The 57,671-nt window shown below is 38.2% G+C and carries 54 protein-coding genes, 2 tRNA genes, 2 rRNA genes, 1 other RNA gene and 1 pseudogene (2 of these 60 only partly in view); 48 read left to right on the top strand and 12 right to left on the bottom strand.

The window, feature by feature from the left end; genetic code table 11:
* The 9 genes from EPR_RS07650 to EPR_RS07610 form a co-directional block, all read left to right on the top strand.
* A protein-coding gene (locus EPR_RS07650; protein WP_200762637.1) for a Rieske 2Fe-2S domain-containing protein crosses the window boundary here: on the top strand, positions 1–561 show its 3' portion. The gene continues 165 nt to the left of window position 1, outside the view; 561 of the gene's 726 nt are visible here — the last part of the coding sequence; its start codon lies off the left edge, out of view; the stop codon is at positions 559–561.
* Between the two features lie 9 nt (positions 562–570).
* Positions 571–1,044 (top strand): thiosulfate oxidation carrier protein SoxY, encoded by a 474-nt coding sequence (locus tag EPR_RS07645; protein WP_200762636.1) that lies wholly within the window; start codon positions 571–573, stop codon positions 1,042–1,044.
* 7 nt (positions 1,045–1,051) lie between these two features.
* Positions 1,052–1,381, top strand: a complete 330-nt coding sequence (soxZ, locus tag EPR_RS07640) for a thiosulfate oxidation carrier complex protein SoxZ (RefSeq protein WP_200762635.1) — start codon at positions 1,052–1,054, stop codon at positions 1,379–1,381.
* Positions 1,382–1,483: 102 nt separating this feature from the next.
* Positions 1,484–2,851: an oxygen-independent coproporphyrinogen III oxidase gene (gene hemN / locus EPR_RS07635; RefSeq protein WP_200762634.1), complete on the top strand. Its 1,368-nt coding sequence runs from the start codon at positions 1,484–1,486 to the stop codon at positions 2,849–2,851.
* Positions 2,852–2,866: 15 nt separating this feature from the next.
* Entirely contained in the window at positions 2,867–4,150 is a 1,284-nt protein-coding gene (locus EPR_RS07630) for a (Fe-S)-binding protein (RefSeq protein WP_200762633.1), read from the top strand.
* A 248-nt stretch (positions 4,151–4,398) separates the two neighbouring features.
* The gene (locus EPR_RS07625; protein WP_200762632.1) at positions 4,399–5,142 is read left to right on the top strand and encodes a carbonic anhydrase; all 744 of its coding nucleotides are present in this window, start codon (positions 4,399–4,401) and stop codon (positions 5,140–5,142) included.
* A gap of 93 nt (positions 5,143–5,235) precedes the next feature.
* On the top strand, positions 5,236–6,057 hold the full coding sequence (lgt, locus tag EPR_RS07620; RefSeq protein WP_200764209.1) for a prolipoprotein diacylglyceryl transferase: 822 nt from the start codon (positions 5,236–5,238) through the stop codon (positions 6,055–6,057).
* Complete coding sequence (locus EPR_RS07615; RefSeq protein ID WP_200762631.1) at positions 6,044–6,652, top strand: UPF0323 family lipoprotein; 609 nt, start codon at positions 6,044–6,046, stop codon at positions 6,650–6,652. The genes lgt and EPR_RS07615 overlap by 14 nt, the downstream gene beginning before the upstream one ends.
* 108 nt (positions 6,653–6,760) lie before the next feature.
* On the top strand, positions 6,761–7,936 hold the full coding sequence (locus tag EPR_RS07610; RefSeq protein WP_200762630.1) for a glutathionylspermidine synthase family protein: 1,176 nt from the start codon (positions 6,761–6,763) through the stop codon (positions 7,934–7,936).
* On the opposite strand, the gene EPR_RS07605 is transcribed toward EPR_RS07610, so the two are convergent.
* From EPR_RS07605 to panB, 3 genes are read right to left on the bottom strand one after another with little or no spacing between them, the layout of a single operon-like run.
* On the bottom strand, positions 7,926–8,972 hold the full coding sequence (locus EPR_RS07605; RefSeq protein WP_234697116.1) for an AI-2E family transporter: 1,047 nt from the start codon (positions 8,970–8,972) through the stop codon (positions 7,926–7,928). The two genes, EPR_RS07610 and EPR_RS07605, sit on opposite strands and share 11 nt — an antisense overlap.
* 22 nt (positions 8,973–8,994) lie before the next feature.
* The gene (gene ruvB / locus EPR_RS07600; RefSeq protein ID WP_200762629.1) at positions 8,995–10,002 is read right to left on the bottom strand and encodes a Holliday junction branch migration DNA helicase RuvB; all 1,008 of its coding nucleotides are present in this window, start codon (positions 10,000–10,002) and stop codon (positions 8,995–8,997) included.
* Positions 10,003–10,011: 9 nt separating this feature from the next.
* Positions 10,012–10,803: a 3-methyl-2-oxobutanoate hydroxymethyltransferase gene (panB, locus tag EPR_RS07595; RefSeq protein ID WP_200762628.1), complete on the bottom strand. Its 792-nt coding sequence runs from the start codon at positions 10,801–10,803 to the stop codon at positions 10,012–10,014.
* Between the two features lie 160 nt (positions 10,804–10,963).
* On the opposite strand from panB, the gene trpA reads away from it, so the two are divergent.
* Together trpA and ssrA are read left to right on the top strand one after the other, a co-directional pair.
* Positions 10,964–11,704 (top strand): tryptophan synthase subunit alpha, encoded by a 741-nt coding sequence (trpA, locus tag EPR_RS07590; protein ID WP_200762627.1) that lies wholly within the window; start codon positions 10,964–10,966, stop codon positions 11,702–11,704.
* A gap of 10 nt (positions 11,705–11,714) precedes the next feature.
* Positions 11,715–12,089: a transfer-messenger RNA gene (gene ssrA, locus EPR_RS07585) on the top strand.
* A 3-nt stretch (positions 12,090–12,092) separates the two neighbouring features.
* Here ssrA and EPR_RS07580 read toward each other — a convergent pair.
* Both EPR_RS07580 and EPR_RS07575 read right to left on the bottom strand, forming a co-directional pair.
* The gene (locus EPR_RS07580; protein WP_200762626.1) at positions 12,093–13,034 is read right to left on the bottom strand and encodes a PA2778 family cysteine peptidase; all 942 of its coding nucleotides are present in this window, start codon (positions 13,032–13,034) and stop codon (positions 12,093–12,095) included.
* Between the two features lie 5 nt (positions 13,035–13,039).
* Positions 13,040–13,447, bottom strand: a complete 408-nt coding sequence (locus EPR_RS07575) for a PA2779 family protein (protein ID WP_200762625.1) — start codon at positions 13,445–13,447, stop codon at positions 13,040–13,042.
* Between the two features lie 80 nt (positions 13,448–13,527).
* Here EPR_RS07575 and upp point away from each other — a divergent pair, with 80 nt between their 5' ends.
* From upp to EPR_RS07555, 4 genes are all read left to right on the top strand, one after another.
* On the top strand, positions 13,528–14,154 hold the full coding sequence (gene upp, locus EPR_RS07570; RefSeq protein ID WP_200762624.1) for a uracil phosphoribosyltransferase: 627 nt from the start codon (positions 13,528–13,530) through the stop codon (positions 14,152–14,154).
* Between the two features lie 301 nt (positions 14,155–14,455).
* Positions 14,456–16,669, top strand: a complete 2,214-nt coding sequence (locus EPR_RS07565; protein ID WP_200762623.1) for a hybrid sensor histidine kinase/response regulator — start codon at positions 14,456–14,458, stop codon at positions 16,667–16,669.
* Positions 16,666–17,703, top strand: coding sequence for an ATP-binding response regulator (locus EPR_RS07560; protein ID WP_200762622.1), 1,038 nt, complete (start codon positions 16,666–16,668; stop codon positions 17,701–17,703). The genes EPR_RS07565 and EPR_RS07560 overlap by 4 nt, the downstream gene beginning before the upstream one ends.
* Complete coding sequence (locus tag EPR_RS07555; protein ID WP_200762621.1) at positions 17,700–18,347, top strand: response regulator transcription factor; 648 nt, start codon at positions 17,700–17,702, stop codon at positions 18,345–18,347. The genes EPR_RS07560 and EPR_RS07555 overlap by 4 nt, the downstream gene beginning before the upstream one ends.
* Here EPR_RS07555 and EPR_RS07550 read toward each other — a convergent pair.
* The 3 genes from EPR_RS07550 to EPR_RS07540 are packed head-to-tail and all read right to left on the bottom strand — an operon-like array spanning position 18,332 to position 21,995.
* Positions 18,332–18,745 carry a hypothetical protein gene (locus tag EPR_RS07550; RefSeq protein WP_200762620.1) on the bottom strand — a complete coding sequence of 138 codons (414 nt, stop codon included), beginning with the start codon at positions 18,743–18,745 and terminating at the stop codon, positions 18,332–18,334. The genes EPR_RS07555 and EPR_RS07550 overlap by 16 nt on opposite strands.
* Positions 18,735–20,918, bottom strand: a complete 2,184-nt coding sequence (locus EPR_RS07545; RefSeq protein WP_200762619.1) for a cache domain-containing protein — start codon at positions 20,916–20,918, stop codon at positions 18,735–18,737. The genes EPR_RS07550 and EPR_RS07545 overlap by 11 nt, the downstream gene beginning before the upstream one ends.
* Positions 20,919–20,930: 12 nt before the next feature.
* Positions 20,931–21,995 carry a sensor domain-containing diguanylate cyclase gene (locus EPR_RS07540; protein ID WP_200762618.1) on the bottom strand — a complete coding sequence of 355 codons (1,065 nt, stop codon included), beginning with the start codon at positions 21,993–21,995 and terminating at the stop codon, positions 20,931–20,933.
* 296 nt (positions 21,996–22,291) lie between these two features.
* On the opposite strand from EPR_RS07540, the gene EPR_RS07535 reads away from it, so the two are divergent.
* From EPR_RS07535 to EPR_RS07505, 7 genes are all read left to right on the top strand, one after another.
* Positions 22,292–26,095, top strand: coding sequence for a beta strand repeat-containing protein (locus tag EPR_RS07535; RefSeq protein WP_200762617.1), 3,804 nt, complete (start codon positions 22,292–22,294; stop codon positions 26,093–26,095).
* A 41-nt stretch (positions 26,096–26,136) separates the two neighbouring features.
* Entirely contained in the window at positions 26,137–26,481 is a 345-nt protein-coding gene (locus tag EPR_RS07530; RefSeq protein ID WP_200762616.1) for a hypothetical protein, read from the top strand.
* Positions 26,481–26,855, top strand: coding sequence for a hypothetical protein (locus EPR_RS07525; RefSeq protein ID WP_200762615.1), 375 nt, complete (start codon positions 26,481–26,483; stop codon positions 26,853–26,855). Before EPR_RS07530 ends, EPR_RS07525 begins: the two co-directional genes overlap by 1 nt.
* Before the next feature lie 77 nt (positions 26,856–26,932).
* Positions 26,933–29,593: a beta strand repeat-containing protein gene (locus tag EPR_RS07520; protein ID WP_200762614.1), complete on the top strand. Its 2,661-nt coding sequence runs from the start codon at positions 26,933–26,935 to the stop codon at positions 29,591–29,593.
* A gap of 101 nt (positions 29,594–29,694) precedes the next feature.
* Complete coding sequence (locus EPR_RS07515) at positions 29,695–29,979, top strand: hypothetical protein (protein WP_200762613.1); 285 nt, start codon at positions 29,695–29,697, stop codon at positions 29,977–29,979.
* A gap of 23 nt (positions 29,980–30,002) precedes the next feature.
* Positions 30,003–30,725: a C39 family peptidase gene (locus tag EPR_RS07510; protein WP_200762612.1), complete on the top strand. Its 723-nt coding sequence runs from the start codon at positions 30,003–30,005 to the stop codon at positions 30,723–30,725.
* Between the two features lie 78 nt (positions 30,726–30,803).
* Complete coding sequence (locus tag EPR_RS07505) at positions 30,804–31,859, top strand: transporter (RefSeq protein WP_200762611.1); 1,056 nt, start codon at positions 30,804–30,806, stop codon at positions 31,857–31,859.
* A 20-nt stretch (positions 31,860–31,879) separates the two neighbouring features.
* Here the strand turns inward: EPR_RS07505 and EPR_RS07500 are convergent, their stop codons facing one another.
* Both EPR_RS07500 and EPR_RS07495 read right to left on the bottom strand, forming a co-directional pair.
* Entirely contained in the window at positions 31,880–32,827 is a 948-nt protein-coding gene (locus EPR_RS07500; RefSeq protein WP_200762610.1) for an aminodeoxychorismate synthase component I, read from the bottom strand.
* On the bottom strand, positions 32,820–33,698 hold the full coding sequence (locus EPR_RS07495; RefSeq protein ID WP_200762609.1) for an aspartate carbamoyltransferase catalytic subunit: 879 nt from the start codon (positions 33,696–33,698) through the stop codon (positions 32,820–32,822). Before EPR_RS07495 ends, EPR_RS07500 begins: the two co-directional genes overlap by 8 nt.
* 100 nt (positions 33,699–33,798) lie before the next feature.
* Here EPR_RS07495 and EPR_RS07490 point away from each other — a divergent pair, with 100 nt between their 5' ends.
* Positions 33,799–34,290 carry a glycine zipper 2TM domain-containing protein gene (locus tag EPR_RS07490; protein WP_200762608.1) on the top strand — a complete coding sequence of 164 codons (492 nt, stop codon included), beginning with the start codon at positions 33,799–33,801 and terminating at the stop codon, positions 34,288–34,290.
* Here the strand turns inward: EPR_RS07490 and bioD are convergent, their stop codons facing one another.
* The gene (bioD, locus tag EPR_RS07485; protein WP_234697115.1) at positions 34,291–34,938 is read right to left on the bottom strand and encodes a dethiobiotin synthase; all 648 of its coding nucleotides are present in this window, start codon (positions 34,936–34,938) and stop codon (positions 34,291–34,293) included.
* Positions 34,939–35,051: 113 nt separating this feature from the next.
* On the opposite strand from bioD, the gene EPR_RS07480 reads away from it, so the two are divergent.
* From EPR_RS07480 to EPR_RS07415, 14 genes are all read left to right on the top strand, one after another.
* Positions 35,052–35,351, top strand: coding sequence for an ATP-dependent Clp protease adaptor ClpS (locus EPR_RS07480; protein WP_200762607.1), 300 nt, complete (start codon positions 35,052–35,054; stop codon positions 35,349–35,351).
* On the top strand, positions 35,351–37,546 hold the full coding sequence (clpA, locus tag EPR_RS07475) for an ATP-dependent Clp protease ATP-binding subunit ClpA (protein ID WP_200762606.1): 2,196 nt from the start codon (positions 35,351–35,353) through the stop codon (positions 37,544–37,546). Before EPR_RS07480 ends, clpA begins: the two co-directional genes overlap by 1 nt.
* Positions 37,547–37,568: 22 nt before the next feature.
* A complete protein-coding gene (aat, locus tag EPR_RS07470; RefSeq protein WP_420827476.1) occupies positions 37,569–38,258 on the top strand; it encodes a leucyl/phenylalanyl-tRNA--protein transferase in 690 nt (229 codons plus the stop codon).
* Between the two features lie 30 nt (positions 38,259–38,288).
* The gene (locus EPR_RS07465; protein ID WP_200762605.1) at positions 38,289–39,275 is read left to right on the top strand and encodes a transaldolase; all 987 of its coding nucleotides are present in this window, start codon (positions 38,289–38,291) and stop codon (positions 39,273–39,275) included.
* A gap of 2 nt (positions 39,276–39,277) precedes the next feature.
* The gene (locus EPR_RS07460; protein WP_200762604.1) at positions 39,278–40,444 is read left to right on the top strand and encodes a type IV pilus twitching motility protein PilT; all 1,167 of its coding nucleotides are present in this window, start codon (positions 39,278–39,280) and stop codon (positions 40,442–40,444) included.
* Between the two features lie 58 nt (positions 40,445–40,502).
* A complete protein-coding gene (locus EPR_RS07455) occupies positions 40,503–41,039 on the top strand; it encodes a 50S ribosomal protein L25/general stress protein Ctc (protein WP_200762603.1) in 537 nt (178 codons plus the stop codon).
* 2 nt (positions 41,040–41,041) lie between these two features.
* The gene (gene pth / locus EPR_RS07450; RefSeq protein WP_200762602.1) at positions 41,042–41,608 is read left to right on the top strand and encodes an aminoacyl-tRNA hydrolase; all 567 of its coding nucleotides are present in this window, start codon (positions 41,042–41,044) and stop codon (positions 41,606–41,608) included.
* 85 nt (positions 41,609–41,693) lie between these two features.
* Positions 41,694–42,743, top strand: a complete 1,050-nt coding sequence (locus EPR_RS07445; protein ID WP_200762601.1) for an LptF/LptG family permease — start codon at positions 41,694–41,696, stop codon at positions 42,741–42,743.
* A 104-nt stretch (positions 42,744–42,847) separates the two neighbouring features.
* Positions 42,848–44,056 (top strand): diaminopimelate decarboxylase, encoded by a 1,209-nt coding sequence (gene lysA / locus EPR_RS07440; protein ID WP_234697113.1) that lies wholly within the window; start codon positions 42,848–42,850, stop codon positions 44,054–44,056.
* Positions 44,056–44,844: an HAD-IIA family hydrolase gene (locus tag EPR_RS07435; RefSeq protein WP_234697112.1), complete on the top strand. Its 789-nt coding sequence runs from the start codon at positions 44,056–44,058 to the stop codon at positions 44,842–44,844. The genes lysA and EPR_RS07435 overlap by 1 nt, the downstream gene beginning before the upstream one ends.
* Entirely contained in the window at positions 44,841–45,899 is a 1,059-nt protein-coding gene (pheA, locus tag EPR_RS07430; RefSeq protein WP_200762599.1) for a prephenate dehydratase, read from the top strand. The genes EPR_RS07435 and pheA overlap by 4 nt, the downstream gene beginning before the upstream one ends.
* Entirely contained in the window at positions 45,899–46,993 is a 1,095-nt protein-coding gene (gene hisC, locus EPR_RS07425; RefSeq protein ID WP_200762598.1) for a histidinol-phosphate transaminase, read from the top strand. Before pheA ends, hisC begins: the two co-directional genes overlap by 1 nt.
* Positions 46,993–48,810 carry a 1-deoxy-D-xylulose-5-phosphate synthase gene (dxs, locus tag EPR_RS07420; RefSeq protein WP_200762597.1) on the top strand — a complete coding sequence of 606 codons (1,818 nt, stop codon included), beginning with the start codon at positions 46,993–46,995 and terminating at the stop codon, positions 48,808–48,810. The genes hisC and dxs overlap by 1 nt, the downstream gene beginning before the upstream one ends.
* Before the next feature lie 74 nt (positions 48,811–48,884).
* On the top strand, positions 48,885–49,295 hold the full coding sequence (locus EPR_RS07415; RefSeq protein ID WP_200762596.1) for a Fur family transcriptional regulator: 411 nt from the start codon (positions 48,885–48,887) through the stop codon (positions 49,293–49,295).
* 43 nt (positions 49,296–49,338) lie between these two features.
* On the opposite strand, the gene EPR_RS07410 is transcribed toward EPR_RS07415, so the two are convergent.
* The gene (locus EPR_RS07410) at positions 49,339–49,938 is read right to left on the bottom strand and encodes a peroxiredoxin (protein ID WP_200762595.1); all 600 of its coding nucleotides are present in this window, start codon (positions 49,936–49,938) and stop codon (positions 49,339–49,341) included.
* A 133-nt stretch (positions 49,939–50,071) separates the two neighbouring features.
* Between EPR_RS07410 and metK the strand changes: the two genes are divergently transcribed.
* From metK to EPR_RS07355, 11 genes and pseudogenes are all read left to right on the top strand, one after another.
* The gene (gene metK / locus EPR_RS07405) at positions 50,072–51,226 is read left to right on the top strand and encodes a methionine adenosyltransferase (RefSeq protein WP_200762594.1); all 1,155 of its coding nucleotides are present in this window, start codon (positions 50,072–50,074) and stop codon (positions 51,224–51,226) included.
* 80 nt (positions 51,227–51,306) lie between these two features.
* Complete coding sequence (locus EPR_RS07400; RefSeq protein ID WP_200762593.1) at positions 51,307–51,579, top strand: 4Fe-4S dicluster domain-containing protein; 273 nt, start codon at positions 51,307–51,309, stop codon at positions 51,577–51,579.
* 146 nt (positions 51,580–51,725) lie between these two features.
* A complete protein-coding gene (gene ndk / locus EPR_RS07395; protein ID WP_200762592.1) occupies positions 51,726–52,139 on the top strand; it encodes a nucleoside-diphosphate kinase in 414 nt (137 codons plus the stop codon).
* Position 52,140: 1 nt separating this feature from the next.
* Positions 52,141–52,515, top strand: a complete 375-nt coding sequence (locus EPR_RS07390) for a hypothetical protein (RefSeq protein ID WP_200762591.1) — start codon at positions 52,141–52,143, stop codon at positions 52,513–52,515.
* Between the two features lie 29 nt (positions 52,516–52,544).
* Positions 52,545–52,698: pseudogene (gene rpmF, locus EPR_RS07385) on the top strand (50S ribosomal protein L32).
* Between the two features lie 2 nt (positions 52,699–52,700).
* Positions 52,701–53,693, top strand: a complete 993-nt coding sequence (gene plsX / locus EPR_RS07380) for a phosphate acyltransferase PlsX (RefSeq protein WP_200762590.1) — start codon at positions 52,701–52,703, stop codon at positions 53,691–53,693.
* 11 nt (positions 53,694–53,704) lie between these two features.
* On the top strand, positions 53,705–54,700 hold the full coding sequence (locus EPR_RS07375) for a beta-ketoacyl-ACP synthase III (protein ID WP_200762589.1): 996 nt from the start codon (positions 53,705–53,707) through the stop codon (positions 54,698–54,700).
* 314 nt (positions 54,701–55,014) lie between these two features.
* Positions 55,015–56,548, top strand: a 16S ribosomal RNA gene (locus EPR_RS07370).
* 279 nt (positions 56,549–56,827) lie between these two features.
* A tRNA-Ile gene (locus tag EPR_RS07365) sits at positions 56,828–56,904 on the top strand.
* A gap of 59 nt (positions 56,905–56,963) precedes the next feature.
* A tRNA-Ala gene (locus tag EPR_RS07360) sits at positions 56,964–57,039 on the top strand.
* A gap of 255 nt (positions 57,040–57,294) precedes the next feature.
* A 23S ribosomal RNA gene (locus tag EPR_RS07355) occupies positions 57,295–57,671 on the top strand (it continues 2,560 nt past the right edge of the window).
* The 16S and 23S rRNA genes sit together here with 2 tRNA genes alongside, the layout of an rRNA operon.

The raw sequence follows: 57,671 nt of genomic DNA, 5'->3' as shown, positions 1-57,671 counted from the left end.
TTGAAAACGGAAACGGCCTATCTGTTTAATTACCCATATGTTTCAACTCCTTCGTTTTTGATAAAACTCTCCTCTCCCTGTGAAAAAGAGGTCAAACTAAAGAGCGCTGACGGCAAAGAGTATATCTGGAAAGGTGGTGTTGGCGAAAATAGAAATATAGTAGCTTTCAGTGCGATATGTCCTCATCAGATGACCTATCCGACACGTGAGCAGAGTTTTATCGCTTATGTGCCTTCTTCGGAAAAAACATCTGCCTATGAGAGAGGAGGGGTTATAGTATGTTCTTCCCATATGAGCGTTTTCGACCCTTCAAAAGGTGCAAAAGTTTTAAAAGGTGAAGCCTGTGAACCTCTTGCCTCCATAGTGCTAGAGATAAGAGATGACGGTTCTATATGGGCAGTAGGCGTTTTGGGTCCACAGAAATTTCACTCTTTTTTCAGGGCATTCAGACCGGAGTTGAGAAAGCAGTTTGGAAGTAGCGTAAAAGCTAAAAAACTGGTCAAAATTTATGCTCCTGTGGTGACTTTGAGCGAGTATTCAAAAGATATAATAAAGGTATAAAGGCATTTGATGAGAAGAAGAGACTTTTTGAAAGTACCGTTGGTTTTGGGTTTTATTTTTACTGCTGTTCCCAAATTATGGGACGGACTGCTTTTTGCTGCAAAAAAAGAAGAGCTTGAGCTTCCTTTCGAAAAAATTTATGCCGAAATTACAAAAGATAAAAAGGTGGTAAAAGATGCAAAAGAACTTTTTTTGAAAATTCCCGATGAGGTTGCAAATGGCAGAGAAGTTCCTGTGGAAATAGATGTTGATTATCCTGCTGATGAAAAAAAATATATTTCAAAAATTACCGTTTTGACGACAAAAAATCTTTCAAATCTTGTAGTTTCAGCTAATTTTACCCCTGATACCGGAACGGGGTATCTTTTTACAAAAGTCAAACTTAAAGAATCACAGGAGATTGTTGTTTTGTGTGAAACAAACGGCGGAAGAGTTTTTGAAAAAAGAAAATTTGTAAAAACAGCTATCGGCGGCTGTGCATAGGAGAGTTATGAGAGTAAGGGCTGCACTTAAAATATTGGATAAAAGGTATAAAATAGGCGATATCGTAAAAGTAAAAGCTATCATAATTCACCCGATGGACACAGGGTTTTACAAAGACAAATACTCAGGAAAAGTCAAACCGAGATTTTATATAAAAAAAGCTCGGCTTTTTTATGAGGAGAAAGAGGTGGCATCATTTGATTTCGGTGTTGCGGCCAGTGAAAATCCTGTTGTAATATTTCCTTTAAGAGTTACAAAGAAAGGAAAACTTAAAATCGTATGGGAAAACAACAGAGGCGAGAGTTTTATGAAAGAGACAGATATCCATCCTCTGTAGATTTGACAACTTTTCTCTTTTATGCTTATATTAATATATACTTTTATCGCTTCTTTATAGATTTTTAGAGAAAATGGCGATAACAATTCCAAAGGTGTCTAAATGATAGATTTTGAAAAATTCTCAAAATATTCAAAGCCGGGGCCAAGATATACGAGTTATCCCACGGCTGTAGAGTTTAGTGAAAAATTCACATATGACAGATATATAGAAAAACTTCAGAGTCAGGATGAGTCAAAGCCTCTATCGCTCTATTTTCATCTTCCCTTTTGCAGGAGTGCCTGCTATTTTTGCGGTTGCAATGTTGTCTATACTAGCAAAGAGGAGAAAAAAGATAGGTATATTGATTATCTCACAAAAGAGATGGAGATACTTTCACAATTTATAGATACAAAAAAAGAGGTGACACAGCTTCATTTCGGCGGCGGAACGCCTACATTTTTCAGCGATGCCCAGCTTGAGAGAGTGATCGAGGCAATTCATAAGATGTTTCCCAATTTCTCGAATGATGCAGAAGTAAGCTGTGAGATAGATCCTAGATTTTTGACAAAAAAGCAGATGGATATCCTTAAAAAAGGGGGCTTCAACAGGGTCAGTTTCGGTGTTCAGGATTTCGAGCCAAAAGTCCAGGAGGCCGTTCACAGGCTGCAGAGTTTCGAAGAGACAAAAAGGGCGGTGGACATTGCCAGAGAAGCAGGCATGAAAAGCGTAAATATAGACCTGATCTACGGACTTCCATATCAGACGTTCGAAAGCTTCAAAAGAACGCTGGATATGACTATAAAGCTTGATCCGGACAGAATTGCAGTATTTAACTATGCGCACGTGCCGTGGATGAAAAAGACTATGAGAAAGATAGATGAAACTACGCTCCCGCATCCGAGTGAAAAACTTAAAATTCTCAAATATACTATAGATTTTTTTACTTCAAACGGTTACAAAATGATAGGAATGGACCACTTTGCAAAGCCTGATGATGAACTTTTCAAAGCGATAGAAAAGGGAGAGCTACATAGAAACTTCCAGGGGTATACTACAAAAGGAGGTTCTCATCTTATAGGTATAGGGCTTACAAGTATAGGAGAAGGTGACGACTATTATGCCCAGAACTACAAAGAGATGAACTTTTATGAAAAAGCTATTGATGAAGGGAAACTTCCGTTTCACAGAGGCGTTGAACTTAGTCTTGATGACAAAATAAGAAAAGCTGTAATAATGGAGCTTATGAGCAACTTCAAGCTCAATATCCCAAGAATCGAAAAAGAGTTTTCCATAGATTTTAAAAAATATTTTGCAGATGCCATCGAAGAGTTGCAGGAGTTTGTAAAAGAGGGACTAGTATATATAGACGATCAAAAAATAGAAGTCAGTCCTACAGGAACTCTTCTTATCAGAAATATCTGTATGCCGTTTGATGCCTATCTTAAAAAAATTCCCGAGAAAAAACGGGTATTCAGTAAAACTGTTTGATTCGGCAGGACGGCAATGTTTAACTTCAGTAAAATAAGCAATGACTGTATCAAATGCGGAAAGTGCATACCCGTATGTACAATCCATAGTGTGAATCCTGACGAAACCACCAGTCCAAGAGGTTTTATAGAACTTCTAGGTGCGTATGAGAAGGGGAATCTTCCTCTTGACAAAACGGCAAAAGATATTTTTGAAAGCTGTTTTTTATGCACAAACTGTGTTGATGTCTGTCCCAACTCGCTTCCTACGGATATGATTATAGAAGAGGTTAGAGCCGATATTGCCAAAAAGTATGGAATTGCCTGGTATAAAAAGGCATTTTTCTGGTTACTCAGACATAGATGGGCGATGGATATTGCGAGCAAACTAGGATATGTTTTTAAAAGCTGTGCTGTTAAAGAAGAGAGAAAAAGAGGCGGTCTTATACCCAGGTTTGATCTGCCTATGGTAAAAAAAGAGAGACTGCTTCCTTCTATTGCAAGCAGAAGTTTTTTAAACAGCTATCCTGAAAGAATAGAAGCAGAAACTGCAGACAAAGAAAAACGACAAAGAGTTGCAATATTTATAGGATGTCTTGCAAACTATAACTATACCGGTATCGGTGATTCTTTAGTTAAAATTTTGAAAGCTTTGGAGATCGATATACTGATACCGAAAAAACAGAAATGCTGTGCTGCTCCGGCATACTTTACGGGAGATTTCGATACGGTAGAGGCTTTGGCAAAAGAGAATATAGAGTATTTTGAAAGTTTTATAGATGATGTGGATGCCATTATCATTCCGGAAGCTACCTGCAGCGCAATGGTAAAACACGACTGGGAAATCTTTTTTAAAAATAGAGGGATGATGGATTGGGCCAGGAGATCTTCAAAACTAAATGAAAAGATATTTATGGCAACCGAATGGCTTTATAAAAACAGTGATCTTGAAAAACTTCTCAAAGCCAGAGGCAAATCTTTGGATATATCGGTCACTTATCATGACCCGTGCCATGCTAGAAAAGTGCAGGGTATTTGGAAAGAGCCAAGAGAATTGTTATCTAAAAACTACAGACTCAAAGAGATGAGTGATCCAAACAGATGCTGCGGTTTTGGCGGTGTAACTATACAGAGCGAAAAATTTCATCTTGCTCAGGCGGCCGGACTGCCAAAAGCAGCGATGATAAAAGAGACAAAAGCTGATATAGTTTCTGCTGAATGCAGCGCCTGCCGTGTACAACTGAGTAACTCCTTATATCAAAATGGTGTTGAAACCATCTTCAAAAATCCCATAGAACTTATTGCCGAAGCGTTAGAGTAGAGCTAGAAGCCAAAAAACAGACTTCTTTTTAACTTCTTATTGCCGCACTGTCAAACAGTGTGGTAAATTCGTAACAATTTTAGATATAATATTTTTTGATATTTTTTATAAAAGTTGATTAACTGTGTAAAAAGTATGCAAAAGTGTTAAGAAAAGTAACATTAAATTGTATATATCATCTCATTAATTATTATTGAATATTTATTTCTATATAATGAAAATCTAATCTTAATGAAAAAGGAAGGAAAATGAGAAAAGTCGTTTCAGTATTGGCAGGAGGTATTATAGCTGCTGGAGCACTGTTTGCAGGCTCTCATGGTAGTGCACACTGGGGTTACAGCGGCCATGAAGGTCCTGAACATTGGGGAGATTTAAGTCCTGATTATAGAATTTGTAAAGATGGTAAAAATCAGTCTCCCGTTGATTTGACAGGATTTATAGAAGCTGAGCTTCCGCCTTTGAAACTTGAATATGAAGCAGTTGCTACAACTGTTGTAAATAACGGACATACAGTAAAAGTGAATTTCGGTGAAGGAAGTGAGCTTAAAGTAGATGGTAAAGAGTTTGAGCTTAAGCAGTATCACTTCCATACGCCCAGCGAAAACACGATTGAGGGCAAATATTATCCTATGGAAGCGCACTTTGTTCATGCAAGTGACAAAGGTGAGCTTGCAGTTATATCTGTAATGATCAAAGAGGGTAAAGCAAATCCAAGCCTGCAGGCAATAGTTGACAATATGCCTGCCCATACGGGAGATAAGAACAGTCTTAAAAAATATAAACTTAACGCTGCGGATCTTCTTCCGGCAAACAAGGATTACTACAGATTTAACGGTTCTTTGACTACACCTCCTTGTAGTGAGGGTGTAAGATGGCTTGTGATGAAAGAGCCGGTAGAGGCATCAAAAGAGCAGCTAAAAGCTTTTGAAAAAGTGATGGGTAAAAACAACAGACCTCTTCAGCCAATCAACGCAAGAGTTATTCTTAAGTAATTTTATACGGAAGCTTCTAAAAAAAGAAGCTTCCTTTTTCTTCTCCATAATCTGCTATACTATCGTTTAAAAATAATATGACAATTTTAAGGAATCGGTTTGTGGTCACACATATATGAACATTTTGACCCGGTAGCTTTTTATATTTTCGATTTTCCTGTTCATTGGTACGGGATAATGTATGTTTTGGCGCTTCTTGTAGCACTCTTTTTTGCATCTTGGCTGGTAAAGCATGATAGATTGCCTATATCCAAGAGTGAGCTGGAGAGCTATTTTATATGGGTAGAGATAGGTGTAATACTGGGTGCACGTTTAGGATATGTGATATTTTACGATACTCATACAGAGTATTATCTTACACATCCCTGGCAAATATTCAATCCGTTTTTGGACGGTACATTTGTAGGTATAAGAGGGATGAGCTATCACGGTGCGCTTATAGGATTTTTGATAGCTTCTTATCTATATGCAAAGCTGTATAAAAAAAATTTCTGGTTTTTGATGGATCTTGTAGCAGTTTCTGTTCCTTTAGGTTATGTATTCGGTAGAATTGGCAACTTTTTAAATCAAGAGCTTATAGGTAGAGCCACTGATGTTTCATGGGGCATATATGTAAATGGAGTATTGCGCCATCCCTCACAGCTTTATGAAGCTTTTTTGGAAGGATTTTTGATATTTGTTATACTTTTTTGGTATAGAAAAAGAAAAAAATTTGACGGCGAACTTATGGTGATGTACGGATTTTTATATGGTCTGTTCAGATTTATCGGAGAGTTTTTCAGAGAGCCCGATATCCAGTTGGGATATATATGCTGCGGATGGATGACAATGGGACAGCTACTCTCACTCGCAATGTTGGCTGTATCACTGATTTTGTATTTTATATTAAGGAGAAGAAGAGTTGAAACACATTAGGAAAATTTCCGAATATGCAGTAATAGGCGGCCTTGGTGCCATACTTGCAGCGGGACTTGCAGGATGTGAACAAAAAGACAATAACTCAAATGTTTTCGAAAATGCGGCCCAAAAACAGGGTGCGTTTGTTGTTATAGAAGAGACGGCTCCGGGAAGATATATCATAGTTGATGAATATCCCAGCAGTGAGACCAGAGTGATCTTAAAAGATATAAACGGTACTGAAAAGGTATTGTCTCAAGAAGAGCTTGATGTTCTTATAAGAGAGGAGGCTGCCAGGATAGAGGCCGGTCAGTCACCTTTGACAAATCCTCAGATACAAAATCAGGGAATGGGGCTTGGAGGTATTATTCTGGCTTCAGCGGCTGGAGCGATTTTGGGAAGCTGGATAGGTAACAAGCTTTTTAACAACCCTGCATATCAGCAGCAAAGACAAAGAAGCTATAAATCTCCTTCAACATACCAAAGAAGTGTAGAGTCTTTTAAAAGAAAAGCAGAAGCAAAAAAGAGTGCCAAAAAAAGCAGTGGTAAATCCGGATTTTTTGGTAGCGGTAGCAGCAGGACTTCCGGTTCAAAATTTAGTTTTGGAGGATAAATATGACTCATATGATAGGGCTTTACGTTACTGTTGTTTTTATGGTTATTTTGTTGATAATGCCTTTTGCGATTGTCCGTTTTATGAAAAAGAAAAGAGATAAATAGGATGGTAAGAGTAAAGAAAGTAGAACCTTTAAATACAGATTTTTTAGAAAAGATCGGTTTTTACTGGCATACAGACAGTGACGAGACACCCTATATAAGCGACGAGCTTGTAGTAGTTATGCAAGATGAAGCGCAAGCTTACTACGATGCAGCAAATGAACTGTACGATATGTATATAGAAGCTGCAGAGTATGTTATAGAAAAGAATCTTTTTCATGAACTCAATATTCCTTTCAATCTTGTTGATATCATAAAAATGAGCTGGGAAAACGATGTTCATTGGCATATCTACGGCAGATTCGATTTTGCCGGCGGAATTGACGGCAAACCTATAAAACTTCTGGAGTTCAATGCTGATACTCCCACATCTTTATTCGAGACCGCCATAATTCAGTGGGCTATTTTAAAATACAACTCTCTTGATGAGATGAAGCAGTTTAACAATACATATGAAGCGATAAAAGAGAATTTTAAAAGGCTTGTTACACTTGAAGAGGATACATCGAAATTTAGCGAATGGTACGAAGGATGGAAGATGCTTTTTTCTTCCATAAAAGGCAGCATAGAGGATGAAAACACAACAAGACTTTTGCAGGTAGCGGCTTCTGAAGCGGGCTTTGAGACTGATTTTGCATTCGCCGAAGATGTGGAGTTTTCAGATGAGGGGATATTTTACGATAAAAACAGCTTTGAATTTTGGTTTAAACTGATACCATGGGAGACGATAGCCATAGAAGAGCCTGAACTTGCCATAATTTTGACAAAAATTATAGAAAACCAAAAAGCCATTATTCTAAATCCGGCATATACTCTGCTTTTTCAATCAAAAGCGATGATGAAGATACTCTGGGATATGTATCCGGGTCATCCGCTGCTTCTTGAAACATCTTTTGAGCCTTTGGAAGGTAGACCCTATGTTGAAAAGAAAACATTTGGAAGAGAAGGTGAAAACACCGTAATATATGATCAAAACAGAAATATTTCGGCAAAAAAAGAGGGTGAATATGAAAATTTCAAATCAATCTATCAGGAGTTTGTAGAACTTCCTGTGGATGATAAAGGGTTTTATTATCAGGCAGGTGTTTTTTTTGCGTACGAAGGATGCGGTCTCGGTTTTAGAAAAGGCGGATTAATTATAGACAATATGAGCAAGTTTGTGGGACATATTATAGAGTAGTATCATCCTGTCCGTTTTTGCTTATTTCAGGATAAATATTTAAAATAGAGATTAGCAAAGAGGTAACCGCAGGTCCTATGATCATTCCCCAAAATCCGAAACTACTGAGCCCTGCTACTATAGAGAAGAAAATTAGCAGTTCGTTTATTTTTAGTTCTTTTTTGATAACAATCTGGTCGATATATTTTATGATTACAGGTTTTATAAATGTGTCTGCAATCAAAGAGATGACAATCAAAGAGTAAAGGGCTATAACAATAGCGCCTGTTGCGTTTCCCATTGCATATTGATGAAGTGCCAGCGGCACCCACATAAGAGCCCCGCCGATAACAGGTATAAGAGAAGCAAATCCATACATAATACCGAAAAGAAGGGGGTCATATCCGTATATATAGGCGATAATTGCAAACAATACGCCTTCAAAAATTGCAGTTGCAAGTATAGAATAAAATACAACACCCATAACACCAGACAGATTATCGAAGAGCTTCATGCTTTCATCTTTTCGTAACGGCAGAATGTTCTTTAAAAACTCAAAAATCTCTCTTCCGTAGAGATTTGCGAAAAAATAAAATACAAGAATCAAAATCGAATCTTTCAGAAACTTTGCACTTTTAGCACCTATATAGGTGGCGACGGCTACGATTTTCTCAAAAACTGCACCAGTATCAAAGGAAGTTGTAATTTTCTCTATATAAGGTTTGACAAATCCCAGATTGGCCGAGAACTCATTGACCCATATTTTTACGGCCTCTGTAAGTTTTACAATTGTTCCTTCTTCAATATGAGTTGCATTTGCGGCAATAGAAGTTATAAAATATATTATAGGCGAGAAAAAGAGTATAGCAAGTACTAATGTTGTCAATGTGGCAGATGTAAGTTTTGAATATCTTGCAAGGAAATAATTATTTATTTTTGAAGTTGCGATTGCAAGAAGAATAGCGATTATCATGGTTTCAAGAAACGAGTAGTATACTTTGTATGCAAAATAAAGAGTAATTACAAATAAAACTCCCAAAAAATGTATCGGTTTCAACTGGCAAGCCTTTGAAAATTTCTCAAAACAGATTTCCCTGCATTTTTGGGGAGAGTTTCAGCAATTCATATGTTTTGGGTGTAGCTATCCTGCCTCTAGCGGTTCTTTCTATATAACCGTTTGCAAGCAAAAAAGGCTCTATTACATCTTCTATTGTTCCTTCGTCTTCGCTGAGGGCCGCTGCTATCGTACTCAGTCCCAGAGGTCTTCCTTTTGCATCTGCCAACAGGTTTAAAAGCTTTAGATCTAGTTCGTCAAAACCTTTATCATTTACACCCAGTTCTTCCAGAGCATATCTGGTACGTTCAAGCGATATGCTCTTTTCATTTTCCACTTCTGCGAAATCACGGACCCGTTTAAGAAGCCTCAGGGCAACCCTTGGTGTTCCTCTGCTTCTTTTTGCAATTTCGAGTGATGCATCTTCGGCTATGTTTTTGCCCAGTCTCAAGGCTGCATTTCGGACAATTCTGCCAAGCTCTTCAGGATTGTAAAACTGCATACGAAAATGCATTCCGAACCGTTCTCTTAAAGGATTGCTTATCATACCGGCTCTAGTTGTTGCGCCTATAAGAGTGAAGCGGGGCAGGTCTATTTTGATAGTTTGGGCTGCCGGCCCACTGCCTATAATGATATCAAGCCTGAAATCCTCCATAGCCGAATAGAGTATCTCTTCTATAGCGGGTGAGAGCCTGTGAATTTCATCTATAAAAAGAATATCCCCCTCTTCAAGATTGGTGAGTATTGCTGCAAGGTCTCCGCTTTTTTCTATCATAGGAGCAGCCGTTACTTTGATATTTGCTTCCATTTCGAAGCTGATGAGATGGGCAAGTGTAGTTTTTCCAAGGCCGGGAGGTCCGAAAAAGAGAATGTGATCGAGTGCTTCGTCTCTTTTTTTACTTGCTTTTATAAAAACTTTCAGATTTTTTTTTATCTTCTCTTGTCCTATGTATTCATCCCATTTTGAGGGTCTGATGGAGTTTTCGAAGCTTCCTTCGTCGCTAAATTTTTCTATCTCTACTATTCTTTCCATGACTCTCTCTTAATAGCTGTGCTCAGAATTTGGAAAAGAGCCGGATTTTACCTCTTCGTCATATTTTTTGACCGCATTTTTTACAAGTTCGGCTCCGTTTAGATAGCGTTTTACGAATTTTGGCTTGAAATCTTCGAAAAATCCGAGCATATCCGACCAGACAAGCACCTGTCCGTCTACACCCGCTCCTGCTCCTATACCGATGACCGGAATATGCAGCGATTTTGCCACCTCCTGTGCCGCTACTGGTTTAACCCCTTCTATGACAAGGCAAAATGCTCCGGCATCTTCAACGGCTTTGGCATCGCATATAAGTTTTTCTATCTCTTTTTCCTCTTTCCCTTTTACTTTATAGCCGCCTTCAAATCTTACATATTGCGGCATAAGTCCTATATGGCCCATAACGGCAATGGCGTTATCGGTCAAATGTTTTATAATTTCCGCTTTTTCGGCCCCTCCTTCTATCTTGACCGCATCTGCTGTAGTCTCTTTATATACTTTTATGCAGTTTTCCAGTGCCTCTTCTTTTGTTGTATAAGTTCCGAAGGGCATATCGCATATGATAAAGCTGTTTTTGGCACCGTTGCAAACTGCCTGAGTGTGATATATCATCTGCTCAAGAGTAGCTGATAGAGTGTCATTTTTTCCGTAAAAGGTCATATTGAGGCTGTCGCCTACAAGTATCATATCCACAATGGGATCGAAAAGTTTTGCAAAAAGCGCATCATAAGCCGTTATCATTGATAAAACAGTTTTGTTTTTGGATGCTTTTATAGATGCGACAGTATGTTTTTTATTCATAAAATCCCCAGAAAAAGATATTTAGAAGCAGATTCATTTTATCAAAAAAACGGTATAATTACAATTATAAAAGCGAACGAGAAAAGGGGCAAAGAGGTTGAAAAGTTCTATTTTTGGCCTTTTGCCGATTGATTGACTATTAAAAATTTAAGGAACTTTTTTGAAAAAGTTGGTAGCGTATATCACTTCAGCCTATCCGGATAGAGAATTTACCGTAGATTTGGCACTCTCATTGAAAGAGGCCGGAGCAGACAGCATAGAGTTGGGTATCCCCTTTTCAGACCCGGTAGCAGACGGTCCTGTTATAGAAGAAGCAAATGTAAGAGCACTCAAAAAGGGATTCAGAGTTTCGGATACACTCTATATTTCAGAGAAAATAGCAAAAGAGATAGATACCCTGTGGATGGGATATTTCAACCCGTTTTACCATAAAGGTGTTGAATATTTCATAGATGAAGCCAAAAGAATGGGCGTGAGCGGATTTATAATTCCTGATCTACCGTTTGAGGAAGCTATAACATATCGTCCGCTATTTGATAAAAACGATATCGCTCTTATAGATTTTGTAGCGCCTACTGACTCTGAAGAGCGGGTAAGGACTATTTTGAAAGATTCCAAAAAGTTTATCTATATGGTGGCTTATACAGGTATAACGGGAGCAGGCAAAAGTGAAGATCTCGCCTCTTTGATAGAATGGGTCAGGCAGACTACCGATACCCCTCTTTATATAGGTTTCGGTGTAAATGAAAAAACGGCAAAAGAGAAGTCCAGAGGGGTTGACGGAGTGATCGTCGGAAGTGCCTTTGTTAAGGTTCTTTTAAGAGACGACTTGACAAGCAGTGAAAAAATCAATAAAATAAATGCACTTGCCAAAGAGATAAAAGAGAGTATCAACTCTTAGGTAAAGCTATGGGCCTGACCTGGCTTCGACAGGAGCAGTCGGCTGCAGGTTGCGTGTCGGCTTGAGGAACGCCGTAAAAACTCCTCAAACAAATAGACGCAAACAATACAGATTATAGACCAGCTTACGCTGTAGCTGCGTAAGTTTAACTTATATTTGGTCCGCCGTACACGGATTGGCTGCTTAGTCCGTGGTTTTACGGTGTCATAAAATAAGCAGCTTGGACACAGAGCCGTCCGACTCTGTGTCGACACAAAGGACTGGGCTTTTTGTCAGCTTTGGGCGTTGAGCTGCAAAAAGCCGAGAATATTCAACGCTGCTACGCACGTAGAAGCCTGCCGTCGGTTGTTTCTGGACGCGGGTTCGATTCCCGCCAGGTCCACCAATATCAGTAACTGCTTTTTATCTCTTCAAGAGTTTTTATGTAAACCTTTTTAAATTTACCTCCTATATTTACAGCTTTTTTCGCTGCTTCCAAAGCCTTGTTATACTCTTTGGTTTTTAGATAAGTCATTGCAAGATTATTCCAGACCACTGCTTTTTGGGGATATGTTTTCAAAATTTTCAGATATAATTTTTTTGCTTTTTCATACAGTGCCAGATTGTAGCAGCTGTTTGCGTATGCAAATGCCGTTTCAAAATCTTTGGGCCATTTTTCATACGCTTTTTTGTAAGAGATGTTCGCTTCTTTTTCAAATCCTGCGTTTTCAAGCAGAAGAACGCTTTTGAGATATGTTTTTGCAGTTGCATTTGCCGGTATTTCCCCCTGACTTACCACTATCAAAGACCAGTTTTCTCCTCTTTCATGAAGCTTTTGAAAAGTATTGAAGCCGATAACCTCTCTTTTTTTTCTTGAACGAAGTATCAAAACACCTTTTTTGCAGTCATATCCTATCACAACTGCATAGTGCCATACAGGATAGAAGGATGGCCCAAGATTTAGAAAGACGATTACGGGGTAATTTGAATCTATCTCTTTTATTATCTCTTTTAGTGACAGTTTCTGTGCAAAAGAGATGTAACCGTATCTTCTTGCAGCCGATACCATCTCTGTTCTGAATGCCCCTTTTTTTGCCGGAGTGTAAACGGCTCTTTTTATCTCTTCGAAGGAAGGCGCTTTGATATTTTTTTCTATTTCGTTATATTTCATAACCATCATCAAAGAAGATGGTCCGCAAAAATAATCTTTCTGCGGATAGTAAGGAATATTTTGCAGTATATGGACGCTGCATCCGGATGGTTTTTCCGGAATTTGCGCCTTTTTGAGAGAACATCCCGAAACAGCAAACAGCAATATTGCAAAGAGAGCTGTTTTAAGCAGATGCTTCATAAAAATTATTGAATAGTGCGTGTAAATGTAAAGACTTTGGTATATCCCAGAATATCTGTTATTAGAAGTATGACGAAAACCAGTATCAAAGCTCCTATGACCGAATTTCCGCCTGCCGGAAGAGTTTCTATATTTTTGTAAAGTTTTTCTACCTCTTCGTCACTGAGGACAGAAACTCTTTTTTTCGCATCTTCTATATTTACACCGAGGCTTTCAAATTTTTTGACAACATCTTCTCTTTGCATAAATTTTAAAACTTCTGCTCTTTTATCGACTTTTTGCTGTGTCTGTTCGAGGACTACAGACTGTGTGGATATCAGGGATGCGTATGTTGTATTGGTGAAAACCGATGCCCCCAAAATAGCACAAATGGCTGTTTTTGCTAATAATTTTGCTTTTCTTTCTCTTTTCATTTCTCACTCCTGTACTTAATATAGGAAATGTTATCATATATTGGTTTGAAAGTTATTTAAAACAGAGAGAAGGAGATTTTATGAAAAACGTAATTGAGGTGAAACACTCGCTTTTAAAAAATCTAGTAAACAGTATAAGAGATGTGGATATACAGAGTAACCTCTTTAGAAAATATATAGGAGCGATTACCAAGATTTTGATGTTTGAAGCATTCAAAAATGAAAAAATGGTTTCAAAAAGAATAAAAACCTGGCAGGGTGAAAATGAGTTCGAGTTTTTATTGGAAGAGGATTATGTTTTTATTCCAATACTCAGAGCTGCTCTTCCTATGCTTGACGGTATAATAGAGATACTTCCAAATGCAAAAGCGGGATTTTTAGCTTTAAAAAGAGATGAGAAAACTTTTGAAAGTAAGCTTTATTATGACAGAGTACCGGATATAAGTGGCAAAACAGCAGTAATCCTCGATCCTATGGTGGCGACAGGAGGTACACTTGAATATGCAATAGATGTAGTCAAAAAAAAAGGGCCTGATAGAGTGATTAGTTTCAATATAGTAGGTGTAAAAGAGGGGCTTTCCAGAGTTGTCAGTGCCCATCCTGATGTAGAAATATATATCGCTCAGATTGATGAAAGACTAAATGACAAAAAATATATCATTCCCGGTATAGGAGATGCCGGCGACAGAGCCTACAATACGCTATAAAATTCTGCAATTTTTTTGCAATCTTCTTTTTTATAATTTAAAGTGAGTTGTAGTTTATTCGTAGCCCAAAGGCGGCCTTTGGGCCGCCGAAAGGAAATGATAATGAAAGAAGAGATTTTTCTTATAAGTGTAATGGCGGTTTTTACCGGTATTGCGCTTAGCGGAATTTTGGGTATTCTAAAATTTTTATCCTCTTTTTTGTCTCATTTTTAGCAAAATTATACTTTAATTTTGATTTTGATATAATGAATATGTTTAATGATACTCTAATACAAAAGAGATGAAGGCAGATTTTTAAAATATGAGTATTTCATCAATAACACAGATTTTAAATCTTCTAAAAGATTCTACCGCGCATGTTTTTGCTATCGATAAGAATGGAAAAGTAATTGCATTTAACGATCAGGCAAAAAATCTTATAGGATATGATCCGGAAGAGGTTATTGGAAAAGATTTTACATCCTTTTTCAGCGAAAAAGAGCAAAATAGAATAAAAGAACATATAAAAAATATTTTTTCTACAAAAGGAACTTACGAGTTTCATTCATCGCTCAGGCTTGCAAATTCTACCAAAATTGATGTTGTGTTTGAAGGTGCTGTTTGTGGTTCAGGAGATAACAGAGTCGCTTTTTTGATAATAAAGAACGAAAAAGAGAATATAAAAGAACTTATAAAAGAGTCTTTCAAAAATGAATGTATAAATGAATTCGAAGGTTTTATTGAGAGTATAAAAAGACATTTTGATTTTGTTCAGAAGATGGCCCATATCGGTGTTTGGGAGATACATTTCAAAGACAACAGATACTACTGGAGTGATGAGATGTATAATATTCTGGGTCTGGATAAAACAAAAGATAAACCTAGAAGTATTATTGATTCCGGCTTGATACATCCTAATGATAAAGAGTTTGTAAAAAATATATTTGATCGTGCAGTCAAAAATTTTTCTGACTACAAAATAACATACAGGATTAGAAGACCGAATGGCGAGATACGTTATGTTGACGAACAGGCCGTCTGTCTTGATAAAGATGTTGATCCCCATCTAATGGGTTTTGATATAGATGTAACAGACAGGGAACTTTATCAGAAGAAACTTCTTGAGCAGACAAGAATGGCGCAAAGAATGCGTCTGGAGGCGATAAAGGCAAAAAAAGAGGCCGAACAGGCCAACCGTGCAAAAAGTATATTTTTATCAAATATATCGCATGAGATCAGAACTCTTCTTAATGCAATTTTGGGGTATGCTCAGATTCTCTCACAGGATAGGGAGCTTAACGAAAAACAGAAAGAGATGATAGGCTCTATAATAGTGGCAAGCGGACATCTTCTGGATCTTATCAATGATATTCTTGAAATAACACGAATAGAAGTGGGGAAAAACAGACCCAATATCTCCGAGTTTAATCTTACAAATATGTTCAAAAGTATATACCAGATATTTCTTGTAAGAGCCGCGGCTAAGAATATACGATGGAGTATCAAAGGGATGCCGAAAGAAGATCTTTTTATCCATAGTGATAAAAGCAAACTCTTTCACATTTTGCTGAATCTTGTTGGAAACGCAATCAAGTTTACAGAAAAAGGAAGCGTTCAGCTGATATTTAAGATCAGAAAAAATGGTAAATGCTATTTTGAGGTAAAAGATACAGGAATAGGTATAGAAAAAGAGCTTCAGGCAAAAATTTTCGAACCGTTTGTCCAGCACAGTGAAGGATATCAAAGAGGAGGGACAGGACTGGGGCTGGCTATAGCAAAGAACAATATAGAAATTTTAGGAGGAGAACTCAAACTGGAATCTAAACCGGGACGTGGAACAAGATTTTATTTTGAGATTCCATGTGGGACAGTTACGAAGAAAAAAGTTGTAAAAGAGACTATGCATCACTCTTCTATATCGGTTAAAAAAGGGAGTAGTATTACAGCTTTGATTGCAGATGATACTGAAGAAAACGTAAAAGTTATGAAAAGTTTTCTTGAACCCGAAGGCGTGAGTATTATATCTGCCAAGGATGGAGAAGAGGCTGTAAGCAAATTTATAAAAAATTCACCAGATATAGTATTTATGGATGTAAGAATGCCGAAAATTGATGGAATAGAAGCTGCAAAAAGAATAAAAAAGATAGATAATAATGTAAAAATTGTTGCAATTACCGCTTCGCAAATTACTGAAAACAGAAAAGATACAGAAGATATTTTTGACGAGATTTTAATAAAACCTTTTAGTATAAAAAGTGTAAACGAGATATTGATAAAGTTTTTTTCAGAGAGATTTGAAAAAGCAAGAACTCCAAAAGAGTCGGAAAAACCAAAAATGAAAGCTGATCTTTCAAAATTGGATGAAAGTGTAAAAAAACAGATGATTGTTCTTGCAAAACTGGGACAAATTACCGAGCTTAAGAAAATAACCCAAAGCTTACAAAATGAGGCCGCAAAAGAGAAGCTGAATTTCTATTTAAAAAACTTCAATTTTGATGCGATTATTAAAGAGTTGGAAAAAAAGGATAGTCAATGACCCAAAGCGAAATTCTTCGCCCTAAAATTCTTCTTGTCGACGATACACCGGAGAATCTTGCACTTTTACAAGAGACTTTGGAGCCGGCAGGATATGAACTTTTTATTGCGACAACAGGGGAGAAAGCCCTTGAAATAGCTTCTATTATCAAGCCTGATATTATTTTACTCGATATTATGATGCCAGGTATCAACGGATATGAAACTTGCAAAAAACTGAAAAAAGACAGAGAACTTAAAGATATACCTGTTATCTTTCTCTCTGCTCTTAATAGTCCCGAAGATAAGGTAAAAGCCTTTGAAACAGGCGGAGTCGATTATATAAGTAAACCTTTCAATCATATGGAAGTTTTGGCCCGGGTTAAAGCGCATCTGACAACAAGTGAAATGATCAAAAGCATGAACCATCTTATAAAGAAAGCTTTTCATGAGATCTATACGCCACTTGGTATTATTGATACGGGTGTAGAGATGCAGATACTTGAATATGGTGATACCGAATATCTTGAAAGCATTAAAGCAGCCTCCAGGTCGCTTCATATGATATATGAAGATATCTACTACTCTTTGAAAAAAGAGATATCTAAATTTGAACCGGAGCCCGTAGAGCTTGAAGGGTTTATAAAATCTAGAATAAAATATTTTTCGGTTATAGCGAAAACAAAAAACATGTCTTTTGAAACAGAGTTTAATTCGACTGTTTCTTCAGTTTTTATCAATCCTGCCGAACTTCAAAGAGTTATAGACAATACCATATCAAATGCGATCAAGTATGGATACGAAAATACAAAAATAAAAATAGGGACAAAAAAAATTAATGGCAAAATCGGCTTATATATTCAAAATAGAGGAAAAACTATAAAGGATAAGCATAAGATATTTCTGCAGCTGTATAGAGAAGAGGAAGACAGTATGGGACTGGGGCTTGGACTTGATATTGTAAGAATGATATGTAAAAAATATAATATCGATATAAAGGTAGATTCGAAAGACAATGTAACAACATTTACATACTGCTTCAAAGAGGAAAAATGAAAATTCTGCTTCTTGAAGATGACCATCTTTTAAGAAAACACATAAGCAAATATCTTGAACTCAAAGGACACAAAGTCGATTCCTTTGCAGACGGCGAAGAGCTTTTGGAGAATGCAAATCTATATGATTACGATTTTTTTATTTTGGATATAAATGTTCCAAACTTTAGCGGCTTTGATATTTTGGAGTATATAAAAGGTAAGCATCTGGACACGCCTGTAATTTTCATAAGCGCTCTGGTGGGAATTGATGATATCAAAAAAGCTTTTAAACTCGGATGTAGCGATTATCTAAAAAAACCTTTTGAGCTTGCGGAACTGGAAATTAGAATGGAAAATATATTGTCTAAATTTCATAGAGAAAATAGAATAAAATTTGCGGATAATCTGGAGTATGATTTTGACAATAAAATCCTTTATAAAAACGGTAAAGAGATAATTTTGTCAAAAAAACAGAACGATATAATGAATATTTTGTTGAAAAACAGAGGCAAAGTTGTTCCTTTTGAAACAATTGCTGATTATGTATGGGGTGATACGTCGATAGACTATAGGACAATATCAAGTCATCTCAGAGATATTAGAAAACAGATAGGTTCAGATGTTGTCAAAAATGTAAGGGGTGTAGGTTATATTATAAAGTAGTCGTCTTCGATTTTTGAAAAGGGGTCTTTTCTGGCCTTTTCGAGTGCATAAAAGGCTCTGTTAACTAAACTGTCTTCACTATTTTCAAAAGATACTATACCGCATGAAACTTTTGATCTTGTCTCTTTTTCCAGTTTGTAAAGAAGATTTTCTGCCGCTTTTATACCTGCTTTTATATCTGTATATTTATATAATACAGCGGTAATATTTTTGTCAAGTCTTACAACTCTATCGGTTATTCTTATATTTTCTTTTATTTTTTTATAAAGATTACCGTTTTTTGATTCGAATATTGCAAGACAAAAATGGATGCCGTATCTTTTATAAGCATATATCTCTTCCAATATTTCATATTTAAGTTTTGGAGTAGAGATAATTTTATGTTTTTTAAACTCCATTTTTTCCCTTTTTACTATTATTTTGCAGGAGTTTTATCAATCCGTCCATATCATACGTATTCACATATTGCATCAATAAGTTTTTAATTTCACTCTCTTCAATAGAAGATATTGCAAGTTTTAATGAGGATATATGGCCGAGTTTCGCGTGTGTCAATATATCTTTTTTTATTTTATTAGGGATATGGAGTGCCAAATCATCTTTATAATCGGATCTAGGTTCGTTTTTTTGTTCCGGAATATCTTTTTTTACTTGTTTATGTGAAAGAGATGATTCAAGTTCCAAATCGAAATAGAAGCAACTCCCTTTACCCGGTTCAGATTTAAGTTTTAATTCTCCGCCTAGCAAAGAAACATATTTATATGCGATTGAAAGGCCCAGTCCTTTTCCGCCTCTTTCCATTCCAGCTTCGGCTTGCGTAAATATTTGATAGATATCTTCTTGATCTCTTTTTTTGATTCCGATTCCGGTATCTTTTACAATAAATCTATATCTATTGTGTGATACTTTTTTAACTTCTAAAGTAACGTTGCCAAAATCTGTAAACTTAAAAGCATTGCTGATAAGATTGATGAGTATTCTAAATAGTTTTTTCTTGTCACCGTATACATAGGTTTCACTTTCCGGAATGCCTTTGACCTCCCAGCCCAGTCCTTTTGCTGCAGCTCTTTCTTCAAAAAGTTCCTTGATGTTTTCAAGAAAACTCTTTAAATCGAAATACTCTTTGTTTATTTTTATATTTCCCGTCTCTATTTTAGAAATTTCTATCACATCATCAAGAATTTCAAGAAGATAATTTCCGGATTTTAAAATTTTATCTATTTTCTCTTTTTGAACAACGCTTAATCCGTTATCTTTTGAAAGAATCTGTGCATAGCCAAGTATCGCATTTAAAGGAGTTCTTATATCATGAGAGATATTTGATATAAAAAGTGTTTTTGCTCTGTTTGCCGCAAGAGCTTGCTGTTCTTTCTGTTTAAGTATCTTGTTTAGTTCTTCAAGCCGTTTTGTTCTTAACTCTATTCTTTTTTTATATTTTTTGAAAATGTCTTCAATATGTTTCGAAAAAAACAGAGAAAGTGCTATTGCTATGAGAGTGAATACTCCAAAAACAATTACAATATTGCTAATCCGTTCTATAAGCTCTTTATTTAGTGCCGTTCTTTTTATTTCGATTGCATCTTTTATTTCATCAAGATAAACACCCGAAAAGACAAGCCATCCCCACTCTTTAATGGGTTTTACATATGTTATCTTATCACTCTCTTCAGGAGTGGTGAGTTTCCTGAATTTGTAAGTAAGAAAAGTATCATTGAAAGCAGCCTCGGCAAGTCTTTGCATAACCGGTTTTTGATTGCTGTCTTTTATGTTTTTTATGCTTGTACCCGGTTTCAGGAAAGGATGTGAAAGAACCGTACCGTCAAAATCTACAACACCGAAATAGCCCTCTTTATTGTATCTCATCTGAGAAATTCTTTTTAGTATCTCTCTTTTTATATTGCTTTCAACATCGTCTATGGTTTCACCGGTTCCTATTACCCAGTTAAAAGGTTCGAACTCTTTTACAAAGGCTATCTGTTTGTATATTTTATTTGGATTATTTGCAGCGGCAACAGATATGTTTTTTATAAAACCTTCATTATACTGTTTGGAAAGATCTATAGCCTCTTTTAATATATATCTTCCTGATGCGTCATGAAAACTAATGACGTTTGTCCCTTCTATTTTAGGATTTACAGGATATAAAACAGCGGTGCCGTTATAGTCAATTATCCACATATAGCTATAGCCCTCGCGCCATCTTAAAGGCTTGAGTGCATCTTTTATTCTTGCTTTAATCTCTTCAACCGACTCTTTGTCTTTATATTTGTTGTAGATATACTCGGCAATCCAGTAGGCTTGAAATACTCTATGTCTTATATCGTTCTTGAGTCTCTGTTCTGTTTGGGATTTGTAATAGTTTATATAGTCTATAACTCTGTTGACTTCTGTTTTAAGTTTAAGTTTCTGGTTTTCTATATATTTTTTTTCTATCTGTTTAGACTCTTTTTCAAAATCTCTATATTCTTTAAGTATAACAATATACCCTATCGATATCATCAGTAAAAATATAATAAATACTGTACCAAGAAGGCTAAGAAGAGAGATATTCTCTTCTTTCAACCATTTCATTTTTGCCTCTTTTTATTCGGATACTCTGTTTTTTCCCATCCTTTTGGCTCTGTAAAGAGCAACATCTGTTCTTTTAAAAAAATCCTCTTTTGTTTCTCCTTTTTTGTACTCTGCAATACCGAAACTGCAGGTTGTTTTTATTTTTGCAGTTTTCATATTTTCTATGGACTTTTTAAGTTTGTCAGTTATTTTTTCTATCTCTTTAAGCGATGTGTTGGGAACTAGTATCGCAAATTCGTCTCCGCCGATTCTTGCAAAAATGTCAATATCTCTTATATTTTGTTTGACGGTTTTAGCTATTTTTTTCAAAATTTTATCACCCTCAATATGCCCGAATTCATCGTTTATATTTTTAAAATCATCTATATCAAAAAGTATAAGAGAGAGTGGCAGTCCGTATCTTTTTGAACGCTTAGTTTCCTGTTCAAGGGCTATATCGAACTTATATCTATTGTAGATATTTGTCAAAGAATCACACATAGAGAGAAGTTCGAGCTTTTTGCACCTGCTTTTGAAATATCTTTTCATGGCATTTGTCTTTTTAACGAATGCCTTTTCTTCCGTTTTATCTTTTACGATGCCTGCTATAGCGACAGTTTTTCCAAAACTGTCTTTGAGCGGGTGAAGTATTATTTCGAGATATTTGCCGTCAAATAAAAAAAATTTTTTTAAACTCTTATTCTTGTCAAAAACCTTTTTTTCCATCTCTCTGAGTTTTAATGCGAAACTCTCTTTGAAAATTTCAAAATCACTAAAGCCTATGATAGAATCTTTTTCTTTTTTTACAAGAGCTGCAAATGCTGTATTGATATTTATATATCTGAAATTTCTGTTTTTATAATAAACGGCTTCTTCAAGATGATCAAAAATCTGTTTCAAAAAAAAATCGTCCTCTTTTTTTCTGTTTGGAGCGGAAATTGACTGGAAAAGTCTGCTTTTTGATTTTGCCGAGGGGTTGTTTTTGAAGTAGAGCACATTTTCGAGAAGTCCAGCCAATGCGGACGAAGAGAACCGGCTCTTTGACCTTTTACCGGATTGAAGAAATTTAAAAAATGAGAGTCTGGCAGCCTTTTCCACAACCGCTCCTTAATAAAACTGTGTATTTAGATTTTACTCGAGAAGATTGCAGAAAGATTGCAGGGAATAATAAAAGAGTATGTCTCAAGGCAGATAAATCTGCTTTGAGACCGATGTGATACAGTTAAATGATGACTCATTAAAAATTATATCAAAAATTTTTGAAAATATATATATTAATGTATAAGCTTATGGTAAAAAACAATATTTTGGAAAGTTTATTCTGCAATTTTTCTGCAATTTAGTTTGCGATAATTTGAATGTGGATAAGAAAAAAACCTTTGAAGGAGGATAAAATGGTTGGAAGAAAATGGTTAGCTTCGGCTTTGCTAGCCGGTATGGTAATGTCACCGGCAGCTTTTGCAGAAGTGAGCGCTTTAAGCGACGCGGATCTGGGAGAAGTGAGTGCACAGGGTATTCAAACGATAACAAATCCGACTGATATAAGCGATCAGCAAAATAACAATGACGCTGTACAGCTAAACGGTATAAGTCAAAGCGGTGCAAGCGGAATGGAAGTGATAAATCACGTCAACTCCGCATCGAATACGCATCAAAACCTTGTAGCTGTTGATGCAAGTTCTGCTATGAGCGTTGCACAAGCTAACGATCAATATGCAGATAATGTTGATGGATCAGATCAAACTATAGATAATCAGGCTACAGTTACTGATCAAAACAATAACAACAGTGCGGTACAGTTAAATGATGACTCTCAAACTCTGATAACTGCAGATGTTGTATCTAATGCAGCCAATTCTGCAAAAAACGTAGGGCAAAATATCGCCTCTATTACTGACTCTTCCGCTATAGCAATTTCGCAAACAAATACTCAAGTTGCGTTAAATAGCGGTGAAGATACTCAGACTATTGACAATGCGGGTGAAACTTCCGCACAAGAGAACAACAACGGAGCGGTACAGTTAAATGATAATGCTCAATCACCTTCATCTACGATGGTTTTGAGCAACAGTGCTGCATCTGCTGAAAACGTTGCACAAAATATTCTTTTTGTAGATGGTCTGACTGACTCTATTATTACCCAGACAAACGATCAGTTTGCTCAAAATGAAAAAGCTACAGATCAGACAATAACAAATGGAGATTATGTAGAGCTTCAGAACAACAACAGCGGTTCTACTCAGCTGAACGACAACGCTCAGGCCAATTCCAATGGACTTGTTATAAGCAATACTGCAGATTCTGCTAAAAACGTTGCTCAAAATATGATCGAAGCTTCAAATGTAAACGGCTTGAATATTATCACTCAGACAAATACTCAGGTTGCGGTAAACGGAGAAGATCTCTTCAATGAAGACAGACAGAGTGTCTCCAATACTCTCGCAGCTCTTCAAAATAACAACGAAGCTTCAGTACAGCTAAATGACAACGCTCAAGCAGGAATTGCAGGAATGGTTGTTTCAAATAGTGCCGACAGTGCTGAAAACGTTGGACAAAACCTCTTCTCTATAACTGGGGATGTTGCGGTAAACGTTATAAGCTCCAGCAACGATCAGACTGCTGTTAATTACTCTTGGTGGAATATCGATCAAGATGTAGAGACCAGTTCAAATATATTGCAGCGCAACAACTCTAACTCTGTTCAGCTCAATGCTAATGCCCAAAACGGTGTACAGGCTTTGGCTCTTACAAATACCGCTTCAAGTGCGGCGAACGTAGGTCAAAATGCTGGACTATCTGCTGAGTGGATAGGGTTTAACTATATTGAACAGTCAAATACTCAGTCTGCTTCAAACTACGGTATTTCTGATCAGGTTATAAGCAATGTAAGTTTTCTGCAAATTACAGCGATTCAGGATAATCTAAATGGAAGCGTACAGCTCAACTACGGTGCTACCGCACAGGATGATGTTGTAGCTATGGCTGTTGCAAACACCGCCTCTTCAGCATCAAACGTAGGACAAAACGCTGCGGCTGCTGCTAATCTTGAAATCGGAAACTTTATAGCTCAGTCTAACGATCAGTATGCCAACAACTTTGTTGATAACTATCAGTTTGTAGGTAATAATGGTCTTATAGCTGTAACTGTAGGTCAGGACAACGTGAATGCAGGTGTACAGATAGAAAACGGTCAGAACAGAGTGGCTGCTATGAGTCTCTCCAATACAGCTGCTAGTGCTTCTAACGTAGGACAAAACGTAGCTGCGGGTGCGGATTTGTTAGGTCTTAATACAATCTTACAAGACAATACACAAGTTGCAGCAAACTCTGCCTGGTCAGGTCAGTTGATCGACAATTACGGACTTATATTCAACTTGACAATCGATCAGCAAAACAACAATGCCGCAGTTCAAGTCAATGCGGGTCAAAACGATTTTGTAGGAATGAGTCTTGCTAACAGTGCTGCAAGTGCTGTAAACGTAGGACAAAATGTTGGTGGACACGCGGCTCTGGGACAGATAGGAGGCGTTGGACAGTCTAATGATCAGACAGCAGTTTCTTACTGGAATGACAGCTGGCAAGATGTTTATAACGATTCTTGGCTATTTGAAGTTACCGCCATTCAGAACAACAACAGCGGTTCTGTTCAGGCAAATGACGGACAAAACAATGTAGCGGCTATGAGTCTTGCCAACAGCGCTACAAGTGCTGTAAACGTTGCCCAAAATGTTGGTGGATATGCTTCTTTTGCACAAATAGGTATTGTTGCTCAGGACAACACTCAGGTTGCGGAAGCTTGGGATACAGGTTCATGGCAATATGTTGAAAATGTTGGATTCTTTGGTCTGGCTCTTACCGCTCTTCAAAACAATAACAACGGTGCGGTTCAGCTAAACGAAGGACAAAGAGACTTTGAAGGCATGAGTCTTGCCAACAGTGCACAGAGCGCTGTAAACGTAGGACAAAATCTCGCATATATGAGCGACTGGATTGGTGTCAATATTGCTGTTCAATCCAACGATCAAACAGCAACAACAGTCTTCAACGGTGAAGGTCAGACTGTTATAAACGGCTCACTGGGTGATGCTGTTACACTTGCTCAAAGCAACAACAATGCCGCTGTTCAGGCAAATGGAGGAGCTCAGGATGGTGCTCAGGCTATGAGTATTGCAAACAGTTCTGCAAGCGCAGTCAATGTTGCTCAAAATGCCGCATATATCAGTTCACTAGTTCAGATAGGCGCTATAGGTCAAGAAAATATTCAGTCTGCTACTGCTGTGTATGATGGTAGCGGTCAGGTAGTCTGGAACTATGGTGGAGATACTGAATTTTCACTTGCTCAACAAAACAATAACGGTGCGGTTCAAGTCAACGGAGCACAAAGCAATGTAAATGCTGGAAGTCTTGCAAACAGTGCAGAAAGTGCTGTTAACGTAGGACAGAATGCCGGATATATGGCTGATATTGCAGGACTTGATTTTGTTTATCAAAACAATGATCAATTTGCCGAAACTTATGCAGGAAGCTGGCAAGATGTTTATAATATAGAAGGCATAGGTGATGCATTTGATGCATTACAAAACAACAACAACGGTGCAGTACAGCTAAATGGTGCTCAAAACGATGTAACAGGTATCTCTTTGGCTAACAGCGCATTGTCTGCAGTAAACGTTGGACAAAATCTGCTCTATCTTGACAATCCTCTTGGATTTAGTGCGGTAGATCAGACAAATACTCAGGTTGCTCTCAGTGATACTGATGCTCATCAATATGTATATAACGAAGAGGCTATTGCACAAAATAACAACAATGGTGCTGTACAAGTTAACAACGCTCAAAACAATGTGAGCGCTATGTCTGTTCTAAACAGCACTATGTCTGCTGTCAACAACGCTATGAATATAGCTGCTGTAAACGGAAGTGCGCCTTACGGAACAGTATTGAATCAAACAAACGATCAATATGCAGAAAACAGTGCGCACATATTGCAAACTATAGACAATACTATAGTTGTTGGGGGACAAAACAACAACAACGGTTCAGTTCAGCTAAACAACGCTCAGGTTGGAACAAGTGCCCTTGTTCTTGCAAACACTGCCGGAAGCGCTGCTAACTATGGACTTAACATGGCTAGCGTAAGCGGTGCAAGCGGATGGACTATCAATCAGGTTGCTACTCAAACAGCAATCAATCACTAAGATAGAGGGATCACCCCTCTATCATAAAAAGGGAGAAAAGAATGAAAAAGTTATTCATCGCAATTTTCGCAATAGCTCTGCTTCTTTCAGCAGCAGATGCAAAATCTAAAAAGAGCTTTACTATCTCGTTCGGAGATGGTGGAATGGGTAAATATGAGATAGTTGACAATAGTTGCTATGTCTATACGCTAAATCCCAAAAGCTTAAAAGATGCGCCCAAAACTTTAAACAGCGCTTTGACTGCATCGCTGGTAAATGTAAAGAAGCAGTATGCGAAAAAAGCCGATGGATTTGTAAACATCAAAGTCCATCTAACACCATATAAAAATGCCATCATATATCAGGTATGCGGCGATGTGGTTAAGACCTCTAAAAGGAGGAAATGATGAAAAGGACAATAGCCGGATTGCTAACTGCTTTGATATTAGCACTACCTTCAATGGCTGCCGATATTCAAAGGGTCAGCGATAGTGAGCTTGAAGAGATTTCTGCTCAGGGATTCAGTATAAATTTTCAGACGATGGATAGTGTAATAAACTCCGGAAATACATTTAATATAACGACACATCTGCCATCTACGCTTAATATGGTAGATTCGCTAATGATAAGTGGTGCATCGCAACAAAACGCTTTTGTTCCCGTAAATGCAGTGAATTCGGCAGTTAATGTCCCTATCAATATAGTTATTGTCATGGATTCAATGATAAGCGGCGGAATAAACATAAGCAATGTGCTAGACGCCACAACCAATCTCCCGTAAGCGAAGAAGGAGTAATCTCCTTCTTGCTTATGTAAGTAGATCCGGCAGGTTTATGTCTCCCCGAATAGGAGGAAAATATGAAAGGTAGAAAATGGATGGTATCGGCGCTACTTGCAGCAATGACATGTTCTGCTCCGCTATATGCCGAAGTGAATGCACTTTCCGATAGTGATCTTGGAGAAATAAGTGCGCAAGGTTTGCAGACTGTAACAAATCCTACAGATATATCTGACCAGCAAAACAATAATGACAGTGTCCAGTTAAACGGCGAAACACAATCTGTTTCGAGTTCTATTGAGATTGTAAACAGTTCTGCATCTGCATTAAACGTACACCAAAACAGTGCAAGTGCTGATAACAGTTCAGATATAGCACTGTACCAGTCAAATGATCAATTCGCCGAAAACAGTACATATTCAAATCAATCTATATCCAACGATGCTGATGCGACTGATCAAAACAATAATAACCGTTCTGTCCAGATAAACAGTGATGCTCAGTCAAATACATCTGCATTTATCATATCAAATGCTGCCGGTTCAGCTGAAAATATAGGACAGAATGTATTGAGTGCAGATAATCTGGAGAGTGTCAATACTATCACTCAGGAAAATATACAGCATGCATTTAACGGCGAAATGGATTTTGAAGTATTGACACAAAACATATACAGCAGCGATACATCAAATCAGAATAACAATGTATCTTCAGTCCAGTTAAATGAGAACGCTCAGATTGATGTAAGCGGAGCAGTTGTAACAAACAGTGCGAACTCTGCCGAGAATATCGGACAAAATATCGTAAGTGTTTCAGGCACAGATTCGTTTAATACTATAGCCTCTTCAAATGAGCAGAGTGCTACAAACTACACGAGAGACTATACAGAGCAAAATATTGGAAGTTTTAGTAGCGATTATCAGAAAAACAACATAAACTCCGTACAGCTTAACGATAATGCACAAAACTCCGTAGAGGCTCTTGTTTTAAGCAACAGTGCGGCTTCAGCCTCAAATATAGCGCAAAACTTTGGGAGTAGTGTAGCAGCTTCCGGATTCAATGATATAACGCAGAGCAACACTCAGAATGCGTATAATGGAACAGGTTGGGAAAATTGGTCCTTTCAAAATATAAACAATAACGATCTTTCTTCATCTACGACCTCTCTTTTTTATCAGGACAATCTAAATGCTGCAGTTCAGCTTAATGACTATACAACTGCACAAAATGATGTGAAAGCTTTTGCTCTTGCAAATACGGCGCATTCCGCATCGAATATTGCACAAAACGTTGCCGGTGCAGAAAATGTGAGCGATGGCAACTCCTTTGACCAACTAAATATTCAGAGTGCGGATAACTGGGGTTGGAATGTGCAGGCGATATCGAATGAGGGTGCCGCAGTTGCAAACAGTGCTCAGGATAATATAAACGGATCAGTTGAAATTCTGGAAGGGCAGAACAGATTTGAAGGAATGGCTTTGGCCAATACGGTCATGTCTGCATCCAATATAGCACAGAATTTTGCCTCAGGTAAAAACTGGGACGGAGTCAATATAGGTATGCAGGAAAACAGCCAGGATGCAAGTTCTGCTGTTTATAGCGAGCAGTACATAGGAAATAACTCTCTAGGTTCGCAGGATACATGGGGACAGTATAATGACAACGGTTCCGTTCAGGCAACAGGCGGACAAAATGAGATAAACGCTTTGAGTGTCAGCAATGCTGCAGGTTCTGCTCAGAATATTGCACAAAATGTGGCATACTATGAAAGTTTTTCAAATGTCAGCAGTATCGAGCAGCTAAACAGGCAGAGTGCTTTGTCTGATACCTATGCGTATCAGGATATTTCAAATGTTGCGCAAAACAACGACAATAACGGTTATCAACAGAACAACAATGCCGCTGTACAGATTCTTGGTACTCAAAATAATGAAAACGTTGCAAGTTTTGCCAACAGTGCTATGAGTGCTGTCAATATCGGACAAAATATCCTTGTTATCAGTGATACTCAGGGAACCGATAACGCAGACCAGTTAAACATACAAGATACTACAGCCTATGCTTATGCCGAACAGATAGTTACAAACGACGGTGTCCTTGGTTCTTCATGGGCCGTTTCGCAAAATAACAACAACGGAGCAGTTCAACTGACTAATGCACAGAACGATTTTGATGGGTTTGCTCTTTCAAACAGTGTTATGTCTGCTGTAAACATAGGTCAGAATATTGCGGATATAAACAATCCACTTGGTCTTAGTACTCTGCAGCAGGATAATATCCAGACTGCATATAATGAGGCGACGTTCAGTCAGAGTGTAATCAACGACTTTGCAGTTTCGCAAAATAATAACAACGGCGGAACTCAATTGAACGATTCTCAGAACAACGTTTCTTCTTTAGTTGTGCTTAATAGCGTAGGTGCGGCAGTAAGTAGTGATATAAGCGTTTCCAACGTCGTAGGCAGTGTACCACTCGGCACTGTTCTCGAACAGATCACCGATGTTTATACTGAAAATAGTCTCGAAAGTGATCAGGTGATTGAAAATTATGTAGATATAGATGGACAGAACAACAATAACAGTTCAGTTCAGCTAAATGACAGTCAGGTTGCTTCAACTGCTATAGATTTGAGCAATACTGCTGCAGCAGCTCACAACTATGGAAACAATATCGCAAATCTTACAGGTGCCAGTGGTTGGACCGTCAATCAGATCGCTTCTCAAACCGCTATCAATAGATAGTTTATATTTGAAGCAGGGTTTCCTGCTTCAAATTTTTGCAATTTTTCTGCAATCTACTACGTAATAATTAATATATGAAAACAAAATGTTAAAGGATTAATATGGCGGAAGCGAAAAAAGAGAATTTTGTTTTATCTTTCGGAGATGGTGGGATAAGAGAGTATAAAGTGGTTGACAATGTGAGTTATGTTTTTACACTTACTCCAAAAGATATAAAAGAGGTTCCTGATCTGTTTAACAACGTACTTAGTAACGCACTTGTTAAAGTAAAAAACAGTTACAGAGACAAAGCAGACGGATTTGTAAATATAAAAGTTCAGTGGAGTGCATTTAAAGATAGCATAATTTTTCAGATTTTCGGCGATATTATAGAAAAAACAGAATAACAATAAAAGAAAAGGGGTATATCATGAAAAAGTTTGCCGATATAAAAAAAGTCGCAGTGGCCGGACTGATACTCCTCTTTTCTTCATCTGTTATAGCCGAAGAAAGCAGACCAAATAGTGTGCCTATCTATATCAGCGGTAAATTCGGTACTATCGTCGTACGTCCGAAGGTAAAATCAGCTACGGAACTCAAAACTAAAAATATAGTAAAACAGAAACACGATTTTAGCTGCGGATCTGCTGCCGTTGCTACGCTTTTTAAATATTATCTGAACGATCCTGTAACGGAAGAGCAGGTAATAAAAGGACTTTTCCATTTCGGTAACAAAAAAAAGATAATAGAAAACAGGGGTTTTTCTCTTCTTGATATCAAAAAACTTGCAAATGCTTTAGGATATAAAGTAGGAGGATATAAAACCGATGTCGAGGGTCTGGTCACATTGGGAAAACCGGCAATTGTAACAATTGTTATAGGAAATTACAAACACTTTGTTGTTTTCAGAGGTGTACATAAAAACAGGGTTTTTCTGGCAGATCCGGCTTTGGGCAATACTATAGTTTCTGTTAAAAAATTTGAAAAGATGTGGTATAAAAATATCGCTCTTATTATCGAGCCAAAAGGGAACAGAAAACTTGATAAACTCGCGATAAGTGATGAAGATCTGGTGTGGGTTAGATCAGATGCTATTAGAAACTCTCTTTTTCTTCAGCAAATTCAGTCATTTAAAAGTAACACAGAGTTTTAAAATTATCCAATAACAATATTTTTTAAGTTTATGGCTGATATAATTGATTTCTATAAAGTCCTAATAACAGGAGCCTGCATGAAAAAGTATTTAAAGAAAATAGTACTTTTTAGTACTATTATTGCATTTGGAACTTCACTGTCTGCCGCTACTCAGAATGAAGATCTCGAAAAAGCTATAAAGAAAGAGTCTCAGCCAAAAGCGGTACTGACACAGTTTGAGAGAGACTATGTTCTACTCAAAAAGGGACAAAAAGAGTTTGAAAACGCATTCTCTTTTTCCTATTCATCGGCAAAACAGATATATCTTGAAAGTTTTGCGATTCTCGACCCGGTATTTTTGACACTTGGGCAATTTGGTATAGAAAATATCAAAAGACACACATTTAGTGATACTATCTCTTTTAGATACGGTCTTCGTGACAATATCCAGGCAGAAATAGGGGTACCTATTCTCTACAGATATGACAGATATTCAAAAGTGGGAACAGGCGAAGGAGAGGGTGATAGCCATTCCGAAGCCGGAGGTATAGGTGATGTGAGCGTGTCTTTGAGCTATCAGCCGATAAGAGAGACCGATACAACTCCTGCTATGATTACAAATCTTAGTTTCAAATTCAAAAATGGAAAAAGTCCTTTCGACATAGATCAGTATAGTGACGATCTGCCGCTGGGAAGTGGCTACTATTCGGTAAAAGCGGGTATCAATCTTGTAAAAACTATAGATCCCGTTGTAGTTTTCGGAGGGATCTCCTATTCGTATAACATAGAAGAGGATGTAAATTATGTGGTATTGGATGAAAATGGATCCATTGTTAGTGGTTTGTCTAAAATAGATCCGGGCGATACGATAAGTATAAATATCGGTCTTGGATATGCAGTTTCGTATAACTTTTCTCTCGGTTTTCAGTTTGTTGATGACTATACACTTTCTACAGAGGTGTGGAAATATGATGGTTCTTCTACGGCACAAAAAGTTACCGTTGCAAACTCCACTCTTAACTCGGCTCAATTCAAGCTTACTGCAGGATGGGCGATTTCTGATAAAAAATCGATAAACTTTGGACTGGGAATGGGGCTTACTTCAGACTCACCGGATTATGTGTTTGAAGTGCGTTTCCCTATACGGTTTTAGACAGAGCCGGCTTTGCCGGCTTAAACAGGAATATAGACCTTTTCAATCATCTCCTTGTATTCATCCTCCACACTGCTCTGTATCGTGATTCCTCCACCGCTTTTATAGACAAGACCTGAATGAGATTTTTCGATATATCTTATGATGACCGCGCTATCCAGATTTTTTCCGTCAAATATACCGAATATTCCGGTAAAGAAACCTCTATCGTAGTTTTCGACTCTTTTTATTATCTCTACACTCTTTTTTTTCGGAGTTCCGCTGATACTTCCCGCAGGCAAGAGTTTCAGAAGTATCTCTCCCAGATTTTCTCTCCAGTTTTTGGGTAGTTTTCCCTCAATTTCAGAGCTTACCTGAAGAAGTTTTTTCCCTCCCGCTTCTATCTTGTCTATATATCTGAACCTCTTTACTCTGATTTTTCTTGCTACCATTCCAAGATCGTTTCTTAAAAGATCGACTACCATTACATGTTCCGCCATCTCTTTTTCGTTGGATAAAATCAAGTTTGCGGCATTCGGCAGTGATGCGTCTATGGTTCCTTTCATAGGATATGTTTTTATAATATTCTCTTCTATTTTTATAAACCTCTCAGGCGAGAAGCAGACAAACTGATCTTTAAAAAAGAGTTTGAATTTTGCTTTTGAACAGAAAAAAATATCCTTCAAAGAGAGGTCTGTTTCGATTTTTGTAGGAAATGTGAGATTTAGCAGATAGGTATTTCCTTTTTTGATCTCTTCTTGAACTTCAAAAAAAGCTTTTTTGTACTTTTTGAATGAAACAGGAAATTTTCGCTTTATCAGGGCTTTTTTGCAACTTTTTTCCTCTTGTTTGTAGTTTTTGTACTCTTCTATCTGAAAATAGATATTTTCAAGATTTTCAAGATTTTGTACAAAAATGTTTTTTGTATCAAAATCTATAACAAAAAGAAAGGGGATGCCGTTTTTGGCGAGAAAACTTATCTTATCCATTTTGCACGATGAGTTTTTTCAAAACAGCCATTCTGACAGCTACGCCATTTTTGACCTGTTCCAAAACTTTGCATCTGGGATCTTTAAGCATCTCATCGTCTATATCGATATTTCTATGAACAGGTCCGGGATGAAGCAGGATGATATCTCTGTTACCAATAAGTTTTTTTGTTATACAAAAATCGCTTGCATAATCTTTCAAAGATGCGTATATAGGATGCAGGTGCCTTTCTGTCTGGGTTCTAAGGCTCATAATAACGTCGACATCGTCGATAACGTCTCTTATATTGTGGGTATATTGCATGTTTCGTTTTGGAAGAAAGTGAGGAGGTGCAACAAGGATGACTTCCATACCGTATCTGGTTAGAAGTTCTATATTACTGTTTGCAACCCTGGAGTTCTTGATATCTCCTACAATGGCTATCTTTTTTCCTTTTACATCTTTTATATATCTTCTTATAGTAAAAAGATCCAGAAGAGCCTGTGTGGGATGTGCATGTGCGCCGTCACCGCCGTTAATCAAAGAACAGTTGATATGATTTGACAAAATTTTGGGAACTCCGGCATGCATATGTCTTACAATGATTGCATTGGGACCCATGGCATCTAGATTTGCAGCTGTATCGTAAAGTGTTTCGCCTTTTTTTGTCGAACTTTTGGATACGTCGAGGCTTACCACTTCGGCTCCGAGTCTTTTTGCAGCCACTTCAAAAGAGCTTCTTGTTCTGGTTGAACTTTCAAAGAATATTGTGATTATCAGTTTATCTCTGAGAAGATTTTTAGGGCTCTCTTCCAAAAAGCTTTCCGCATTATCGAAGATATCTTCTATCTGTTCTATAGTGAGGTCTGAAGTCTCTATCAAATGTCTCACTTATTGCTCCACAATTTTTTTACAATTGTATACTAAAATAGGTGAAAGTAAGATTAGTGTAACAATAGATGGTATAATAAAATAAAAAAGGAGGAAAGAGATGAAAAAACTGATAGTCGGTTCTATATTCCTTGTTTCTGCACTTTTTGGGGAGACATTTACATATACTGAATATCTTCCTGTTACAAAAAGCGAGCCAAACTATAGAATAGTCACAAAAAGGGTTCCGTATCAGGAGTGTTGGGATGAACAGGTTCCTGTATCGAGTTCAAGTAGTGACGGGACACTTGGTGCTGTTATCGGAGGAGCTGCAGGCGGAATATTGGGCCATCAGGTGGGTGAAGGGTCAGGCAAAACCGCAGCAACTATCGGCGGAGCAGTTATAGGTACTCTTGTAGGCAAAAGTCTCGCGGAAAAACAGCAACCTGCACCTGGATATCAGATTGTGAAAAGATGCAGAACAAAATATCAAGAGACTCAGGAAAGAATTTTGGAATATAAAAATTATGCAAATTTTAACGGTCATCAAATAATCAAATTCAGCAATCAGCCTCTAAAACAGATACCCGTAACGGTTACGGTAACATATTGATTATTCCTTATTTGCAGCCAGTGCGGCTGCAATATTTTCAATGTGAGCGGGAAAGATAAAAAACTTTTTGAAATACTCTTTGTAAAAAGGGTGTGTGGTTTCAAAGAACGTCTCTTTTTCTTCGTATAGATTTACGCACCATTCATACTCTATGCCTCTGCTTTCAAGAATATTCTGAGAGAGCAGGGTTGCATTTATGCAACCGAGTCGGCTTGGAGTTACCAAAAAGGCCTTTGCATCAAAAATATCTATCAAATCAATCATAAAAATATTTTGTTCAACCGGGACCAAAAGCCCTCCGGCCCCTTCTATAAGCAAAACATCGCAAAATTTTTCCAGCTTTTTTATCTTTGATTTTAAAAATCCGATATCGATGGTACAGTTTTTGGCAACATACGGAGCTGCCGGGAGAGTGAAACTGTATGGAACAATGTCATCAAGGGAGAGTTTTTCAAACTCTTTATTTATCTCTTTTGACTTTTCAAAAAGTTTAATACCGTCCTGGGGCAGGTTTTCCACACCTGTCTCTATAGGTTTGAATGCCCCTGCCTTTAAACCCATGGAGGAGAAAGCTTCAAGCAGTTTTAGTGTGGTGTATGTTTTACCAACTCCCGTATCGGTTGCTGTAACAAAAATTTTTATGCACATAATAGCCCTTAAAAAGATAGTGTAATAGTTGTATAATATATAAAATTATACTGAATCTTGACATACTTGACATATATGGTATTATAGTTTATATATATAGATAAGGTATAGAGTTGGCTGTCAAAAGAGAGATTAAAGAGAAATCAGAAGTTCAAGTAAAAGAACCGAAACTCTTTAAAGTGTTTTTACTTAACGACGACTATACCACTATGGATTTCGTCGTAGAAATATTATGCGATATTTTCCATAAAAGCTATGAAGAGGCGATAGAAATTATGCTGATTGTTCACAAAAACGGCAAAGGACTATGCGGAATATATACTTACGAAATAGCTGAGACGAAGATAGACGAAGTCCATAGAAGAGCCAAGGTGAATGAATTTCCCTTGAGAGCCGTAATGGAGGAAATATAATGATAAGCAACGAATTGAATACAATTTTCAAAGAGGCGGTAAAACTAGCCAAAAGAAACAGACACGAATATTTGACTGTCGAACATATTTTTCTTGCACTTCTTTCGAATCAGGAGGGCAAAAGAATATTGATACAGGCCGGTGCCGATATTGATCTGCTCAGACAAAAACTGCAGCAGCATCTGGCAAATACCCTAAAACCTCTGCCTGAAAATATGATAAGAGAGCCATTTGAGACAGTAGCGCTCTCCAGAGTTATAGAAAATATGATAAGACATATACAAAATGCCGATAAAAAAGAGGCGGGAGTAGGTGATCTGCTCGCTGCACTTTTTGATGAAGAGCACTCATACAGTGTCTATCTTTTGAAAGAGCAGGGTATTACCAGACTTGATATTCTCGAAGCGATATCCCATCCTGATACTGATATAGTCTCTCAGGAAGAGGATGAGGAAGAGAAACAGACATATCTATCAAAATATACAGTCAACCTTGTCAATGAAGCCAAAAAAGGAAAAATCGATCCTGTTATCGGCAGAGACAAAGAGATAGAAAGGGTAATGCAGATTCTTTGCAGAAGAAAGAAGAATAATCCTATCCTGGTAGGAGAACCCGGAGTCGGAAAGACTGCCGTTGCAGAAGGTATAGCTATAAAAATTGCCGAAGGCGAAATACCCGATGTTTTGAAAGGTGCAGTTTTGTATGCGCTTGACCTTGGTTCTTTGCTTGCGGGAACAAAATACAGAGGTGATTTTGAAAAAAGGCTCAAGGGCGTTATCGAAGAACTGAAAGCAAAACCGAATGCCATTATGTTTATAGACGAAATTCATACACTTGTAGGTGCAGGTGCAACACAGGGCGGCAGTATGGATGCTTCAAATCTTTTAAAGCCTGCTCTCGCATCGGGGGCTATCAAGTGTATAGGTGCGACTACCTACAGTGAATTTAGAAACTTTTTGGAAAAAGATAGGGCTTTGAGCCGTAGATTTGCCAAAGTAGATATCAAAGAGCCCGATCTTGAGACCACATTCAAGATTTTAAGAGGACTGAAGTCAAAATATGAAAGTCATCACAAAGTAAGATACACCAACAGTGCATTGAAAAGTGCAATAGACCTCTCCGACAGATACATAAATGACAGGCAGCTTCCGGATAAAGCGATAGATATTATCGATGAGGTTGGTGCATCATTTCATCTTGCGAAAAAGAGAAGGTCTTTGGTAACTGTAAATGACATAGAACATGTAATTTCCAATATGCTCAACCTTCCTCCTGCAAAAGTTACACATGACGATGTTGCTGTTCTTGAAAAACTGGAGGAGACGCTAAAAGCAAGAGTGCTAGGGCAGGATGAGGCTGTAGAGCAGATTTCGATGGCAATTAAGCGTTCGCGTGCAGGACTCAATCCGCCGGATAAGCCTATCGGATCTTTCCTTTTCGTAGGTCCTACTGGAGTAGGAAAAACAGCTCTTGCCAAAGAGCTTGCGGCTGCTCTTGGCGTACATTTTGAGAGATTTGATATGAGCGAATATATGGAAAAACATGCGGTAAGCAGACTTATAGGTGCACCTCCGGGATATGTTGGATATGAAGAGGGAGGACTTTTGACGGAGACTATAAGGAAGCATCCTCATACAGTGCTGCTTCTTGACGAGATAGAAAAAGCGCATCCGGACCTGGTAAATATACTGCTTCAGGTTATGGATAATGCCACGTTGACCGACAACTATGGAAATGTTGCCGATTTCAAGCACGTTATCATCATCATGACATCAAATGTGGGAGCAACTGAAGCAAATGTTATGGGGTTCAAGCAAGAGAGCGTATCAAAATTTGATGAAGCTTTGAAAAACTATTTTACACCAGAGTTTAGAAACAGACTAGATGCTGTGATAAGATTCAGAGCTCTGACCATGAACATAATGGAGAAAATAGTAGACAAGTTTATAGACGAACTTAATGATCTTTTAAAATCAAAAAATATAAAAGTTACATTGACAAAAGAGGCAAGAAAATATCTGGCCGAAAAAGGCTATAGCGAAGAATTGGGTGCAAGGCCTCTTGGCAGAGTTATCAGCGAAGAGATAAAAACACCGCTAACAAACGAGATACTTTTCGGAAAACTCAAAAAAGGAGGGCGTGTTACAGTCAGGTATACCAAAAAAAGCGGCCTCGGCTTTGATATAAGAGAGTGAGGTTCTTTTGAGCAGAGAGATACTGATACCAAAGCTCAGTCGCTACGACTATATTTTCCCTGATCCTAGATATGCCTGCGATGAAGGACTTGTTGCTTTTGGCGGAGATTTGAGTGAAAATCGTCTTTTGGCTGCATATAAACACGGCATATTTCCCTGGTATAGTGAAGGAGACCCCATTCTCTGGTGGTCTCCCAATCCGAGACTTGTACTCTATCCTAATGATCTGAAAATTTCCAAATCGCTAAAAAAGAGACTTAAAAAAAATATTTTTGAAATCAGAGTCGACACAAATTTTAAAGAGGTTATTGAAAACTGCGGCAAAATAAAAAGAAAAGATCAAAGCGGCAGCTGGATACTTCCGGAAGTGGTTGATGCCTACTGCAAGCTTTTTGATATGGGATTTGCCCACTCTGTTGAAATATATTTTGAAGACAGACTTGTGGGAGGTCTTTACGGTGTCAGTATGGGAGCTGCATTTTTTGGAGAGTCGATGTTTTCAAAAATGAGTGATGCATCCAAAACAGCTCTTGTACATCTTTGTCTTCTTGCAAAAAAATGGAAATTTGATTTTATCGACTGTCAGATTCCAAGCGATCATCTAAAACGTATGGGAGCAGTTGAAATAAGCCGCGACAGGTTTTTGGATGAGCTTGAAATAGCCCTTAATAAGCCTGGCAAGATAGGTAACTGGAACGATATGATAAAATAACTCTTTAATTATTTTAATTAAGGGGTATTAATGTATCTAAAAGATATAAAATTTTCATTGTGGGCCGATTTTATTGAAAGAGATTTTCTGGATAATAAATTTGAAGAGCTTATAGAGAAAAATATAATAAACGGAGCTACAAGCAATCCTGCAATTTTCAAGAATGCAATTCTCACTTCCAGGGCATACAAAAAACAGATAGAGTCACTATCGGGGAAAAAACCAAAAGAGATATACGAAGCTGTCGCAATCTACGATATACAAAAAGCTGCAGACAAACTGGCAGGTCTTTATGAGAGAAAAGATGACGGATTTGTAAGTTTAGAGGTTGACCCTTTTTTATGTGATGATGCCAAAGCAACTGTCGAAGAAGCAAAAAGGTTGTATGATGAGATAGACAGACCCAATGTTATGATAAAAGTGCCTGTGACTAAAGCTGGATGTGAAGCTATAGAAGAGCTTATAAGTGAGGGTATAAATATAAATGCAACACTCATTTTTTCCAAAAATCAGGCCAAAGAGTGTCTTGATGCGATAGAAAGAGGACTTCGCAGATGCGAAAAAGAGACTCCATCTTCCGTTTTAAGCATATTTGTAAGCAGATTTGACAGAAAACTTGATCCTGTTTTGAAAGAAAAAGGGCTTGAACCGGGACGAGTAGGCATTATGAATGCAGCGAATATATATAATGATATAACCGACAGGGCTCTTCCGGATGTAAGAGCCCTTTTCGCAAGTACAGGGGTAAAAGATAAAAGCTATCCTCCGGAGTATTACATAAGCGAACTTCTCGCACCCATGAGTATAAATACCGCTCCTGTTGAGACGATAGAATATTTTTTAGATTCGGGGAAAAAAGAAGCAAAACTTCCGATTGAACGTGAAAAAATCGAAGAGTTTTTCGAAAACCTGAAAAGAAACGGAATCGATGTGGAAAAAGTAAGCCAAGAGCTTATGGATGAAGGACTTGAAGCTTTTAAAGTAGCATTCAAAGAGATACTGGCTGAATTGGAGTAGATATGTATGAGATAGATGTCAGCAAACTCACTTTCGAGGTAACAAAAAAAATAAGAGGCTATCTTCAAAAGTTGTTGCAGGTAGGGGGAAGCGACCTTCATGTAAAAGCAAATTCTTTGATCAGAGCGAGAGTTAACGGAGATATTATTCCCTTTTCGGGAGAAATCATATCAAAAGAAGACGCTCTAACTCTTGCCAAAGAACTTCTTAGAACGAGATTTCATGAACTTGTCGAAAAAAAAGATGTGGACCTGGTATATGTATTTGATGAAAATACAAGATTTCGTGTCAATCTCTTTTTTCAGATGGACGGGGTTTCTGCGGTGTTCAGAACAATTCCTGTAGAGATAAAAGGGATAAGAGAGTTGCAATTGCCCGATGCAATTTATAATTTTGCAAAAATCCCAAGAGGCATGGTTCTGGTTACCGGGGTTACAGGAAGCGGTAAGTCAACAACGCTTGCAGCTTTGATAGATGAGATAAACAATACACGAAAAGAGCATATTATCACTATTGAAGACCCTATAGAATTTGTTCATAAAGACAAAAAATGCATTATAAACCAAAGAAGCATAGGGCAGGATACCCTGAGTTTTTCAAGAGCTCTAAGAGCTGCTCTGCGGGAAGACCCCGATATCATACTTGTAGGAGAGATGAGAGACCTTGAAACTATAGAGATGGCGCTTCATGCGGCAGAAACAGGGCATCTGGTCTTTTCAACACTGCATACTCTCGATGTAAAAGAGACCGTTAATAGAATTATAAGTATGTTTCCTCCCGGAGAACAAAACAGAATAAGAATCATTCTTGCTTCCGTTCTTCAAGGTGTTGTGTCGCAAAGGCTTGTCAAGAAAAAAGAGGGAGGAAGAATAGCGGCAGTGGAAATAATGTTCAAAACAAAAAGAATAGAGACGCTTATAGAGAATGGACGTGAAATGGAAATCGCAGATGCTATAGAAGAGGGTGCTATATACGGAATGCAAACATTCGATCAGGCACTGCTCAAACTTTATCAAAAAGGTCTAATAGATCATGAAGAGGCTCTAAGCAATGCAACGTCAAAAGCAGATATGAAACTTAAAATCGATGGCTTTACAAACGAGACCAAAGCGGGACAGGCAGGAGCGGGATCTGCAAAAGATGACGATGTATTTGATTTAAAAATTTAACTTTTTTTAATTGTTTTTTGGGTATTATCGCAGTTCAATTTAAAACAAAGGACACAAAATGCTAGAAGGTGTAATTAGAGAGAGTATCGGCAAAAAGAGTGCCAAAGCATTACGCCGAGATGGTTATCTAATTGCCAACATTTACGGAAAAGGCCTTGAAAATATTCATGCCGCTTTCAAAAAAGGCGAATTTATAAGAGCTGTAAAAAGCAAAGAAAACTTGGCTTTTCCGGTAAAAGTGGGTGATAAAGAGATAAATGTGGTTGTTCAGGAGTACCAAAAAGACCCTGTAACAAGCGATCTGCTTCATGTGGACCTTATGGTGGCACAACCTGGTGTTGTTACTTACTATATGGTGCCTATTAAAACTGTAGGGACTCCAAAGGGACTTAAAAACAAAGGTGTTTTGGTCATTTCAAAAAGGAGAATCAAAGTAAAAGGTGCCATTGAGAATGTTCCAAACAGCATAACTCTTGATGTAACCGATCTTGACGTGGGTGACGCGATACTTATCAGAGATATAGAGCTTCCTGAAGGCGTTCAGCATATGGTTGCAGACAGAGTAGCGGTAGTAGGCGTTATAAAAGCCAAATAAAAATGTTTCTTATCGTAGGTCTGGGAAATCCAGGTCCCAAATACGAAAAAAACAGACACAATATAGGCTTTATGGTGATAGACTATCTAGTCTCTCACTATAAAGCAACACCGATCAATAAAAGCTCTTTTAAGGGAGAGCTCTACAAAACAGATTCCACCCTTCTGCTAAAACCTATGACTTTTATGAATCTCTCAGGCCAGAGCGTATCTGCAGTGAAAAATTTTTATAAAATTGAAAATTCAAATATTATTGTCTGTCACGACGATATAGACCTTCCGTTCGGAGCCATAAGGATAAAAGTTGGAGGAAGCAGTGGGGGACATAACGGTTTGAAATCTTTGGACTCTTTTATAGGAAATGATTATATAAGAGTTAGGATAGGCGTAGGCAGACCTAAGGAAAAAGCAAAAGTTGTTTCATATGTATTGAGTGATTTTGATTTGGCACAGAGTGAACATCTAGAAGAGATTATCAAAAATGCTGCAGAAGCTGCAGTGGCGTTGACAAAAAAATCTCTGGATGAGGTTCGTTCCAAATATACGAAAAAAGGTGCTATTACAGGCTAAAAACCCTCCGTTATCCCCTTTTAAAGCAATATCTGATAAAATTTTGCGGGCAAGCAACGCTTAACATTATCTTTAAAGAGGCCTGATGATATATTATAGATACCTGGGAAGACTCTATTTAAAATATTTTGCTGTTATTTTTCTGGCTCTGACACTTTTTTTTGTAGGGCTCGATTTTCTGCAATCTTTCAAATCTCTTCCCGACTCTGCTAACCTGCAGGTTCTTTATGTTATGTATAAGGCGTTTTACGGTGCAGATATGCTTTTGCCCATTTCTTTGATTTTTGGTATGATTTCCGCCAAAGTTTATCTTATACGGTCAAATGAACTTGTAGCTTTCTATTCGGTCGGATACGACAGAAAAAGAGTTATAAAGCCTTTTTTTATATCGTCAGTGATATTGCTGTTTTTCTACATTGTTTTGCATGCAACCCCCTTTGCCTACTCTTCCGAATATGCAGACAGTATCAAAAAAAACAGCTATTTTACAGACTCGACGACAAATCTTTTTTTTAAATATTACGACAACTATATCTATTTTGAAAAGCTCTACCCCTTGCAGAAAAGAGCAGAGAATATCAGGATATTCAAAGTTGAAAATGATGTTTTAAAAGAGATAATAAAAGCAAAAGAGGCATTTTTTGACCAAAACCTCTGGAAGATAAGAAACGCAACAGTAGTCAATTATAAAAAAAATCAAGATGGTAGCAATATAGAAGTATCACAAAAAAGTGAGTTGAAACTTCTTGAAGGTTTCAGGCCCAAAATTCTGGATACCATATATGAAGGTAAAACCAGTTTCAGTATTATAGATGCCATAGAGGCCATAATACTTCTAAGCAAACAGAATGTCAATACAGATAAAATAAAAAGTATACTCTATTCTCAGCTTGTATATCCCTTTTTCGCCCCATTTTTGTTAGTAATACTTTTCTATTTTGTACCTATCAGCAGAAGATTTGCAAGCATTACTCTTTTCGGTTTTATGGCGATTCTGACAACACTTATAGTGTGGGGACTTCTGTTTGCATTATCCAAACTCTCTCTTACAGGAGTTTTGCCTCCCGAGCTTGCAGTACTTTTCCCAGTATCACTTTTGGGTGCAGGAGCATTTTATCTCTACAGCCGTTTCTAAAATAGAACGGCATTTTGGAATTTATTCTTTATTTTGCCTTGTTTTGGTAAAATAAAGCCCAATTTATAAAGGCTGCTTTTAAAGAAAAACCGGAAGGACATAAAGTGATTGATTATAAATATCTTGCGCAAAAATATGATACACCTCTTTATTTATACGATTTTGAGAAGATAGAAAACAGCTTTTTAAGTCTGAAAAATGCTTTCAAAGGAAGAAAATCTCTCATAGCATATGCAGTAAAGGCAAATTCCAATCTTTCTGTTTTAAAACATCTTGCATCTCTTGGTACCGGAGCCGATTGCGTTTCGATAGGAGAAGTAAAAAGAGCTCTTTTAGCCGGTATCCCAAGCTATAAAATTGTTTTTAGCGGAGTAGGAAAAAGAGATGAGGAGATAGAAGAAGCACTGAAACTTGATATTCTTTATATCAATTTAGAGAGTGAAGCCGAGTTGCAAAGAGTTGAGGATATTGCAGCACAATTGGGGAAAAAGGCAAGAGTCAGTATAAGAGTAAATCCAAACATCGATCCGAAAACCCACCCTTATATCTCCACAGGTCTTCATGAAAACAAATTCGGAGTGGAAATAGATACGGCAAAAAAAATGTATTTGGCGGCAAAAAAGTCGAATTTTCTCGATCCTGTCGGTATCCATTTTCATATAGGTTCGCAGCTGACAGAACTGGAGCCTATAAAAGAGGCTTCCGCTATTGTTGCTGACCTAGTCAGAAGTCTGCATAAAATTGACATAGAGATAAAATTTTTCGATATAGGCGGAGGCCTTGGGATTAAATATGATAACGAAGAGACTATAAAACCCTATGATTATGCGCAGGCAATCCTTGCGACTCTCAAAGGGCTGGATTTGACAATCGTCTGTGAACCAGGGAGATATATAGTAGGGGATGCAGGATACTTTCTAACAAAAGTTTTATATGAGAAAAAAAGCGGAGATAAGAGGTTTATTATTGTTGACGGAGGAATGAACGATCTTTTAAGGCCAAGTCTTTACAATGCGTACCATAAAGTGGAAGTTATAGGAAAAACAGGTGATGAGACTCCTGCCGATGTAGTAGGGCCCGTATGCGAAAGCGGGGATTTTTTTGCAAAAAACAGACCTTTGCCTTCGACCAGTCCAGGTGATATTATAGTTGTATATTCGGCCGGCGCATACGGTTTTGTTATGAGTAGCAATTATAACACCAGACCGAGACCTGCTGAGGTTGCACTGTTTAAAGGGAGTGACAGATTGATAAGAAAAAGAGAAACTTTTGAAGATATCATAAAAAACGAAATTGAACTTATGGACGAATGATGTTTTTTATCGATGTTCAGGGAACACTTATTGATGATGACAAAAGACTGCCCATAAAGGGTTCAGTTGATTTTATAAACAGATTGAATGAAAAAGAGATCCCTTATATCGTTATAACCAACAATACAAAAAACAGCAGCGATGATTTTTTAGAGTATCTAAACTCCGTTGGTCTTTATATAGACAAAGAGCACTATCTGGATCCTCTGATGGTCCTCAAAGATGTGCTCAAAGAGAAAAATATTGCGGCATACGGAAGCAGCCCTTTTATTGAAGTATTGAAAAAAATGGGATACATTCTTGATTATGAAAATCCAAATAGCGTTCTTTTGGGTATAAAAAAAGATTTTTTACCTGATGAATATGCCCAAATGATTGAATTTTTGCTTCAGGGAGCAACTTTGACGGGAATGCATGCAACAACACTTTATGCAAAAGATGGCAAAAGATACCCCGGAGTCGGAGCCATTTTGGAGATGCTTAGGTTTGCTACGGGAAAAGAGTATGATGTGGTTGGAAAACCGAGTGTCAGATTTTATGAAAAAGCATTAGAAAAAATATCTCGTTTTTGTTCAAAAAGAATCGATTTCAAAGAGATAACAATAATCAGCGATGATGTTAAAGGAGACTTGACGGGGGCGAAAAGAGTGGGAATGAAAACAGTTTTTGTTCTTAGCGGAAAATACAAAAAAGCAGATGAGATTGTTCCTTTTTTGGATGAGAATGAAAAACCTGATCTAATATGCAAGGATATAGAAGAAGCTGCTGAAAAATCGGGGGTATTATGAATCTAAAAAAATTAAGACAAGAGATAGACTCTATAGACAATAAGATACTTGAGCTTTTAAACAGAAGAATGGAAGTGGTCAAGAAAGTGGGCGAGCTTAAAAACAAAACTTCCGCTCCTATATATAGGCCAGAACGTGAGCTTGAGATTTTAAGCAGACTCAAAAAACTAAATCGAGGTCCTCTGAACGATGCTGCAATAGAAGCTATTTTTCTTGAAATTTTTGCTGTTGCGAGAAATCTTGAAAGGCCGGAGCGTGTTGCTTATCTTGGTCCCGAGGGCAGCTTTACGCACCAGGCCGCAGAGAGCAGATTCGGTGCAATGAGCGACTATCTTCCAATGACTTCCATTACTGCCGTATTCAAAGCAGTTGAAGCCAAAAGGGCTAAATATGCGGTTGTTCCTATAGAAAACAGCATAGACGGTGTAGTTGGCGAAACACTTGATCTTCTGGGACAGAGCGACATTCTTATTGTTGCAGAGATTTTTATGCCTATACATCATACATTTGCCAGTTTAGAAGAGGATATCAAAAAAATAAAAAAGATATACTCAAAAGATATAGCTTTCGGACAGTGTAGGAATTTTTTAAGCGAACACGGGCTAGAAGATGTTGAACTTATCCCTGTGGAATCAACTGCAAAAGCGGCAAAACTTGCATCAAAAACACCAGGCAGTGCGGCAATCTGTTCTCATATTGCGGCAAAACTCTACAATCTGCCGATCATGTTTGAAAATATAGAGGATATCCATACAAATAAAACACGATTTATCGTTATAAGTGACTTCAAAAATCAAAAAAGCGGAAACGACAAAACCTCCATCCTTGCAAAACTTGATGACAAGCCCGGAGCTCTTGTAGAGTTTTTGGAAGATTTTAACAATGCAAATATCAATCTGACAAAAATAGAGAGCAGACCTTCAAAAGATATCGAATTCAACTATTGGTTTTATATAGATTTTGAGGGCCATATAGATGATGAAAATGTAAAAAAAGTTTTTGAAAAACACAAATCCAAAATAAAATGGCTGGGCAGCTACGCAAAAGGAAACTGATGACTTTCAACGATGTTTTGGACGATATAAAAGTTTATGAGGCCGGAAAACCTATAGAACTTGTTGTGAGAGAGTACGGAATAGACGAAAAAGATATAGTAAAGCTTGCATCCAATGAAAACCCGTACGGCTCAAGTCCCAGGGCGGTTGAAGCTGTAAAAAGAGATGCCTATAAAATGTTTATGTATCCCGATGACAGTATGTATGAGCTCAAATCGGGGCTGCAAAAAAAATTTGGCGTAAAAAGGGAAAATATTATCATAGGCGCCGGAAGCGACCAGGTCCTTGAATTTGCCTGCAGAGCAAAACTGAAAAACGGCTCGAAAGTTCTTATGACGAAGATAACTTTTGCCATGTATGAGATATATGCAAAGCAGATGGGTGCGGGTATTATAAAAAGTTCTACATACCGACACGATTTTGATGAATTGCTGAAGCTTTACAAAAAAGAAAATCCGGATATTATATTTGTATGTACACCAAATAATCCCACTGGAGATGCGGTTGACAGAGCTATACTTTTTGATTTTTTGCAAGAGATAGATGAAGATACGCTAGTTATAGTAGACGGTGCGTATATGGAGTATGCTGCATTCAAAGATGAGTCCAAAAATATTGAGCCAAAAGAGCTGATTGAAAAATTTCCAAACGCTCTTTATCTCGGAACTTTTTCAAAAGCGTACGGACTCGGCGGTATGAGAGTAGGATACGGAGTCGCCGGCGAAGAGATTATAAAAGCACTTTACAAAATGAGACCGCCCTTCAATATAACTATACTAAGCCTCATAGCGGCTATAGAATCTTTGAAAGATAAGAGTTTTGTAGATGAAAGTGTAAGAAAAAATTTTGAACAGATGCAAAGATACATCGATTATGCCCTAAAAAGAAAAATAGAGTATATTCCAAGTTACACAAATTTTATAACTTTTATTTTTGATGAGGAGAGAAATTCAAAAAAGATATCCCAAAAGCTTCTTGAAAAAGGGGTGATTGTCAGAGATTTGACAGGATATTCCTTAAATGCCATAAGGATAACCATAGGAACACCTGAACAAAATGACAGACTCTTTTATGCTTTGGATGAGGTTTTGTGATGAATATAAAAAATTATACTATTGAAGAGCTTGAAAAATTATGTTCCGATATAAGGAAAAAGATACTCGAAACTGTAAGTAAAAACGGAGGACATCTGAGTAGTACCCTAGGAGCCGTTGAGCTTATTGTCGCTATGCATTACGTTTTTGATGCCCAAAAAGACCCTTTTTTGTTTGATGTCAGCCATCAGGCATATGCTCACAAACTGCTAACAGACAGATGGGAGAGTTTTGATACACTCAGACAGTTTGGAGGCATCAGCGGATATACAAAACCTAGCGAGTCCAAATATGACTATTATGTTGCGGGTCATAGTTCAACATCCATATCCCTAGCAGTGGGAGCAGCAAAAGCTATTCAGCTGAAAAAAGAGCAAAGAACACCTGTAGTTCTAATAGGCGACGGTTCCATGAGTGCAGGTATGGTGTATGAAGCTCTTAACGAATTGGGTGATAGAAAATATCCTGTGGTTATAATTCTCAATGATAATGAGATGAGTATCTCAAAACCAATTGGTGCAATAAGCAAATATCTGAGCCAGAAAATGGCGGGACCGTTTTATCAGCATATTAAGAAAAAAACCGAACAGATTCTTTCTCATTTACCCGAAAGCGCAACATATCTAGCAAAAAGATTTGAAGAGTCTTTAAGACTTATAACTCCGGGAATACTTTTTGAAGAGTTGGGGATAGAGTATATTGGACCTATAGACGGGCATGATTTAGAGGCGCTTATAGAGTCTTATAAAATAGCGAAAGAGCTTGAAAAGCCGGTTTTGATACATACACAAACATTGAAAGGCAAAGGTTATAAAATAGCAGAAGGATACTTTGAACATTGGCATGGAGTAGGACCATTTGATCTAGAAAGCGGTGAAATTTTAAAAAATAGCGATCAAAAAAGTGCAACACAGATTTTTAGCGAAGCACTGATGGAAATAGCCCAAAAAGATGAGAAAGTTGTGGGTGTAACAGCAGCTATGCCGAGCGGGACGGGACTTAAGTCTCTTATTGAAAAGTATCCTGAAAGATTTTGGGACGTGGCAATTGCCGAACAGCATGCCGTAACGTCAATGGGGCCTTTGGCAAAAGAGGGTTTTAAACCTTATGTGGCTATCTATTCTACATTTTTGCAAAGAGGGTATGATCAGGTTATTCATGATATAGCTCTGATGGATGTACCTGTAGCTTTTGCCATAGATAGAGCGGGAATAGTAGGCGAGGATGGGGAGACCCATCAGGGGGCTTTTGATATAAGCTATCTAAGACCTATTCCAAACCTTGTTTTGTTTGCACCCAGAGATGAAAAAAGTCTGAGAGAAGCTGTAAAATTTGCTCATAAACTGGATAAGCCGTGCGCATTCAGATATCCCAGAGGAGCATTTAAGAAAATAGACGAGGAGTATGAAAGTCTACCCTTTGAACTGGGAAAATCACAACTTCTGAAAGAGGCAGATAGCGATATTTTGTTTGTTGGATACGGAAACGGAGTAGGTAGGGCACATCAAACGATGAAACTTCTTGGAAAAGAGATTGCACTTTTGGATTTGAGATTTGTAAAACCTCTTGATAAGGAGATGCTAAAAAAACTCTCAAGAAAATATAAAAAATGGTTTGTTTTCAGTGATAGTGCAAAACTGGGTGGAGTAGGAGGAGCTCTGCTGGAGTTTTTTGCGCAAAACTCTATAAATGATATTTATATAAAGAGTTTTGAGTTTGAAGATCTGTTTATACCTCATGGTAAAACGGAAGATGTTGAAGCTTATTTAGGAATCACACCTCGTAATCTGGCAGAAAAATTAAAAGATTTAATATAGATTTAATCTATAAAAAAAAATGAAATTGTATTTGGATAGAATAAGAAAAATCAATTATTATCCAAAGGATTGTGATGACTGAAGTATTGGGTCAGCTAAAAGAGAAGAATCTAAAAGCTACTCCTCAAAGACTGGCAATATTGAAGTTTCTTGAGAAGAGGACTCATCCGACAATTGATGAGATGTATGAGTCTGTAAAAAAAGAGTTTCCTTCCATATCTCTTGCAACGGTTTATAAAAATGTAAATATGCTCAAAGAGGCTGGTCTCATAAACGAACTAAATCCAGGTGGGAAACTTCGATATGATATAAATAAAACGCCTCATTTGCATGCAGTATGTGAAGTTTGTGGAGAGATATTTGATTATTTTGATGAAAAGCTATTAAAAGAGTGTAGCCAAAGAATATCTTCTTCTATCAAACATGGAGAAACCGTAAAAACAGATATTATGATAACTATAATATGCCATTCATGTAAAAGTTAAAAATGATTCGTTTAAAATACGGCGCTTTTGCGCCGTATTTTAATTATAACTCGTCTGCATGTTTTGCAAGAAATTCAGCTACGCCTTCCGGTGTAGGTTTCATAGCCTCTTTCCCTTTTTCCCAGTCAGCAGGACAGACTTCGCCGTATTCATTGGCAAACTCCATAGCGTCAACCATTCTTATCATTTCATCGATATTTCTTCCCAAAGGAAGATCGTTAATAACCGCATGTCTTACAGTTCCGTCCTTATCTATAAGGAAAGATCCTCTCAGAGCTACACCTGCATCTTCCAAAAGAACATCATAATCTTTTGCTATTTTTTTTGTAAGATCAGCTACTATCGGATATTGTACATTGCCAATTCCGCCTTTTTCGACAGGTGTGTTTTTCCATGCAAGGTGTGAAAACTGTGAATCAACAGAACATCCTATAACATTGATTCCTCTTTTTTTGAACTCTTCTAGTCTGTGGTCGAATGCAAGCAATTCAGTAGGGCAGACAAATGTGAAATCCAATGGATAGAAAAAAAGAACCGCCCCTTTTTCACCTATATTTTCATACAGGTTAAAATTGTCGCAAATAGTGTTATCCGGCATTACAGCTGGCGCAGTAAAATCTGGTGCTTTTTTAGTAACAAGCATCTCAACTCCTTTAGGAAAATTTTTTTCTTTTCAAAACATTTCAATTCTACCAAAAAAAATATAAAATTTTTCTGTTAAAGAAGATTTTGGATATAATTCTTTTGAAAATCAAAGAATATTTAAAAGGATAGATATGTCAAAAGAGTATCTTTTTACATCAGAGTCCGTTACGGAAGGACACCCTGATAAAATGGCAGATCAGATAAGCGATGCGATACTTGATTATATAATTGAAAGAGATAAAAACGCTAGAGTTGCCTGTGAGACTCTACTTTCAAACGGTTTCTGTATAATTGCCGGTGAACTTAAAACTGAAATATACGCTCCTATGCAGGAGATTACAAGAGAAGTTATCAGAGAGATAGGCTATACTGATGCACTTTTCGGATTTGATTACAGAAGTGCCGGAGTACTGAATGCTGTGGGAGAACAGTCTTTGGACATCAATATAGGTGTAGACAAAGAGAGCGGCGAAATAGGTGCGGGTGATCAGGGGCTTATGTTTGGATATGCTTGCAAAGAGACACCGACACTGATGCCTCTTCCTATATATCTTGCCCACAAACTTACTTACGGACTCGCAAAAGCCAGAAAAGAAGGAACTCTTCCATTTTTGAGACCTGACGGTAAAGCACAGGTAACAGTGCTTTATGAAAATGGAAAACCAAAAGAGGTAAAAACCATTGTTGTATCTACCCAGCATGATCCGGATGTAAGTTATAACAGACTCAAAGATGCAGTAATAGAAGAGATAATATATGATGCAATTCCTGCCGACCTGATAGCAGATGACATCAAATATCATATAAATCCCACAGGAAGATTTGTTATCGGCGGGCCGCAGGGTGATGCAGGGCTTACTGGTAGAAAGATTATAGTAGATACGTATGGAGGTAGCTGTCCTCATGGAGGAGGTGCATTCAGCGGCAAAGATCCTACAAAGGTTGACAGAAGCGGGGCTTATGCAGCAAGATATGTGGCTAAAAATCTGGTTGCCAGCGGTGTATGTGACAAAGCGACTATACAGATAGCATATGCTATAGGAGTAGTTGAACCGGTATCTGTTATGGTTGAAACTCATGGAACGGCAAAAGTAGATGAAAAAAAGATAGAAGCCTGTGTAAAAGAACTGTTTGACCTTACCCCAAAGGGTATAATCGAGACTCTGAATCTATTGCGCCCAATATATCGAAAAACGGCTGCTTATGGGCACTTTGGAAGAGAATTACCAGAGTTTGGTTGGGAAAAGACTGATAAAGCGGATGAGATAAAAGATTATCTATCTTAATAAAAATTTTCAAGAAAATTTTAAAATTTTTTTGATATAGTTACTTCGGCTGAATGTTAATCTAAAAAAAGGAGACAATTATGGCGGTAAAAATTACAGATATTTGCATCAATTGCGGTGCTTGTATTGATGAATGTCCTGTTGAAGCGATTGTTGATGATGAGGATAATCCAACTGGCGAAGAGATCTATTATGTATATCCTGATAAATGTGTAGAGTGTGTTGGATATCATGATACTCCAGCCTGTGCAGAAGCATGCCCTACTGAAGGATGTATAGTCTGGGATGAGTGCAAAGAGGGACAAACTTGCAAAGATGACAGAGGCGAGCCCGGAACTCCTGTAATCGAATAATCTTCAATTATTTCTTCTAAAAGGCAAGAGACTCTCTCTTGCCTTTTTTGTTTTATTCAAAAAATTTAATCTTCCTTTAGGGCTTTTTTTTATATAATTGCGCACTATTTTTATAATCAGACTTTAATTTTAGGAGAAAAAAACAGATGGAAAGAACACTTTCTATTATCAAGCCGGACGCTGTAAATAAGGGTGTAATCGGAAAGATAATCGACAGATTTGAAACTAATGGGCTTAGGATTGCTGCAATGAAAAAAATTGCATTGACAAAAGAGGATGCGGCAAAGTTTTATGAAGTTCACAAAGAGAGACCTTTTTTTAATGATTTGGTTGAATATATGACAAGTGGACCGGTAGTTGTTATGGTGCTTGAAGGTGAAAACGCCGTTGCAAAAAACAGAGAGCTTATGGGTGCGACCAATCCTAAAGAAGCAGCTCCAGGAACGATAAGAGCCGACTTTGCCGAAAGTATTGAGGCAAATGCCGTACATGGAAGCGACTCTTTGGAAAATGCACAAAAAGAGATAAGATTTTTCTTTGCGGAAAGGGAAATCCTCTAAATTGAAAATAGATTTCAAGAAAGCAACTGCTCATCCTAGAGAATTTTCCGTTGAAAAAGAGGGAGTCGTTTTTAGCGGTATATATAAAAAAGAGAATGTAAAAACAGTTGATATAAAGGGAAATATAAAAAACTCAATTTTGGTTACCTGTAGAAGGTGTTCAAAGGAGTTTATGATAAAATTAGAAGAGAGTCTTCACATAAAAGCCAGTGACGGTATTTTTAAAGGCAATTGTGAGGAAGCAGATGTTATTGAATTTTTAGATAATAAAATCGATTTTGATTATATTTTAGAAAGTGAAATAGAATCAATAAAACTCGATTATCATCTGTGTGAAGATTGTAAATGTATAGAAGATTTCGAAAAAGAGTTGTAGTTTAATCAAATATAAAGAAGGAGACAAAAATGGCAGTACCTAAAAGACGTGTGAGTAAAACGAGAGCCGCAAAAAGAAGAACTCACTACAAAACTTACTCTTCCAAGACCCGTAAAAGACAAAGACGGTACATGGAGAATGCCTCATCATGTGAATAAATTTACCGGAGAATATAAAAGCTAAAAATGGTAAAAGTTGCTATTGATGCAATGGGTGGGGATTTCGGACCCTATCCAATTGTAGAAGGCGTTATTCTGGCTCTGAAAGAGAGAAAGTTTGAACCTATATTGGTGGGGGATGAGAAAAAGATAAAATCTCTTCTCCCGGAAACTTTGCAAAACAGAGTAAAAATAATTGATGCAGATGATGTTATAGATATGAATGACGCTGCTACGGAGGCTCTTAAAAGAAAAGAGAGTTCTATATACAAAGCAGTGGAGCTTGTCAGAAACAAAGAGGCTGATGCGGTTGTTTCAGCAGGACATAGCGGTGCTACTATGAGTCTTGCGACACTTCGTATAGGAAGGCTCAAATATCTTAGCAGACCGGCGATTGCTACATTGATGCCTACTTCCAAATATAAAAAAAGCCTTGTACTAGATGTTGGTGCAAATGTGGACTGTAAGCCTGAGCATCTTTTTGAGTTTGGAGTTATGGGTGAAGCATATGCCAAATCTCTTTTGAAAGTTGAAAATCCAAAAGTAGGTCTTCTTTCAAACGGTGAAGAGGAAACTAAGGGGAATGAACTGACAAAAGAGGCTTTCAAGCTTTTGAAAAAACTGCCTTCATTTGTAGGAAATGTTGAAGGAAACAACATTTTTGATGGAAGTGTAGATGTAGTTGTCTGTGATGGGTTTACGGGCAATATTGTTTTGAAAACAGCAGAAGGCGTAGCTGATGCCATAAGCCATTTCATGAAAGACCACATAAAAAAATCTCCTGTCAGAATTGCCGGTGCGATGCTAATGAAAAAAGTATTCAGACTTCTGAAAAAAGAGATAGACTATAGTGAATATGGTGGTGCTCCTTTGATAGGTGTGAAAGGGTGTGCTATCATAAGTCACGGAAAAAGTACCCCGATTGCGATAAAAAACGCTATTTTTCAGGCTATAAACTATGTTGAATCGGAAGTGAACAAAAACATAGAAGAAAGACTCAAGGAAGTAGTTACAAAATAAAAGGATAGATAGTGTATGCTGCATTCAGATCTGTAGGCTCTTATGTACCCGAAAAAACCCTTACAAACAAAGATCTTGAAAAAATGGTCGATACTTCAGATGAATGGATAACAAAAAGAACAGGTATTAAAACTAGACACATAGCTGATGAAAATGAGACTACAAGTGATCTGGGTGTAAAAGCAGCTATAAATGCACTTGAAAGAGCCCGAATCGAAAAAAGTGATATAGATATGATAATTTGTGCCACTATTTCGCCTGATTATTTATGTATGCCTTCTACTGCATGCATGATTGCAAAAAAACTCGAGATTGCAGATATACCAGCATTTGATGTGAGCGCTGCATGCAGCGGATTTATTTATGCTCTTGCCACGGCAAAATCTTTTATAGAATCAGGTATGGCAAAAAATATACTTATCGTAGGTGCTGAAAAACTTAGCTCAATCGTTGACTATACTGATAGAACGACTTGTGTCCTCTTTGGAGACGGGGCAGGTGCTGCAATTATCAGTGCAACAGAAAACAAAGAAGAAGCTATTATTGATATAAACATATCTTCCGATGGTAAATATTATGATTTTCTTATAACTCCCGGATGCGGAACAAAAAATCCTTGCAATGAAGAGACGATAAAAAAGAGGCTTAATTTTATCAAAATGAAAGGGAACGAGACTTTTAAAGTTGCTGTCAGGACTTTAAGCAACGATGTTATAGAGATTATGAAAAAGAACAGTATCGACAGCAGCAAAATAGACCATTTTATTCCGCACCAGGCTAATTATAGAATATTGAAGGCAGTTGCCGATACATTAAATATTGCCGATGAAAAAATTGTTCTTACAGTTTCAAAATATGGCAATACATCTTCTGCTTCTATTCCTATGGCAATGAGCGATATATATAAAGAAGGAAAGTTAAAAAAGGGCGATTTGATGCTTCTTGATGCTTTCGGTGGCGGTTTTACATGGGGAAGTGCCCTTGTTCCTTTTTCACCGCTTCATTAAATCCGGTCAATTTTATCTGCATTTAAGCGAAGGCGGTATATAATTCCGCCTGCTTAAGAGGGGAGCGAGACAAGAGCGAGTACGGCGGGGTCGTGGTTGTGGATAGGCTCTTGACATAGATGGAAAGATTAGGTATAATTTCACCCCTTTAAAAAGAAGGGAAGAGGGTTTGACTGACTCATTAGAGTTTAATGAGTTTGAGAGTTCTTTTCCGATTATAGAATGGGAAAAACGATCTTTGAAAACTAAACAAACCGACTAAAACCTTTGAGCGAGAAGTTTAAAGTAAATGGATTAACTGATTCATAAATTATTTTATGGAGAGTTTGATCCTGGCTCAGAGTGAACGCTGGCGGCGTGCTTAACACATGCAAGTCGAACGAGAACGGCTTTTTCCTTCGGGAAAGAGTGTCAGCTAAGTGGCGCACGGGTGAGTAATACATAGCTAACCTGCCCTATAGCGGGGGATAACAGCTGGAAACGGCTGCTAATACCCTATACTCCTTCTCTACATAAGTAGAGTTGGGAAAGCGATATGTAGCGCTATAGGATGGGGCTGTGGCCTATCAGCTTGTTGGTGGGGTAACGGCCTACCAAGGCTATGACGGGTAGCTGGTCTGAGAGGATGATCAGCCACACTGGAACTGAGACACGGTCCAGACTCCTACGGGAGGCAGCAGTGGGGAATATTGCGCAATGGGGGCAACCCTGACGCAGCAACGCCGCGTGGAGGAAGAAGGCCTTCGGGTTGTAAACTCCTTTTCTGAGGGAAGATAATGACGGTACCTCAGGAATAAGCACCGGCTAACTCCGTGCCAGCAGCCGCGGTAATACGGAGGGTGCAAGCGTTACTCGGAATCACTGGGCGTAAAGGGCGCGTAGGCGGTTTGGTAAGTCGGGTGTGAAAGCCCACGGCTCAACCGTGGAACTGCATCCGAAACTGCCAGACTAGAGTTCGGAAGAGGCAGGTGGAATTGGTGGTGTAGGGGTAAAATCCGTAGAGATCACCAGGAATACCCATTGCGAAGGCGACCTGCTGGGACGATACTGACGCTGAGGCGCGAAAGCGTGGGGAGCAAACAGGATTAGATACCCTGGTAGTCCACGCCCTAAACGATGGATGCTAGTCGTTGGAGTGCCAGTCACTTCAGTGATGCAGCTAACGCATTAAGCATCCCGCCTGGGGAGTACGGCCGCAAGGCTAAAACTCAAAGGAATAGACGGGGACCCGCACAAGCGGTGGAGCATGTGGTTTAATTCGAAGATACGCGAAGAACCTTACCTGGGCTTGACATCCCCAGAACCCTGTAGAGATACGGGGGTGCCTACTTTTGTAGGAACTGGGTGACAGGTGCTGCACGGCTGTCGTCAGCTCGTGTCGTGAGATGTTGGGTTAAGTCCCGCAACGAGCGCAACCCTCGCCCTTAGTTGCTAACAGTTAGGCTGAGCACTCTAGGGGGACTGCCCGGGCAACCGGGAGGAAGGTGAGGATGACGTCAAGTCATCATGGCCCTTATGTCCAGGGCGACACACGTGCTACAATGGGCAGGACAGAGAGAGGCAATACGGCGACGTGGAGCAAATCTCTAAACCTGCTCTCAGTTCGGATTGTAGTCTGCAACTCGACTACATGAAGCTGGAATCGCTAGTAATCGCGGATCAGCCATGCCGCGGTGAATACGTTCCCGGGTCTTGTACTCACCGCCCGTCACACCATGGGAGTTGAGCTCACCCGAAGCCGGGAAGCCAACCTAATTTAGGGGGCTACCGTCCACGGTGGGCTCAGCGACTGGGGTGAAGTCGTAACAAGGTAACCGTAGGAGAACCTGCGGTTGGATCACCTCCTTTCTAGAGTGATGATCCGAACATTAAATTGTTTGGATAGAGAGGGGTCTCTGTTTCACGACAGAGGCCGGAAGCTCAAAGGTGAAGGTCGGTTTGTTTAGTTTTGAGAGATTGGGAGTTCTTTAACATATTAAAGAGAGTAGCGTGAGCTGATTTTCATAAACCCTTGTCAGGGGTGGGTTTGAAAGAGGTAGAAGGCGGAAGGCTGAAGGGTGAAGGAAAAGAGAAGAGGAAGATTAATCTACTTCAACCTTCAACCTTCAACACTTCAACTTGAAATAAGGGCCTGTAGCTCAGGTGGTTAGAGCGCACCCCTGATAAGGGTGAGGTCAGAGGTTCAAGTCCTCTCAGGCCCACCATTTGGGAAATGAATAATGAATAATGATGAATTCACAATTCAACATTCATCATTAAAGACGGGGAATTAGCTCAGCTGGGAGAGCGCCTGCTTTGCACGCAGGAGGTCAGCGGTTCGATCCCGCTATTCTCCACCAGTTGGTGAGTGTAAGTGTGGGTGTTGGTGTGAGTGTGAGTGGATGCCAAACACCAATCATCACGAATCACGGAGCGAGAGAGGTTTAAAATAAGCTTTCTATGAGGAGAGTTTATTTTAGACTTCAGAGTCTAAGATGATATTTGAAAACTCATTGTTAACAGTCTAAAGTAAAGAGGTAAATGCAATTTCATAAGTTGCTGCAATACTTGGTTGAAAAAGTGACTGAGTAAGGCGGCAGCGCCTAGAGTAGAATATGTAAGCTACAAAGGGCAGACGGCGGATGCCTTGGCTGACGGAGGCGATGAAGGACGTGTCAGGCTGCGATAAGCTTCGGGGAGCTGCCAAAGAGCTTTGATCCGGAGATTTCCGAATGGGGCAACCCGGCCGGTAGAGATGCCGGTCACCTCACTTATGTGAGGGGCGAACCCGGGGAAGTGAAACATCTCAGTACCCGGAGGAGAAGAAATCAAAAGAGATTCCCAAAGTAGCGGCGAGCGAAATGGGAAGAGGGCAAACCGGATGCTTGCATCCGGGGTTGTAGGACTCCCATAACGGTACCACAAAGACTAGCAGAAGTGTCTGGAAAGGCACACCAGAGAGGGTGATAGTCCCGTAAGCGAAAGTTGGAGT

The organism is Nitrosophilus alvini (assembly GCF_015100395.1).
Classification (GTDB): Bacteria; Campylobacterota; Campylobacteria; order Campylobacterales; family Nitratiruptoraceae; genus Nitrosophilus; species Nitrosophilus alvini.
This window is presented reverse-complemented; position numbering and strand designations above follow the sequence as displayed.

Excerpts from the sequence above, each read along its gene's own strand:
- EPR_RS07490 (WP_200762608.1), top strand. The coding sequence starts at position 33,799 with ATGAAAAAACTGATAGTCGGTTCTATATTCCTTGTTTCTGCACTTTTT.
- upp (WP_200762624.1), top strand. The coding sequence starts at position 13,528 with ATGAAAAACGTAATTGAGGTGAAACACTCGCTTTTAAAAAATCTAGTA.
- EPR_RS07465 (WP_200762605.1), top strand. The coding sequence starts at position 38,289 with ATGTATCTAAAAGATATAAAATTTTCATTGTGGGCCGATTTTATTGAA.
- EPR_RS07500 (WP_200762610.1), bottom strand. The coding sequence starts at position 32,827 with ATGGATAAGATAAGTTTTCTCGCCAAAAACGGCATCCCCTTTCTTTTT.
- EPR_RS07530 (WP_200762616.1), top strand. The coding sequence starts at position 26,137 with ATGAAAAAGTTATTCATCGCAATTTTCGCAATAGCTCTGCTTCTTTCA.
- bioD (WP_234697115.1), bottom strand. The coding sequence starts at position 34,938 with ATGTGCATAAAAATTTTTGTTACAGCAACCGATACGGGAGTTGGTAAA.
- EPR_RS07435 (WP_234697112.1), top strand. The coding sequence starts at position 44,056 with ATGTTTTTTATCGATGTTCAGGGAACACTTATTGATGATGACAAAAGA.
- EPR_RS07455 (WP_200762603.1), top strand. The coding sequence starts at position 40,503 with ATGCTAGAAGGTGTAATTAGAGAGAGTATCGGCAAAAAGAGTGCCAAA.
- plsX (WP_200762590.1), top strand. The coding sequence starts at position 52,701 with ATGGTAAAAGTTGCTATTGATGCAATGGGTGGGGATTTCGGACCCTAT.
- EPR_RS07560 (WP_200762622.1), top strand. The coding sequence starts at position 16,666 with ATGACCCAAAGCGAAATTCTTCGCCCTAAAATTCTTCTTGTCGACGAT.
- EPR_RS07545 (WP_200762619.1), bottom strand. The coding sequence starts at position 20,918 with ATGAAATGGTTGAAAGAAGAGAATATCTCTCTTCTTAGCCTTCTTGGT.
- EPR_RS07410 (WP_200762595.1), bottom strand. The coding sequence starts at position 49,938 with ATGCTTGTTACTAAAAAAGCACCAGATTTTACTGCGCCAGCTGTAATG.
- panB (WP_200762628.1), bottom strand. The coding sequence starts at position 10,803 with ATGAATAAAAAACATACTGTCGCATCTATAAAAGCATCCAAAAACAAA.
- EPR_RS07445 (WP_200762601.1), top strand. The coding sequence starts at position 41,694 with ATGATATATTATAGATACCTGGGAAGACTCTATTTAAAATATTTTGCT.
- dxs (WP_200762597.1), top strand. The coding sequence starts at position 46,993 with ATGAATATAAAAAATTATACTATTGAAGAGCTTGAAAAATTATGTTCC.
- pth (WP_200762602.1), top strand. The coding sequence starts at position 41,042 with ATGTTTCTTATCGTAGGTCTGGGAAATCCAGGTCCCAAATACGAAAAA.
- EPR_RS07400 (WP_200762593.1), top strand. The coding sequence starts at position 51,307 with ATGGCGGTAAAAATTACAGATATTTGCATCAATTGCGGTGCTTGTATT.
- ruvB (WP_200762629.1), bottom strand. The coding sequence starts at position 10,002 with ATGGAAAGAATAGTAGAGATAGAAAAATTTAGCGACGAAGGAAGCTTC.
- EPR_RS07525 (WP_200762615.1), top strand. The coding sequence starts at position 26,481 with ATGAAAAGGACAATAGCCGGATTGCTAACTGCTTTGATATTAGCACTA.
- EPR_RS07575 (WP_200762625.1), bottom strand. The coding sequence starts at position 13,447 with ATGAAAAGAGAAAGAAAAGCAAAATTATTAGCAAAAACAGCCATTTGT.
- EPR_RS07645 (WP_200762636.1), top strand. The coding sequence starts at position 571 with ATGAGAAGAAGAGACTTTTTGAAAGTACCGTTGGTTTTGGGTTTTATT.
- EPR_RS07515 (WP_200762613.1), top strand. The coding sequence starts at position 29,695 with ATGGCGGAAGCGAAAAAAGAGAATTTTGTTTTATCTTTCGGAGATGGT.
- EPR_RS07460 (WP_200762604.1), top strand. The coding sequence starts at position 39,278 with ATGTATGAGATAGATGTCAGCAAACTCACTTTCGAGGTAACAAAAAAA.
- hisC (WP_200762598.1), top strand. The coding sequence starts at position 45,899 with ATGACTTTCAACGATGTTTTGGACGATATAAAAGTTTATGAGGCCGGA.
- EPR_RS07565 (WP_200762623.1), top strand. The coding sequence starts at position 14,456 with ATGAGTATTTCATCAATAACACAGATTTTAAATCTTCTAAAAGATTCT.
- ndk (WP_200762592.1), top strand. The coding sequence starts at position 51,726 with ATGGAAAGAACACTTTCTATTATCAAGCCGGACGCTGTAAATAAGGGT.
- pheA (WP_200762599.1), top strand. The coding sequence starts at position 44,841 with ATGAATCTAAAAAAATTAAGACAAGAGATAGACTCTATAGACAATAAG.
- clpA (WP_200762606.1), top strand. The coding sequence starts at position 35,351 with ATGATAAGCAACGAATTGAATACAATTTTCAAAGAGGCGGTAAAACTA.
- hemN (WP_200762634.1), top strand. The coding sequence starts at position 1,484 with ATGATAGATTTTGAAAAATTCTCAAAATATTCAAAGCCGGGGCCAAGA.
- EPR_RS07625 (WP_200762632.1), top strand. The coding sequence starts at position 4,399 with ATGAGAAAAGTCGTTTCAGTATTGGCAGGAGGTATTATAGCTGCTGGA.
- EPR_RS07555 (WP_200762621.1), top strand. The coding sequence starts at position 17,700 with ATGAAAATTCTGCTTCTTGAAGATGACCATCTTTTAAGAAAACACATA.
- EPR_RS07505 (WP_200762611.1), top strand. The coding sequence starts at position 30,804 with ATGAAAAAGTATTTAAAGAAAATAGTACTTTTTAGTACTATTATTGCA.
- EPR_RS07630 (WP_200762633.1), top strand. The coding sequence starts at position 2,867 with ATGTTTAACTTCAGTAAAATAAGCAATGACTGTATCAAATGCGGAAAG.
- soxZ (WP_200762635.1), top strand. The coding sequence starts at position 1,052 with ATGAGAGTAAGGGCTGCACTTAAAATATTGGATAAAAGGTATAAAATA.
- EPR_RS07415 (WP_200762596.1), top strand. The coding sequence starts at position 48,885 with ATGACTGAAGTATTGGGTCAGCTAAAAGAGAAGAATCTAAAAGCTACT.
- EPR_RS07580 (WP_200762626.1), bottom strand. The coding sequence starts at position 13,034 with ATGAAGCATCTGCTTAAAACAGCTCTCTTTGCAATATTGCTGTTTGCT.
- metK (WP_200762594.1), top strand. The coding sequence starts at position 50,072 with ATGTCAAAAGAGTATCTTTTTACATCAGAGTCCGTTACGGAAGGACAC.
- EPR_RS07550 (WP_200762620.1), bottom strand. The coding sequence starts at position 18,745 with ATGGAGTTTAAAAAACATAAAATTATCTCTACTCCAAAACTTAAATAT.
- EPR_RS07520 (WP_200762614.1), top strand. The coding sequence starts at position 26,933 with ATGAAAGGTAGAAAATGGATGGTATCGGCGCTACTTGCAGCAATGACA.
- EPR_RS07535 (WP_200762617.1), top strand. The coding sequence starts at position 22,292 with ATGGTTGGAAGAAAATGGTTAGCTTCGGCTTTGCTAGCCGGTATGGTA.
- EPR_RS07510 (WP_200762612.1), top strand. The coding sequence starts at position 30,003 with ATGAAAAAGTTTGCCGATATAAAAAAAGTCGCAGTGGCCGGACTGATA.
- EPR_RS07610 (WP_200762630.1), top strand. The coding sequence starts at position 6,761 with ATGGTAAGAGTAAAGAAAGTAGAACCTTTAAATACAGATTTTTTAGAA.